General features: G+C 39.0%; 47 protein-coding genes, 5 tRNA genes, 2 rRNA genes and 1 pseudogene (1 of these 55 running past the window's edge). 49 read left to right on the top strand and 6 right to left on the bottom strand.

What is annotated here, in order from left to right; genetic code table 11:
* The 22 genes from VTHSUH11_RS03280 to VTHSUH11_RS03175 all read left to right on the top strand — a co-directional run.
* Positions 1 to 92, top strand: partial view of a hypothetical protein gene (locus VTHSUH11_RS03280; protein ID WP_105092645.1) — the final stretch only. 904 nt of this gene lie to the left of the window's left edge; 92 of the gene's 996 nt are visible here — the last part of the coding sequence; its start codon lies beyond the left edge, outside the window; it ends in the stop codon at positions 90 to 92.
* Positions 93 to 364: 272 nt separating this feature from the next.
* The gene (locus VTHSUH11_RS03275; protein WP_105092644.1) at positions 365 to 751 is read left to right on the top strand and encodes a hypothetical protein; all 387 of its coding nucleotides are present in this window, start codon (positions 365 to 367) and stop codon (positions 749 to 751) included.
* Positions 752 to 756: 5 nt separating this feature from the next.
* Positions 757 to 1,173: a hypothetical protein gene (locus tag VTHSUH11_RS03270; RefSeq protein ID WP_105092643.1), complete on the top strand. Its 417-nt coding sequence runs from the start codon at positions 757 to 759 to the stop codon at positions 1,171 to 1,173.
* Positions 1,174 to 1,282: 109 nt separating this feature from the next.
* Entirely contained in the window at positions 1,283 to 1,660 is a 378-nt protein-coding gene (locus VTHSUH11_RS03265) for a hypothetical protein (RefSeq protein WP_105092642.1), read from the top strand.
* 199 nt (positions 1,661 to 1,859) lie between these two features.
* Positions 1,860 to 2,609: a hypothetical protein gene (locus tag VTHSUH11_RS03260; RefSeq protein ID WP_105092641.1), complete on the top strand. Its 750-nt coding sequence runs from the start codon at positions 1,860 to 1,862 to the stop codon at positions 2,607 to 2,609.
* 167 nt (positions 2,610 to 2,776) lie between these two features.
* Positions 2,777 to 3,265, top strand: a complete 489-nt coding sequence (locus VTHSUH11_RS03255) for a hypothetical protein (protein ID WP_105092640.1) — start codon at positions 2,777 to 2,779, stop codon at positions 3,263 to 3,265.
* Positions 3,266 to 3,489: 224 nt separating this feature from the next.
* Complete coding sequence (locus VTHSUH11_RS03250) at positions 3,490 to 3,909, top strand: hypothetical protein (RefSeq protein ID WP_244899975.1); 420 nt, start codon at positions 3,490 to 3,492, stop codon at positions 3,907 to 3,909.
* A gap of 30 nt (positions 3,910 to 3,939) precedes the next feature.
* On the top strand, positions 3,940 to 4,272 hold the full coding sequence (locus tag VTHSUH11_RS03245; protein WP_105092638.1) for a hemagglutinin repeat-containing protein: 333 nt from the start codon (positions 3,940 to 3,942) through the stop codon (positions 4,270 to 4,272).
* A gap of 167 nt (positions 4,273 to 4,439) precedes the next feature.
* Positions 4,440 to 4,862 carry a hypothetical protein gene (locus VTHSUH11_RS03240; protein ID WP_105092637.1) on the top strand — a complete coding sequence of 141 codons (423 nt, stop codon included), beginning with the start codon at positions 4,440 to 4,442 and terminating at the stop codon, positions 4,860 to 4,862.
* Between the two features lie 117 nt (positions 4,863 to 4,979).
* Positions 4,980 to 5,747 carry a M48 family metallopeptidase gene (locus VTHSUH11_RS03235; protein ID WP_105092636.1) on the top strand — a complete coding sequence of 256 codons (768 nt, stop codon included), beginning with the start codon at positions 4,980 to 4,982 and terminating at the stop codon, positions 5,745 to 5,747.
* A gap of 11 nt (positions 5,748 to 5,758) precedes the next feature.
* On the top strand, positions 5,759 to 9,166 hold the full coding sequence (locus VTHSUH11_RS03230) for a DNA polymerase III subunit alpha (protein WP_105092635.1): 3,408 nt from the start codon (positions 5,759 to 5,761) through the stop codon (positions 9,164 to 9,166).
* 131 nt (positions 9,167 to 9,297) lie between these two features.
* Positions 9,298 to 11,046 (top strand): pyruvate kinase, encoded by a 1,749-nt coding sequence (gene pyk, locus VTHSUH11_RS03225; protein ID WP_105092634.1) that lies wholly within the window; start codon positions 9,298 to 9,300, stop codon positions 11,044 to 11,046.
* 113 nt (positions 11,047 to 11,159) lie between these two features.
* Positions 11,160 to 12,071 (top strand): LysR family transcriptional regulator, encoded by a 912-nt coding sequence (locus tag VTHSUH11_RS03220; protein ID WP_105092633.1) that lies wholly within the window; start codon positions 11,160 to 11,162, stop codon positions 12,069 to 12,071.
* 350 nt (positions 12,072 to 12,421) lie between these two features.
* Positions 12,422 to 13,825, top strand: coding sequence for a DASS family sodium-coupled anion symporter (locus VTHSUH11_RS03215; RefSeq protein WP_105092632.1), 1,404 nt, complete (start codon positions 12,422 to 12,424; stop codon positions 13,823 to 13,825).
* Positions 13,826 to 13,928: 103 nt separating this feature from the next.
* The gene (gene citD, locus VTHSUH11_RS03210; RefSeq protein ID WP_105092631.1) at positions 13,929 to 14,198 is read left to right on the top strand and encodes a citrate lyase acyl carrier protein; all 270 of its coding nucleotides are present in this window, start codon (positions 13,929 to 13,931) and stop codon (positions 14,196 to 14,198) included.
* Positions 14,198 to 15,163, top strand: coding sequence for an HpcH/HpaI aldolase/citrate lyase family protein (locus tag VTHSUH11_RS03205; protein ID WP_105092630.1), 966 nt, complete (start codon positions 14,198 to 14,200; stop codon positions 15,161 to 15,163). The genes citD and VTHSUH11_RS03205 overlap by 1 nt, the downstream gene beginning before the upstream one ends.
* Positions 15,153 to 16,700: a citrate lyase subunit alpha gene (citF, locus tag VTHSUH11_RS03200; protein WP_105092629.1), complete on the top strand. Its 1,548-nt coding sequence runs from the start codon at positions 15,153 to 15,155 to the stop codon at positions 16,698 to 16,700. Before VTHSUH11_RS03205 ends, citF begins: the two co-directional genes overlap by 11 nt.
* Before the next feature lie 246 nt (positions 16,701 to 16,946).
* Positions 16,947 to 17,786: a KilA-N domain-containing protein gene (locus tag VTHSUH11_RS03195; RefSeq protein WP_005378390.1), complete on the top strand. Its 840-nt coding sequence runs from the start codon at positions 16,947 to 16,949 to the stop codon at positions 17,784 to 17,786.
* A 52-nt stretch (positions 17,787 to 17,838) separates the two neighbouring features.
* Positions 17,839 to 18,714 (top strand): DUF4261 domain-containing protein, encoded by an 876-nt coding sequence (locus VTHSUH11_RS03190; protein WP_005378408.1) that lies wholly within the window; start codon positions 17,839 to 17,841, stop codon positions 18,712 to 18,714.
* Between the two features lie 28 nt (positions 18,715 to 18,742).
* Positions 18,743 to 19,099: a cupin domain-containing protein gene (locus VTHSUH11_RS03185; protein ID WP_060807586.1), complete on the top strand. Its 357-nt coding sequence runs from the start codon at positions 18,743 to 18,745 to the stop codon at positions 19,097 to 19,099.
* A gap of 232 nt (positions 19,100 to 19,331) precedes the next feature.
* A complete protein-coding gene (locus VTHSUH11_RS03180; RefSeq protein WP_105092628.1) occupies positions 19,332 to 20,078 on the top strand; it encodes a Bax inhibitor-1/YccA family protein in 747 nt (248 codons plus the stop codon).
* A 203-nt stretch (positions 20,079 to 20,281) separates the two neighbouring features.
* On the top strand, positions 20,282 to 21,598 hold the full coding sequence (locus tag VTHSUH11_RS03175; protein ID WP_105092627.1) for an MFS transporter: 1,317 nt from the start codon (positions 20,282 to 20,284) through the stop codon (positions 21,596 to 21,598).
* A gap of 91 nt (positions 21,599 to 21,689) precedes the next feature.
* On the opposite strand, the gene VTHSUH11_RS03170 is transcribed toward VTHSUH11_RS03175, so the two are convergent.
* Positions 21,690 to 22,109, bottom strand: a complete 420-nt coding sequence (locus tag VTHSUH11_RS03170; protein WP_059363868.1) for a hypothetical protein — start codon at positions 22,107 to 22,109, stop codon at positions 21,690 to 21,692.
* Positions 22,109 to 23,032: a LysR family transcriptional regulator gene (locus VTHSUH11_RS03165; protein WP_105092626.1), complete on the bottom strand. Its 924-nt coding sequence runs from the start codon at positions 23,030 to 23,032 to the stop codon at positions 22,109 to 22,111. The genes VTHSUH11_RS03170 and VTHSUH11_RS03165 overlap by 1 nt, the downstream gene beginning before the upstream one ends.
* 385 nt (positions 23,033 to 23,417) lie before the next feature.
* On the opposite strand from VTHSUH11_RS03165, the pseudogene nifJ reads away from it, so the two are divergent.
* The 3 genes and pseudogenes from nifJ to VTHSUH11_RS03150 all read left to right on the top strand — a co-directional run bounded on the left by nifJ (position 23,418) and on the right by VTHSUH11_RS03150 (position 30,040).
* Positions 23,418 to 26,958, top strand: a pseudogene (gene nifJ, locus VTHSUH11_RS03160) (pyruvate:ferredoxin (flavodoxin) oxidoreductase).
* A 185-nt stretch (positions 26,959 to 27,143) separates the two neighbouring features.
* Complete coding sequence (locus tag VTHSUH11_RS03155) at positions 27,144 to 28,733, top strand: class I SAM-dependent methyltransferase (protein ID WP_105092625.1); 1,590 nt, start codon at positions 27,144 to 27,146, stop codon at positions 28,731 to 28,733.
* Between the two features lie 278 nt (positions 28,734 to 29,011).
* On the top strand, positions 29,012 to 30,040 hold the full coding sequence (locus tag VTHSUH11_RS03150; RefSeq protein WP_105092624.1) for a helix-turn-helix transcriptional regulator: 1,029 nt from the start codon (positions 29,012 to 29,014) through the stop codon (positions 30,038 to 30,040).
* Positions 30,041 to 30,082: 42 nt separating this feature from the next.
* Here VTHSUH11_RS03150 and putP read toward each other — a convergent pair whose 3' ends face one another.
* Entirely contained in the window at positions 30,083 to 31,570 is a 1,488-nt protein-coding gene (putP, locus tag VTHSUH11_RS03145; RefSeq protein ID WP_105092623.1) for a sodium/proline symporter PutP, read from the bottom strand.
* Between the two features lie 272 nt (positions 31,571 to 31,842).
* Between putP and recQ the strand changes: the two genes are divergently transcribed.
* The 7 genes from recQ (at position 31,843) to VTHSUH11_RS03110 (ending at position 40,825) form a co-directional block, all read left to right on the top strand.
* Positions 31,843 to 33,675, top strand: coding sequence for a DNA helicase RecQ (gene recQ / locus VTHSUH11_RS03140; protein ID WP_105092622.1), 1,833 nt, complete (start codon positions 31,843 to 31,845; stop codon positions 33,673 to 33,675).
* A 60-nt stretch (positions 33,676 to 33,735) separates the two neighbouring features.
* On the top strand, positions 33,736 to 34,527 hold the full coding sequence (locus tag VTHSUH11_RS03135; RefSeq protein WP_105092621.1) for a thymidylate synthase: 792 nt from the start codon (positions 33,736 to 33,738) through the stop codon (positions 34,525 to 34,527).
* Positions 34,528 to 34,536: 9 nt separating this feature from the next.
* Entirely contained in the window at positions 34,537 to 35,031 is a 495-nt protein-coding gene (locus VTHSUH11_RS03130; protein ID WP_105092620.1) for a dihydrofolate reductase, read from the top strand.
* Positions 35,031 to 37,208: a Tex family protein gene (locus VTHSUH11_RS03125; RefSeq protein WP_105092619.1), complete on the top strand. Its 2,178-nt coding sequence runs from the start codon at positions 35,031 to 35,033 to the stop codon at positions 37,206 to 37,208. The genes VTHSUH11_RS03130 and VTHSUH11_RS03125 overlap by 1 nt, the downstream gene beginning before the upstream one ends.
* Positions 37,209 to 37,478: 270 nt before the next feature.
* Positions 37,479 to 38,963 (top strand): aldehyde dehydrogenase family protein, encoded by a 1,485-nt coding sequence (locus VTHSUH11_RS03120; protein ID WP_105092618.1) that lies wholly within the window; start codon positions 37,479 to 37,481, stop codon positions 38,961 to 38,963.
* Positions 38,964 to 39,124: 161 nt separating this feature from the next.
* Positions 39,125 to 40,186 carry a hypothetical protein gene (locus tag VTHSUH11_RS03115; protein ID WP_105092617.1) on the top strand — a complete coding sequence of 354 codons (1,062 nt, stop codon included), beginning with the start codon at positions 39,125 to 39,127 and terminating at the stop codon, positions 40,184 to 40,186.
* 255 nt (positions 40,187 to 40,441) lie between these two features.
* A complete protein-coding gene (locus VTHSUH11_RS03110) occupies positions 40,442 to 40,825 on the top strand; it encodes a hypothetical protein (protein WP_016476556.1) in 384 nt (127 codons plus the stop codon).
* A 558-nt stretch (positions 40,826 to 41,383) separates the two neighbouring features.
* On the opposite strand, the gene VTHSUH11_RS03105 is transcribed toward VTHSUH11_RS03110, so the two are convergent.
* The 3 genes from VTHSUH11_RS03105 to VTHSUH11_RS03095 form a co-directional block, all read right to left on the bottom strand.
* The gene (locus VTHSUH11_RS03105; RefSeq protein WP_059363834.1) at positions 41,384 to 42,004 is read right to left on the bottom strand and encodes a hypothetical protein; all 621 of its coding nucleotides are present in this window, start codon (positions 42,002 to 42,004) and stop codon (positions 41,384 to 41,386) included.
* A 111-nt stretch (positions 42,005 to 42,115) separates the two neighbouring features.
* Complete coding sequence (locus VTHSUH11_RS03100; RefSeq protein WP_105092616.1) at positions 42,116 to 42,706, bottom strand: hypothetical protein; 591 nt, start codon at positions 42,704 to 42,706, stop codon at positions 42,116 to 42,118.
* 70 nt (positions 42,707 to 42,776) lie between these two features.
* On the bottom strand, positions 42,777 to 43,352 hold the full coding sequence (locus tag VTHSUH11_RS03095) for a hypothetical protein (protein ID WP_105092615.1): 576 nt from the start codon (positions 43,350 to 43,352) through the stop codon (positions 42,777 to 42,779).
* A gap of 259 nt (positions 43,353 to 43,611) precedes the next feature.
* Between VTHSUH11_RS03095 and cshA the strand changes: the two genes are divergently transcribed.
* The 17 genes from cshA to VTHSUH11_RS03010 form a co-directional block, all read left to right on the top strand.
* Positions 43,612 to 45,183 (top strand): degradosome RNA helicase CshA, encoded by a 1,572-nt coding sequence (gene cshA / locus VTHSUH11_RS03090; protein ID WP_105092614.1) that lies wholly within the window; start codon positions 43,612 to 43,614, stop codon positions 45,181 to 45,183.
* Between the two features lie 197 nt (positions 45,184 to 45,380).
* Positions 45,381 to 45,800 carry a Fur family transcriptional regulator gene (locus VTHSUH11_RS03085; protein ID WP_105092613.1) on the top strand — a complete coding sequence of 140 codons (420 nt, stop codon included), beginning with the start codon at positions 45,381 to 45,383 and terminating at the stop codon, positions 45,798 to 45,800.
* Positions 45,801 to 45,865: 65 nt separating this feature from the next.
* On the top strand, positions 45,866 to 46,702 hold the full coding sequence (locus VTHSUH11_RS03080; protein ID WP_059363813.1) for a deoxyribonuclease IV: 837 nt from the start codon (positions 45,866 to 45,868) through the stop codon (positions 46,700 to 46,702).
* An 87-nt stretch (positions 46,703 to 46,789) separates the two neighbouring features.
* Positions 46,790 to 48,025, top strand: coding sequence for an exonuclease SbcCD subunit D (locus VTHSUH11_RS03075; protein ID WP_059363811.1), 1,236 nt, complete (start codon positions 46,790 to 46,792; stop codon positions 48,023 to 48,025).
* On the top strand, positions 48,026 to 51,109 hold the full coding sequence (locus VTHSUH11_RS03070; protein WP_105092612.1) for an AAA family ATPase: 3,084 nt from the start codon (positions 48,026 to 48,028) through the stop codon (positions 51,107 to 51,109). It begins immediately after the preceding gene.
* A 79-nt stretch (positions 51,110 to 51,188) separates the two neighbouring features.
* Entirely contained in the window at positions 51,189 to 51,563 is a 375-nt protein-coding gene (locus tag VTHSUH11_RS03065) for a VOC family protein (protein WP_005380323.1), read from the top strand.
* Complete coding sequence (locus VTHSUH11_RS03060; protein ID WP_105092611.1) at positions 51,563 to 52,270, top strand: tRNA threonylcarbamoyladenosine dehydratase; 708 nt, start codon at positions 51,563 to 51,565, stop codon at positions 52,268 to 52,270. The genes VTHSUH11_RS03065 and VTHSUH11_RS03060 overlap by 1 nt, the downstream gene beginning before the upstream one ends.
* Positions 52,267 to 52,701: a peptidylprolyl isomerase gene (locus VTHSUH11_RS03055; protein WP_059363803.1), complete on the top strand. Its 435-nt coding sequence runs from the start codon at positions 52,267 to 52,269 to the stop codon at positions 52,699 to 52,701. Before VTHSUH11_RS03060 ends, VTHSUH11_RS03055 begins: the two co-directional genes overlap by 4 nt.
* Positions 52,702 to 52,705: 4 nt before the next feature.
* The gene (locus tag VTHSUH11_RS03050) at positions 52,706 to 53,332 is read left to right on the top strand and encodes a hypothetical protein (protein WP_059363802.1); all 627 of its coding nucleotides are present in this window, start codon (positions 52,706 to 52,708) and stop codon (positions 53,330 to 53,332) included.
* A gap of 62 nt (positions 53,333 to 53,394) precedes the next feature.
* On the top strand, positions 53,395 to 54,234 hold the full coding sequence (gene speE, locus VTHSUH11_RS03045; protein ID WP_105092610.1) for a polyamine aminopropyltransferase: 840 nt from the start codon (positions 53,395 to 53,397) through the stop codon (positions 54,232 to 54,234).
* A gap of 222 nt (positions 54,235 to 54,456) precedes the next feature.
* Positions 54,457 to 54,532, top strand: a tRNA-His gene (locus VTHSUH11_RS03040).
* A 24-nt stretch (positions 54,533 to 54,556) separates the two neighbouring features.
* Positions 54,557 to 54,631: transfer RNA gene (locus VTHSUH11_RS03035), tRNA-Gln, on the top strand.
* Between the two features lie 4 nt (positions 54,632 to 54,635).
* A tRNA-Lys gene (locus VTHSUH11_RS03030) sits at positions 54,636 to 54,711 on the top strand.
* 344 nt (positions 54,712 to 55,055) lie between these two features.
* A 16S ribosomal RNA gene (locus VTHSUH11_RS03025) occupies positions 55,056 to 56,618 on the top strand.
* A 112-nt stretch (positions 56,619 to 56,730) separates the two neighbouring features.
* Positions 56,731 to 56,807, top strand: a tRNA-Ile gene (locus tag VTHSUH11_RS03020).
* Between the two features lie 128 nt (positions 56,808 to 56,935).
* A tRNA-Ala gene (locus VTHSUH11_RS03015) sits at positions 56,936 to 57,011 on the top strand.
* A gap of 347 nt (positions 57,012 to 57,358) precedes the next feature.
* Positions 57,359 to 57,671 (top strand): 23S ribosomal RNA (locus VTHSUH11_RS03010); the annotation flags it as partial.

Raw genomic sequence — 57,671 nt, 5'->3', positions numbered from 1 at the left:
CTTTAGATCAGTCAATAACTTATCAGTCAGAAGAATTTAATAGAGAGGCGTTACAACAATTAAAATTGTTGTGTGAAAGTAGTCATAATTAGTAGATTGAAGAATTGATATTTTCGTACTATTAAAGTAAGCTTTATATTTGATTAACGAATTTGAGTAAGATTATATGAACAAGTAAAGATTTTGCTTTTGCAAGACTCTAAAAGTATTACGTCATATGGAGTAATCATGGAAATATATAAGAATCTAAAGTCTAAGTTTAATCAATTGTCTTTTAGAGTTCGTTTGATACTAATCGTACATTAGAGAAACATTGTAAATATTACTAGTGTTTATAATGAGAAGATGGAGTCTAATAAAATATATGCATATAGGTTTATTAAAAGAAATTGGTCCCCAATTATTAAAATATCTGCTTATTGGCATTGCTGCAGCCTTTATACTAATCATAATTGTCGGCATCACTACTCGATATTATCATTATAATGACAACTCTTTTGCATTAATTAAATATGGATATTCTCTTTACAAAGAGGCTTTGATTGATGAGATAAACTGGACTCGCGTTGGTGATAAGTTTATGGTGAAGAATTCTGACTATACTGACTTTAAGGCAAAGTATAATCAGAGTAGATTCTTAGATGATATAAATGATAATAAGGACAAAATTAGTGAAGGTCTTAATACCAATAGCATTAGAGTCCAGTTGAAAGAAGACTTTATACGAATTAAATATAAAATGGTGGATTGATAAAGATGGTTTTCGATAGGGTTGTTATTAATAAATTAAAAATAATTATATTTGTAGTAGGAATAATCATAGGCTCATTTAGTGGTGCTCTTGTATTAGAGAAAATAGATAATACATTGGAATCCATTTATTCTGGTAGACAAGCTCTTATTTGGAATGAATATAAAAGTTTTGATCATCGTGAGCATTTTACTATCAATGCCATCTATCCTTTTAAATATGAAATTGGTAGTGTTAGACCTTATTTTATTGTTGATGCAGTAAGTCATAGTAATATGGATACAATAGAAAAATCTTTAGCTTTAGATGGATGGAAGCAAATAGAGGCTAATACATTTCAAAAAGAAACTAGTGGAGAAGTATTAAAATTATCTGTAAAACCTATTAATATGAATGAATTTATGATTGTATATTATTACTAACTTTTACAAATAGAATTCATACTATTAGCTATGCGGTAATCGTAATAATTAATGAATAGTTATATAGATAAAGTTATTTAGAAATGTATTAGTGGACTTAGGAGTTGTTATGAATGCTGGGCGTATCTTATGTAGTATTTTAATTGGTATGTATGCAATATATATTATACGGAATAATACAATAACTATTGCAAGCGCAAATACTAAGAGAAGTCTTCTTCTTACGATGATACAATTAGGTCAATTATTGATGCTTGAATTAATGGTTATTTTTGGGGGGGGGATTTTACATAGTTTTTCTATTTTTTCGTTAATACTTGCGGTTCTTCTTTGGGGGGAAATGTTTGCACTAAAGCAAAATCTCAATGAATATTTTATGTGCAAGGAAGGAAAAAGCTATGGCATTAGTATTATAGGAATAGGTCGAATTGCTGTGTCTGTAGTGCAGAGCATTTTACTAATCTTATTAGCGATTTTTGGTTGGTAAAATTTCTTCCGTATAGGGGGCTTAATTTAATTTATCTTTTGGCCGTTATAGGGATTTATAAAAAGATGATACATTACCATATACAGAGTACTTTAGTTTAAGGTATTTTTTAGTTTAATCTGGCTGTGATTGAGATATTTCGACAAAACATAATAGGACTATTGTTAAATTTTATTAGTTAGCTTGGTAGAGAGTTTATATGAAAAAAGCTTATATTTTTATAGTGATAGCTATTGTAAGTCTTGGTATAGCTATATATCATCATTATCATCAAGTGGCCCATAATAATATAGTTGTTTCCACACAGTCTCATGAATTAGTAGACACCTCAATTGATGAATCGATTTCTAATCGAATTTTAGCAGTATATCCCACTGAATCTTACTATTACTATTTAGGCTACGATGGAATTGGTCGCTATGATATTAAAAATCATATTTTAGATGTATTAGAGTTCGAGGTTTATGGTGATGAAAGTGGTCCTTTTAAAACCTATCATCCTAAATCTAAGATAGTTGTTAATAGGAAGAATAAACTTTCTGATTTTTCAAAAGAAGATTTAGATAATTTTGAAAAAATGTTAATGAATTCTGAGCATGGTGCACAATACTTTAATAAACGATGGTACCGTTCTGGCTATGAAGCCACTTTTTTGGATTTAGATAATCATCTTATTATTACGAATGATGTGCGAGGTGTAAAAGATACACCTACCAAAATTTTAATATTTAATGTGAGTGGCTTTATTATCATTGATAAAGAAACCAATGATATGCAAGTTTATTTTGATGAAAGTATTGCAGGAAAAAAAGTTAAAGATTCTGCAATTTCAATATTAAAGTATATGTATGGTGAACATCTTATAATTCTAAATAGTATAGATCAAATTGAAGAGAATGAGAGAAATATTTTGTTGCAACTAAGAGATCAATACATTAGTAAAAAATAATTTGCGTGAGCGTAGTTAGTAATAAGGTTAAATTTAGATCAAGTGATAATTATAAAGGTATTTTGGGGATGTTTAACCCCATTGGTGTAGAATGGCAACAAAGTGGTGCTATTGCGACAACTAATGCATATGTAGAATTCCAAATGGAAGTAGAGGTTAATAAGTAGATGTGGAAAAAGAGATTACTGATAATTAGTATATTAGGAAATATTCTTTCTCTGTTTTTAATTGGTATCTATTTTTTAGTGAATTCCTGGTTTTTTCATGCTGAATTAGGAAGTATAGTTGGTATAAAGCCTGATTATCTGATTCAGTTAAATAATGAAGGCGTTTTGTATGACTATAGACAAATGATAAGTATTGCCTCTGGCATAAGGTCATACAAATTGATAAACTCCTTAGAATCAGATAATTATTATATATACAAATCAATTTATAATCATCAGATTTTTATTGGTCAAGTTGATCAAATTCATCAAAAATATATTATTTATGATGGGTATTTAGATCACTATATATTTGTGAACCTTGAATTTGATATTGATAAAAAACAATATGAGGATTTTATTGGAAGAATAAAGATAATAGATAGATATGAGAATCTTCCTCTTAGATATCGCAAGTTAATTGAAAATGGCAACTGGGAATATCTTTAATTCATTTTTAACTGGCACAGGTATATTGAATTAGGCCCTAGAATTATGTTTGAGAAATTTAGCAGTTAATGGCGATTCTGCACTTGGGTAATAGAATAAGCCTCTGCTTATAAAAAACGCTAAAAAAGATTTTTGTTTCGTAATACCTATATTGGTTATATTTCAACTAAAAATTATTTTTAATGTTATAAATGATAATTAAAATTAGACTTGGGTTGGTGAGTGTGACTAGAAGTTATTTTAAATTGAATAGGGTTCCATTTGCAGTTAAAGTTTATATTGGATTTGTCTTATTGGTATTCCTATTAATGGGAATTACGTATTTACATGCGTATATTAAAAGGCCAGAGCAAATGCAAAGTCTTCAATTGTATGAGCAAAAATTAGAAACCATATCCTCAAAAAAAGTAAATGAAGAGTATTATGTATCTGGTAGAGCATCACAAAATAATAATCTGGAAATTACATATGCCTCTATTACAATTGATGATATTAAAGGGATACTTTCAAAACAAAATATAGGATGGAATGAAATAAGTAAAAATCGTATAGTTGGACATGACTATGATGCTAACGTTTATATCGAGTTATTTAAAGAAGTAGGTTCTAATAGGGTGATTTTAATATTACAAAGAAGAAATTGACACTAAAGGTAATATAGAGGACTTTTAGGGATCAAATGTTGTAGTGTTAGTGATATCAGCCTTGCAGCGGGCAAAAATACTGTAGATGTTAAGAATACCTATAAAAGCTCTGGATGGAGTGTCGGTGCTGGTATTAGTTTGACTGGTGGCGGACTTCTCGATATTAATGCGAGTGGTAATATGGCTCGTCAAAATGGCGATACGTACCAAGAAAGCTATGTACCATATACCAATGACAAATCTTTTGTTGGGACACTTTCCAATATTGCATCTGATGTAAGTAATTCTCAACCAACATATAACTCTAATCATGATGAGGAGGCAATAAACGAGGATACCTATGATATAAATGATCCGGAGTAGTTTTTTTGTTGAGACTAAATATTAGTATGAGTATATTGATATTAGAGATTGGTGGATTTATAAGATAACTTTCTAAATGTAAAAAATAAATTATTGTGGCTATTTCTCATTTTCATTTAGTGTGATGGGTTATTTTATTTATATATTTTAATATAAAAAGGGGTTATATGAGAAAGAAACTCTTGTTAATATTCTTAGTGTGTGTTGCTATTCTTTTTGTAATTACTAATATTCGAAATACGATGCAACGACCCTTTCATCAAGAAAGAGTTAATAATCTTATTATGGTTGCTAAGGATAGGATAGAAAATAATAATCAATTAGAGATTACTGAGGTAGGTTCGGGTAGGCCTGTTAAAGGTGGTGGTTGGGGAAATCACATTTACTTTAAATCTTATCTTTCTGAAAATCAAACTGTTGATTTTATTATACCTCCTTTACAATCTATTATGGGGGATAGATTAGTTGGTAAAGTTTCTGATCCAACTTTAACTTCTTATCAATTTGGTTTTTCAAATTTTGGTGTCAATTTGCTCTATAGAGGGAAATATGACGGGATTTGGGAATTGAGAGTTATTAGTTTGCCTTAGATTGATAAAAGTTTAATCAGCAGATAGTTGATAATCTAAAATCAACTATCTGCTATTTTTATGTTCTTAAAATCGAATAATTTCAATTAAAACACCTAGAATTTTACGATTTTATGAGTGTTTTATGATAAAATAAAAGGTATGAATACTTCAACAACTCGGTCTATTACCTACAATGGTGACACAATTGAATATGAGTTAACAATCAAGCGTGTAAAGAATATAAATATGCGTGTGCACAAGGATGGTAGTGTCCATGTTTCGGCGAATGCTTATGTACCAGATCATCGTATCGATGCATTTGTTATTGAAAATATACCCTTTATTGAGAAGGCTCGTTTTAAATTAGAAGCATTAACGGCACAGCGTATAGAGGCATTACAATATGTAACGGGTGAAACCGTATCTATTTTGGGCATGCCTGTTTCTCTAGAGGTGCTAGAAACATCTGGCAAACCGTATATTAAGTTTGATGGGTCTAATCGCATGGTGATGTTCGTTAAATCTGATTACACCTATGAAGACAAGCATAAATTAATGCAAACCTTTTGGCGCCAGCTAGGGGAAAAGGTGTTTACCCATTGGGCGAAGGTCGTGTATCAACGCTTTCACCAACAACATATTGATGTGCCCATGCCAACGGTAAAGCAACAGCGCATGAAGAGTCGTTGGGGGTCTTGTACACCATCAAAGCAGCTCATTAAGATGAATATGCGTTTAATAGAAGGGCCTCAGGCCTATATTGAGTACGTTATGGTCCATGAGTTTGCCCATTTTAAATACTTGGATCATTCCAAGAACTTTCACAATTTAGTGGCCCAATTTTTACCAGATTGGAAAGCCCGTAAGAAATCATTAAATATCTATTTTGCACATAGACCGTAAGGAGGTGTACCATGAAGCCATTTGTACATTTACATAGTCATACGGAATTTAGTTTATTGGACGGCATCAGTCGTTTGCCGGATATGGTGCGCCGCGCGAAGGAATTGGAACAACCCGCCCTTGCCATTACGGACCATGGCAATATGTATGCAGCCATCTATTTTTATAAAGAATGTGTAGCACAAGGCATTAAACCAATTATTGGATGTGAAGTGTATGTCACAGAAGGTAGCCGCCTTGATAAACCAGAAGGGCGCAGCCGTGAGCGATTAAAACATCTTATTTTGCTAGCCGAAACGATGGAAGGCTATCGAAACCTTGTTAAAATCGTATCTAAAGCCTCTACGGAAGGTTTTAATTATAAGCCCCGTGCTGACCATGATTTGTTGCGTCAATACAGCAAGGGAATTATCGCCCTTAGTGCGTGTATTCAAGGGGAAGTGCCACAATATATCTTGCAAGATAACATGGATGGGGCTCGCCGCGCTGTTGAGTGGTACATTGAAACCTTCGGTAAAGACAATTTCTTTTTAGAAATTCAAAATCACGGTTTACCTGAAGAGTTACGTGCTCAGCAAGTGCTATGTCAATTAGCTGACGAATATGGCCTAGGCATCGTGGCGTCCAATGATTTCCACTATGTTATGAAAGACGACGCTGATGCTCAAGACATCCGCGTTTGTATTCAAACGGGCCGACGTCGCGCCGAAGTAGACCGTTTGAAATTCCCTAATGATGAGTTCTATCTAAAATCTGGGGACGAGATGGCGGAGCTCTTTGGATACATTCCTGGGGCTTTAGAAAATACAGTAAAGATTGCAGACCGATGCAATGTAGAATTTAATTTTAATGAACACCATTTGCCGCACTTTGACGTGCCTGAGGGCGAAACGTCTAAGACTTATTTGCGTAAGGTTTGTGAACGAGAAATACCTCGTTTATATGGCGATACATCTGATGAGCTTAAAAAACGTCTCGACTACGAACTCGATGTTATCGGGACGATGGGCTTTGAAGATTATTTCCTTATCGTATGGGACTATGTGCGTTATGCACGGGAACACGATATTCTAGTCGGCCCAGGGCGTGGCTCTGCAGCTGGTTCTGTAGTAGCTTATTTATTAGGTATCACAGGCCTCGACCCATTACAATACGATTTGCTCTTTGAACGGTTCTTAAACCCAGAACGGGTAAGCATGCCTGATATCGATATTGACTTCTGCTATGAAAAGCGGGGCGAAGCTATCGATTACGTAACGCGAAAATATGGGCAAGCTCGCGTGTCTCAAATCATCACCTTTGGTACAGAAGCGGCTCGCGCCGTTATTCGCGACGTAGGTCGTGTGCTCGATTTACCATTAGCTGAGGTCAATCGCATTGCGAAGATGATTCCTAATGAATTGGGCATCACCTTAGAAAAGGCCTTAAAGGGTAAAGATTTAAAAGCCTTATATGATACAGACCCTAATGTAAAAGAGCTATTTGATTTTGGTCAAAAACTAGAAGGTATTGCACGTAACTCGTCCACTCATGCAGCAGGCGTTGTAATTTCTGCGGATCCTCTAGATGACCATGTGCCTGTACAAAACTCTAATGAAGAAGGCTTTGTTACTCAATATGATAAGGATAATATCGAAGAACTAGGCCTGTTAAAGATGGACTTTTTGGGCCTCCGTACATTGACCGTTATGGGGGATGCCCTTAAGCTCATCAAGGCAAACCGAGGTATTGACCTCGATTTAGATGCTATCCCATTAGATGATAAAGAGGCTTGTGAGCTTCTTACGAAGGGCGATACATCCGGCGTATTCCAGCTCGAATCCGATGGGATTACCAAGCTCGTTATGGATTTGAAACCGGAGCATTTTGAGGATTTAATCCCTCTCGTTGCACTCTATCGCCCAGGTCCTTTGGGATCTGGCATGGTAGCGGATTTTATTGACCGTCGTCATGGTAAAAAAGAGGTGACCTATTTACATCCAATTTTGGAACCGATTTTGAAAGATACGTTCGGCGTTATTCTCTACCAAGAACAGGTTATGCAAATTGCGTCTGCCATGGGTGGATTTTCTCTAGGTCAAGCGGATTTGATGCGCCGTGCGATGGGTAAGAAAAAGGAATCCGTCCTCAAGGCGCAGCGGGAATCATTTATACAAGGTTCTATCAATAATGGCATCGAAGAGTCCATTGCAAATGAAGTATTTGACTTGCTCGTTTACTTTGCCGGTTATGGCTTTAATAAATCTCATAGTGCGGCCTATGCGTACATTGCGTACCAAACAGCGTATCTTAAGGCGCACTACTTCCCAGAATTTATGGCCGCTACCATGACCAGCTTTATGCAAAATATGGATAAGCTCACATACTATATCAATGCTTGTAAAAAACACAATGTGCAGGTCCTCGGTCCCGATGTGAACCATTCCTTACGTAGCTTTGCTGTACAAGGTGATGCCATTCGCTTTGGCCTTGGGGGCATCAAGAACGTAGGGGACAATGCTATCGATCGACTCATCGCTGAACGTGAGGCTAATGGTCTCTATACGAGCATTACCGATTTTTGTCGTCGCGTAGATAGCAAGGTTGTGAATAAACGTTTGCTTGAAAGCTTAATTCGCTGCGGTGCTATGGACGGATTTGAGGAAAACCGCAATCAGTTATTGCACATGTATGAAAGTGCACAGGCTGTAGGGGCTAAGCAGCAAAAGGATGCTGCCATGGGGACTATGAGTCTCTTTGGTGAAAGCACGGATGACGTCGATATGATTCCGGTACCGAATTTACCTGATTTATCGGAAGATGATAAATTGAAGGATGAAAAGGATTACACAGGGTTTTATATTACAGGCCATCCATTGCAAGGCTATAACAAGGAACTGAAAGGCCTCTTTGAATTAGGGCAACTTCTTGAAAACCCAGAGCGTTTTGATGGTCAAACGATTACCTTTGGCGGTCTCATTGCTGAAAGAGGGGATAGACCTACAAAACGGGGCGATGTCATGAGTATTCTTCGCATCGAAGATTACTCTGGTTCGGCTCAAGTGGTGGCATTTCCGAAGGTATTTGCTCAGAGCCAACAATTTTTGGCTGTTGATATGGTCGTTAAGGTGCGAGGCCGCGTTGATGCGGATGAAAAGGGTGTACAGATTATTGCGGACCGCATTGCACCGCTAAAGGTGAATTATAACAATGCACGACAAATCGCCATCCATATTCGAGGTGCCTATGATACGTCAGAGAATAGCAATGCGTTGAAGGAAATACTTTCACAAGCAGAAGGGCAAGTCCCGACAGCATTATATTTACATAAACAACGAAAACGAATTAATTTATCACCTCAATTATGCTTTGCACCGACAGATGAGATCATCGCACGCATTGAAGCCGTTTTGGGCGAAGGTGCCGTAGAGGTACAATAGGGTGTGCGTAGATAGGGCATATGCAATAGATTTATATCGAAAGATGTAAATTTGGTATTGGTCAAAGCTCAATGGGGACAGGTATAATTAAATTTGTAGATATATTAAATAAAATCCCTTTAGGAGGATATATGAAACGTACAAAAATCGTATGTACCGTAGGTCCAGGCACGGATAAATTCGGTATTTTAGAAGATATGATGCGCGCCGGCATGAATGTGGCTCGTTTTAACTTCTCTCATGGTTCGCATGAAGAGCAAGCGGAGCGCATGCAAATGGTGCGTGATGCAGCGATGATTGTCAACAAACCAATCGCATTATTGCTGGATACAAAAGGCCCTGAGGTTCGTCTGGGACTATTTAAAGAAGGTAAGGTGTTCCTCGAAGCGGGGCAACAATTTACATTGACTACGGATGATGTAGAAGGCACGTCAGAGATTAGTACTGTAAACCATAAAGGTTTAGTAGGCGATGTGCACGTTGGGGATACAGTTCTTTTAGCAGATGGCCTTGTAAGATTAACCATCGATGCCATTGAAGGTAATAAGATTATTACGACTGTTCAAAACAGCGGTGAAATTGGCAATCGCAAACGGGTGGCCGTGCCAGGTGTAGCGCTTAGCTTGCCACCTGTATCCGAGCAAGACGAATTAGATTTGCGTTTTGGCTGTCAACAAGGCGTGGACTTTGTGGCCGCATCCTTTATGCAACGCGCTAAGGACGTGGTGGCTATTCGTCGCATCTTGGAATCTGAACAAAAGGATATTAAGATTATCGCCAAAATTGAAAATGCAGAAGGGGTTAATAATATTGATGAAATCCTCGATGTAGCGGATGGTCTTATGATTGCTCGTGGTGATCTGGGCGTAGAAATTCCTGCCGAAGAAGTACCGGTATTGCAAAAGATGATGATTGAAAAATGTAATCGTCTTGGTAAACCTGTTATTACGGCTACGCAAATGTTGGAATCTATGATTCAAAACCCTCGTCCAACTCGTGCCGAAGCGAGTGACGTGGCAAATGCGATTTTAGATGGCACCGATGCTATTATGTTGTCTGGCGAGACGGCTAATGGTTCATACCCTGTAGAAGCTGTTACGACCATGACACGTATTGCAGAGGTAACAGAGCAATCTGTTATTTATGATCATAAGAGTAGAACGCAGGAAAGCGATGATGTGACGACTACTGATGCGGTATGTCTTGCTAGCGTTCGCGTTGCTAGTGATCTAGGTGCGGCGGCTATTTTGACATGTACCGAATCTGGTCATACTGCAATTAGTGTGGCTCGTCACCGTCCAGATTGTAAAATTATTGCTATTACACCGCATGATGAAACGATTCGCCGCATTCAATTGTGCTGGGGTGTTGAAGCCATCAAGGGCCGTGAAAATATCAATTCTGATGAAATGGTAAAACAGGCGATTACCGGTGCTCTCGGGGCGAATGCCATCAACTCTGGTGATTTAGTTGTCGTTACCGCTGGCGTGCCATCTGGATCTACAGGGACTACAAACATGATTCGTGTCCATATTGCAGGCAAGGTATTGTTATCTGGCAATGGTATTTTGCGTAAATCCGCTACGGGTCGCGTATTTATTGCGGCTAATCATAAGAATGATTATGAAAGCTTCCAATCCGGCGATATTCTTGTAGTAGGGACTATGGAACCAGAATTGATGAATATTGCTAAACGCGCTGGCGGTATCATTTCTGTTGAAGATGGATACACATCGGATAGCGCTATAGCGGGGATTACTTATGGTATTCCAGTTATCTTAGGTGCTAAAGATGCTCATGACGTATTGCTTGAAGGTGCAGAAGTAACCATTGATGGGGAACGAGGCAAGGTCTTTGCAGGCATTGCAAATGCAAGATAATTTAGTGGCCGTATTAGATATAGTAATATAATAAACCTTCAATACAGGCGTTAAATAATAGAAAATCTAGCCATCATAGATTAGACAGGTTAATTAGAAGAAGGAGTACGACTATGGATGATAAAGAATGGCGTACCTTTGTAACCGTTGTGGATGAAGGTAATATAACAAAGGCTGCTGAAAAACTATTTCTTTCGCAGCCGGCTTTGAGCTATCGACTGCGTCATTTAGAGGATAGCGTAGGGTACTCCTTGCTGCTTCGTACCACAGAAGGTATTACATTAACACCGCAAGGCGAGATTTACTATGACTATTGTAAACGTATGTTGCATGATAGAGAATCTTTAGAACATGCGTTAATATCCTCTACTGGTAAGATTCAAGGGACATTAAAAATTGCATCGTCTATCAATTTTGCGGACTATGAATTGCCGCAATTATTGCAGTCCTTTAGAGAACAATATCCAGATGTGCACATACAGGTGAAAACAGCTTTTAGTCATCAGGTAGTGAAGATGTTTAATACTGGTGACTGTATGGTTGCCTTTGCGCGCGGCGGCTATGAAGTATCCGGTACCTCGGAATTACTATTAGAAGAACCATATTGCTTGGTATACAAAGAGCTTGTACCACCAGAATCGTTAGAAAAAGTACCTTTCATTAGGTACCAAACAGATGCATCGGTTTCAAATATTATTGAAAACTGGTGTGCCGAGCATTTTGAAGAACCTCCTATTGTGGCCATGGACGTCAATTCTATGAGTACGTGCCGTCACTTTGTGCGGGCCGGTCTTGGGTGGTCTATTTTGACCTATATGGGACTTGGATCCTGTAAGGATAAAGACATTTATGTAAGTCCATTGCGCAGTAAGGACGGCAATTATATTACGCGCGATACCAATATGGTGTACGCCAAAGATGCTACGAATCTGATTGCGGTAAAAACATTTATAGAATATGTACGTAATTACTATAAAGAACATACCGTAGTGGATGATAGTATTTTTAGAGAATATAAAGCATAATCTGTTATGCTATTTCTGTATTGGTAAATTTTAATATAATGAGCCATACTATAGATGTATGAGTACGTAAAGCATGTAAGTGCATGTATATATCCATTTTGGGTGTATGCATGCACTTTTTTCATTTTACTAGGCAAAACTATGCTGAAAATGCATAAAAGGTATGAATAGTAGTTATAAAAGTTTTTATGGCCCCTATAAAGGTAATCTATTTTTCATTACAATTTTGAGCAATTATAATGAGTGTAGACAATAACTCCTAGAGTTCAATAGATGATAGTCGCGTATCACGAATTTCTGGGGTAGTGTTAGGATGATTACATGCCTATGTTTTTAAGAAAGGAAGAAACATGGAAAAATTCTTAAAACTAGCACTTATTGTGCTAATCCCTGTTGTCCTCTGGTTTACAACTCCACCAGATGGGCTCACTGATACGGCGTGGCGCCTTCTAGGCTTCTACATTGCAGGTATCGTAGGTTTGATTTTAAAACCATACCCAATTCAAATTATTTTATTAGCTGTATTATCTGCATCTGCATTATTCTTAGACAATGCAAAAGATATCTTGGTAGGTTATGGATCCACTGCATTGTGGATGATTATCGCTGCGTTCTCCTTGAGCGTTGCCTTTGGTAAAACTGGTCTTGGTCACCGCGTTGCATACCATTTGATTAATGCATTCGGTTCTACTGTATTACGTCTTGGTTATGTAACAGCACTTCTTGATTTAGTATTATCTCCAGCTACACCTTCTAACACAGCACGTGCGGCTGGTATCGTATATCCAATTAACTTATCCATTGCTGAATCCATCGGTTCTTATCCTGGCGATACTGCCAAACGCGGTGGTTCCTTCATCTTGATGAATGGTTATTTCGTAACAAAAATTACATCCTTCATGTTCTTAACAGCTATGGCTCCAAACGTGTTGGCTTTGGATTTTGTTACTAAAATCACTGGTCTTAACATGACTTGGGCTGAATGGGCTTTGGCCTTAGCTCTTCCAGGTCTTGTAATGTTGATCTTCGTACCACTTGTAGGTTACTGGATTGACCGTCCTGAAGCAGTAAAAATTGACAATAAGAAATTAGCTGCTGATGGCCTTGCCAAATTAGGACCTATGAAAATGTCTGAAAAAATCTTGGCAGTTGTATTTATTCTTGCTCTTATCGGATGGGCATTGCCTTCCATCGGTTTTGACTTGAGCCCAACAGCAGTAGCATTAGTAGCTATGACTATTGTATTCTTCGCTGGTATCATCACTTGGGATGACATGGTTCAAACTAAAGCTGTTTGGAACACATTCATCTGGTTTGGTGCGATTCTTGGTTTATCAACTGCTTTAACAAAAGCTAAATTCTTCGCTTGGCTTGCAGCATACATGCAAGCAAATTTGGCGCTCGATGTGTCACCACTTGTAGTTGTAGTAATTCTTTCTGGTATCAGCGTTGTAATTCGTTACTTGTTCGCTTCCAGTACTGCATACATTGCATCCATGCTTCCTGTATTCTTGACTGTAGGTATGGCAGCAGGCGTAGATCCAGTTATGTTTGGTCTCGTATTACTTGCAACAAATGCATTTGGCGGTCTCGTAACTCACTACGGTGCATCCCCTGGTCCAATCATTTACTCTGCAGGTTATAATAACTTAAAAGATTGGTGGACTGCTGGTGCTATCTTAGCCGTATTGAGCTGGGTTCTACTCTTTGTAGTAGGTATCCCTTGGTGGACTTTCATCGGTATGATTGGCTAATCATATAATTTTATAATCATCATTGTTTTTACGGTACGGGCCAGACATTCGCGACACGTCTGGTCTTTGCCATTTGATATATTTATTAGTGAAAGGATGCAACATGGCACAATTAGTGAAAGCTGCGCAAGCTGGCTTCGACGAAAAAAATGATGCATTAGTAACGGTTGAACCGATTGCTAGCGGTATCGAAATCGAATTGACTTCCAAAGTTATGCGTCAATATGGCGAACAAATTAAATCTGTTATCTTGAATACTGTAAAAGAAGCTGGCTTTGACGGCGTAAAAGTAACGGTACAAGATAAAAATGCTTGGGATTATACAATCAAAGCTCGCGTGTTGGGCGCATTAGAAAGGGGGAGCAAAGCATAATGGCTAACGATAAAACATTTCCAGAAGTAAAAACTAATCCGCTTACAGAAGCGGCAAAAAAACGCTTATCCCGTTCCATGATGTTCGTTCCTGGTAACACACCTAAAATGATTAACAGCGCTGATATTCACGGTGCTGACTCCATCATGATTGATATCGAAGATTCCGTTCCTGTAACAGAAAAAGACACAGCTCGTCTTTTGACTGCAGAAGCATTGAAATCTCGTAAGTTCCGTGGTGAAACTGTTGTTCGTATCAACCATCCTACACAAACTCCTTATGGTTATGACGATCTTGATGTTATCGTTCCAGCTAAACCTGATATGATTCGTTTACCTAAAACTGAAGACGTATCCGAAGTTGAAATCGTAGCGAAGAAAATTGAAGAAGTGGAAAAAGCTAATGGCTGGCCAGAAGGTACTATCAATATTATCGTAGCTATCGAATCGGTTCGTGGCTTGTACAATGTTCGTGAAATCTGTCATGGCCCTCGCGTAGTAGCTATCGCACTTGGCGCTGAAGACTACCGTGCTGATCTTCGCACAGGTAAACATAAACCAGCTGTTGAATTGTTGTTCGCTCGTCAAACAATTCTTCATGCAGCACGCGAAGCAGGTATCCGCGTAATCGATACTGTATTCTCTGACGTAAAAGACCCTCAAGGCTTCCGTGAAGAAGTTGAGTTCATTAAAGCATTGGGTTATGACGGCAAATCTTGCATCCACCCAAGCCAAATCAAAATTATCCACGAAGTATTCACTCCTGACGAAAAAGAAATCGCTCATTCCGTTAAGGTATTGAACAGCTATGCTGATGCATTGCGCAACAATAAAGGCGTAATCTCCGTAGATGGTAAAATGATCGATGGTCCTATCGTAGTTCGTGCACAACGAGTAGTTGACAAAGCACGTGCAGCAGGCATTAAAGTTGAATTAGAGGAAGGAGCAGAATACGATGTTAAATAAAGTAGGTCGCGATATCCCAACAAATATCCCAGCACTAGAAGGTCGCGAAGTATATCAAGGTGAATTCGCTATTGAACCTAAAGCTCATCGCGCAGGTAAACCTGTACACATGAGTCGTGTGGGTACTAATAAAGTACTTGCTTCTATTGATGAAGCAATAGAAAAAGCTGGCGTAAAAGATGGTATGACATTGTCCTTCCATCATCACTTGCGCAATGGCGACTATGTAATGAAAATGGTTATGGAACGCGTACAAGCGAAAGGTATTAAAGACATTACAATTGCGTCTTCTTCCTTGTCTCCATGCCATGAGTTCTTAGTAGAAATGATTCAAGATGGTACTGTAACAGCTATCGAAACATCTGGCTTGCGTGATCGTCTTGGTAAATTCTTAACACAAAATCCAGGCGTATTGAAACGCCCTGTAATCATTCGCTCCCACGGTGGCCGTGCTCGTGCTATTGAATCTGGCGAAGTTCATATCGACGTAGCTTTCATGGGCGCTCCTACAGCTGACCCACGTGGTAATGCTACTGGTCGTATGGGCAAATCCGCATGTGGTGCACTTGGCTATGCTAAGGTTGACTCCCACTATGCAGATACAACTGTTATCATCACAGATAACTTGGTTGACTATGTACACAACTATGCAATTCCTCAAACTGACGTAGATTATGTTGTTGAGGTTGAAAGCATTGGTGATCCAGAAGGTATCGCTTCTGGTGCGGTAGGTTTCACTAAAAACCCTATCCAAATTAAAATTGCTGAATTAGCTGGTGAATTCCTTGATCAAGCTGGCATCATTAAAGATGGTTTTGTATTCCAATTGGGCGCTGGTGGTGCTCCATTGACTGTGGCGAAATTCATCGCTGAAAAACTTCGCAAACGCGGTGAAGTAGGTGGCTTTGCTATCGGTGGTGCTACAGGTATCTTGACTGGTATGCTTGAAGAAGGTTTGATCCGTGCAATTTACGATACTCAAACATTCGATACAACTGCAGCAGCCTCTTTAGATAAAAACCCTGCACACATCGAAATGTCTGCTTCCATGTACGCTAACCCATGGACAGACTGCACTACAAACTACCTAGACGTAGTATTCCTTGGTGCTACTGAAATCGACCTTGATTTCAACGTAAACGTAATGACTGACTCCAACGGTGTATTGATGGGCGCTTCTGGCGGTCACTCCGATACAGCAGCAGGTGCTAAATGCACAGTTATTACTTGTCCATTGATCCGTGGCCGCTTACCAATGATCCGTGACAAAGTAGCAACTGTAATTACACCAGGTTCCTCCGTTGACGTACTCGTTACTGAATACGGTATCGCAATCAACCCAGCTCGTACTGATTTGATTGAACGCTTCAAAGATAGCAACTTGCCTATCTTCACAATTGAAGAATTACAACAATTAGCATTTGATTTAGTAGGTAAACCACAAGATATCCCTGTATCTGATAAAGATGAAGACATCATCGCAATCGTAGAATACCGCGATGGTTCTATTATCGACGTGGTTCGTAAACCTCTATAATTGAGTTGGTGGTGTGGATGTTGTGGAGCGCGGTAGAATCCGTTACGGTTCCGCTGGCGGTATCACCATCCCTTGCTGATTAAATAATACAAAGACCCTCTCCATGGTCCTAGGACTCACACATGCCTGAAGTTCCTCTACGGACCACGGAGAGGGTCTTTTTCTTATCACAGTTACGTTAGATTTATTGTATAATTTAGATAATAATATATTATTTATTTTGTATAAGGTGAGAGAAGGTTTAGTATGACAAATGTAAAAAAAGATAGTTTGTCTGCAAAGGGCTTGTCAATTCAAGTATATACAGAAGACTTTATGAATGATTATATTAGTCTAACAGACATAGCTCGATATAAAAGTGATGAACCTAGTGATGTAATTAAAAACTGGATGAGAAGAAAAGATACTATTGAGTTTTTAGGTTTGTGGGAGAGCTTAAATAATACGAATTTTAATTCGGTCGAATTCGACCGAATTAAATCTGAAGCGGGATATAATTCATTTACTTTATCGCCCAAGAAATGGATAAGTTTAACAAATGCAATCGGCATTATTTCGAAGAGTGGTCGATATGGAGGGGCTTTTGCATATAGTGACATAGCTTTTGAGTTTGCTTCATGGATTTCGGCTGAATTTAAAATGTACGTCATACAAGATTATAAGCGTCTTAAATCAGATGAAAATTCAAAGTTATCCTTAAATTGGAATTTGAATCGTGAAATATCAAAACTTAATTATAAAATTCACACAGACGCTATTAAAGAATATCTTTTAAATGATTTAACAGATGAGCAATTATCATATAAATATGCTAGCGAAGCAGATTTGCTAAATGTAGCATTATTTGATAAGAGAGCTAAACAGTGGCGTGATGAAAACCCTAAATTAAAAGGTAATATGCGTGACTATGCTAATTTACAGGAATTATTAGTTTTAGCTAACATGGAAAGCTATAATGCAATTTTAATTAGTAAGGGCATTTCTCAAAAGGAAAGAATGATAGAATTAAGAGCATTAGCTAAAAAACAATTATTGTCATTAAAATCCTTAGAAAATAAAAAGCTTATATCTAAAGATAATTTGTAGGAGAGTATATAGCAGTATTTTGGACTTTCTTGATATTAATAGGAGAGAGACTATGAGCCAAGTATTTAAACAGGATTTAACGGATACTTCAGGTCGTCCTGGTGGTATATTTTTTGTTGAGTTGCTGATGGCGGAGCATTGTGATATACTTGACCGTGAGCATATGGTTGAGGTATTTACAAAGCACTTAGGCACTGTAGATTGTTTTAGTTATGGGGCGGATTCAGCTGGTTTTGCACCTCAGAATTATAAGGTGCATTATGAGGATAATGATGCAGAGGTTCCTCCAACATTGATGATTACAAAATGTGAGAAAATTGATAAGCCTGTATTAGACGATTTTGATCGTAGTCAGGTATGGAATTGTCCCAATGTAGATGACTTGTTGGCAGAGTGCGAATATAGAGTATTTGCTACGGATATGTTAGCTGCTGGTTTAGAGTCAAAACAGCGTGCTGATATGCTCGTAAAGTATGTAGATGCTTTGTTAGAATTATATCCGGCTTGTAAGGCCGTTGTCTTTGGTCCATCTCGTAAGTTTTTAAGTCGTGAATCGATTGAAAATTATCCAGATAAGGCTGTAACTCGTTTTATTGATTATGCAGTTAATGTGCGATATTTTAACATTCAAGGTACAGAAGATATGATGGTTGACTCGGTGGGGATGAGCACCTTATTCTTGCCTGATGTACAGTATCACTTTCATGGTATGAATCCTGATGATGTAGTTATTCATGCATATAATATGCTGTATTTTATTTTAGAAAATGACAATCCTGTGGGTGATGGTGATACTATTAGCGGCCTAGAGAATGGAGAATTGGATTCAAATGTTCAATGGACATTGCATTATGAGGATTCTCTAATTCAACCGGTGAGAGCAGTGCTTGATGTAAATATGGGTGAATATGCTTCAGGAACTCGTTAGTCGTTAATTGATGAAAGGTGAGGGTATTATGAGTAATCAACGTGTTTTTGATATGGAACTTGTGAAAGTTGAAAGTTTGGAGAATGCTGTTAGGACGCCATTTTATCAAACTGATTCCACAGGTGGTTCAGTATGGGTTATTAAACCTGGTCAAACCTTACCAAAACATTATCATCATCACTCTGATGATATATGGGTTATATTGCAAGGCAAGGGTGTATTTTATCCAACACCTGATACAGAGGTGCCTTTTACAAAGGGGCAAGTTATAGTATCTAAAAAGGGTGAATGTCATGGTGCAAAAAATACTGGAACGGAAGATATTGTCTTTGTGAGTATCGTTGCGCCAGTGCCTGCTGATTATGATCCTGTTAATACTAATTAATATGAAAGCACTTTATAGTATTTTCTTATCTTGTGATAGAGATATATTCATACTATAAAGTGCTTTTTAAGGAACGATAACAGAAAGTGGGTCACTAGTGAGGTAGAAGGACTCAAATTTCTTTATGATTTGGTTTTATACAATGTGTTTTTATGGCGTTGAATAAGAATTTTTAGTATAATATAAAGATAGATAACAAACTATATAAACTACAAATAGCAAGGAGGTTCTTATGAATCCATACATGACACAAACGCCAAATGCTAATGATGTAGCATTGGTAGAAAGTATTGTATCTCAACGGTTAAAGGGTTCCATCTTATGGATGGTTGTCGGCTTATTGACTACATTAGGTATTGGTGTTGCGACGCTAATGAATCCGTCTTGGGCGCGTTTTGCAGCTAGCAATTTTAATATCTTGTTGATTGCAGAAGTAGCTGTGGTATTTTTGTTTAGCATGCGCACATATAAAGCTAATGTTATGTCCTTATATGCGATGTTCTTCATTTATAGCGCATTGAATGGGGTAACCTTATCACTTGTTTCGTTAGCATATGGTATCATGGAAGCCACTGTACCTGCATTGATTGGGGCGTTGGCGTTCTTCGTTGCCTTTTCTATCGTAGGCCTTACGACTAAGAAAAATTTAGCCGGATTAACGCCGTACTTAGTGGCGGCTATCTTTGGCATGATTATCGTAAGTCTCGTGTTTATGGCAGCATCGTACTTTTCGATTCCTTATCTTAGCTCGATTAGCTATAGCACAATTAGTTTGATTCTTGGCTACGTTGGGGTAGTAGTATTCTCCATCTTTACAGCTGTTGATATGAACATGATTAAAAACAGCGTGACTCAATTGGCATTGTCTGAAGACGAAACTATATTAGATCGTATTGAAATTGCTGGCGCTCTTAGCTTGTACCTAGATTTCGTTAACTTGTTCTTATCCTTGTTGCGTATCTTTGGTAATAGAAGGTAATATATTTTTACTGACTATGAAAGCACCTTATATACTGTGAAGGAATCTCTGTAGAGGTTCTTTACATACAGATATAAGGTGCTTTTTTATTTGCTCTATTATATAATGTTATCTCTATATTCTATATAATATTATTGACAGAGGACATTTGTTTTTTTAATATATTATGGTAAGTATCATCATAGTAAGTAGAAAGGAATCTTATGAATTCATCATCTGTAACTGAGTCTCGAAGTGAGGCTATCGATTTTAAGGATTTTACGAGTCGGCGTATGCTCCATGTAGTCCTACCATTATTTATTGTTTCTATCATTGCCTTTTTAGACCGTGTAAATATTGCCTATGCGGGACTAACAATGAAGGAAAATTTACCGTGGCTAACACCAGAGGTTTTTGGTATGGGCGCCGGTATTTTCTTTATTGGCTATGTATTGTTTGAGGTACCTGCATCGTTGATTGCTGCGCGCTGCAATGCAATGCATTGGGTAGCACGTATTATGTTTAGTTGGGGGATTGTATGTGTCCTCATGACTACGATGACCACAGAGTGGGAATTCTACTTGTACAGATTTCTTTTAGGCTTATGTGAAGCGTCATTATATCCAGTAGTATATTCACTTTTGATACCTAACTGGTTCCTACCAAAAGAACGGGCTAAAGCAATTTCTTTGATGCTCACATCCTTGTTGTTCTCTAACATCATCGGTGGACCTTTAGCGGGTGTATTACTAGATACAACATTCTTTGGCCTACATGGTTGGCGTACATTGTTTATTGTGGAGGCCTTGCCTGCCGTTATATTTGCTTTCATTTTCGCATTCTGGATGAAAGAAAAACCAGAAGAAGCATCTTGGGTAACGGATGCTGAGAAGGCTTATATGAAAGAAGAGCTTGCTAAGGAAGAGGCTCAAAAACAAGCGGTGAAAAAATATACTACGTGGCAAGCATTAAAGGATCCTAAGGTATTGCGTTTGTCCTTAATCTATTTCTTGTGGGTTATTGGGTTCTGGGGCTTTAGTTTCTGGATGCCTCAAGTTCTTAAAAGCTTATCTGGTTGGCCACCAAGTGTTGTAGCCTGGTCTATTGCGATTCCGATGACGGCGGCATTACTTGTTCAAGTATATTGTGGTTATTCCTCTGAGAAACGCAATGAAAAACGTTGGCATGTTGCTACCACGTTGTTTATAGGTACGATTGGTTTCCTTGCAACACCACATAGTCCATCACCAGAAATCAGTTTGTTGTTTATTTGTTTAACAGCTGTTGGAGTGTATGGTGGTATGGGCGTATGGTGGACAATGCCAACTACATTCTTATCGGGTGCAGCTGCAGCAGGCGCTATGGGACTTATTAATTCCTCTGGTAATGTAGGCGGTTGGGTAGGCCCTTATATGCTTGGTTTTATCAACGGACATACTGGTAGCTTTGCAATGGGCTACTATGTAATGGGCGCTTGTATGTTCCTCGCAGGTCTATTGATTTTAACATTACCAAAATCAATGGAACATAAGGATAACTAAATATAGAATTAATTGGCAAATAAAAAGAGCTATATCTTTAATACACTTATACACATGGTATCGGTGCTATCTATAGATATAGCTCTTTATTCTATTTCTTTACATCGGGCACTTTTCCAGGGTTCATATCTAGGTTGAGATCTGTCGATTTCAAAGGGTTAGGATTCCCGTCAGGAGGAATTACCTTGAGTTCTGGATGTAACCATTCTAATTGTTTGAGTTCCCAGTCATATCTGGCACCATCATTTTGTAATTGACGGATATATGTTTCTAGTTCCTCAATTTGATCGGCGTGTTTATTGGCCATACCTTCTAAAATATAAAGTCGACCAGCGACACTTTCGATAGAGGATCCATCATGATCTTCATCAACGCGCCATTGTAATTCTGATATTTGGATTTGCTGAATAATGATAACGGTGATTAGAATCAAAATAACAGCCCACATAGGCGTTTCTTTAGCTTTCAAAAGGGCCCGCAATTTTGCTGCGAGCCCAGATGGTTTATTCATTATTTGTGGCCCTCCAATTGTAGACCAGGTAATGGTAATTTGGAGTTAACGAAGTCTAACCACAAGCGAGAAGCATGGGAGAGGTAGTGACCTTTTTTCCAGATAACATATAATGTATGGATGATTTCTGGAACAAGAGGGCGTACTACAACCTTGGAACCAACCTCTGTATTTTCACCTACCTCAGGACAGAGGCGAGATGGTAGTAAGGCGATGGCAAGATCAGCACTAACAGTTTGTAACATGAGATCACGTTGGCTCGTTTCAAAAACGATATGAGGTTGGAAACCTGTGTGTTTACAAGCTTTGATAATTTCATCATGTAAATTGAAATCGTCTTTATGGAGAACGAAGGATTCCTCTGAAAGCATTTCTAAACGAATTTCCGGTTCTTTAGCTAGTGGACTAGTTTTAGGAAGGATTACGGACAATGGATCAGATGTAAGATAAAAAGCTTCAAATTCTTTAGGATTTGGTTTTGTACAGATGATACCAATATCGATTAGACCTTCTTGAACACTGATTTCAACCTTCTTAGAACCTTGTTCGTATAATTCTAAATCAATTTGTGGATATACCTTTTTAAATTCGCCTAATAATTGTGCAAAAATTGGTGCGTCCGTAATAGGAGGGATACCAATACGGATGGAACCTTGCTCCAAACGAAATTCGTTTTCAAAATCTGTTTTTAAATGTTCAAACATGAACACAACACGTTTTGCATGAGTTAAAAAGATGGTACCACCATCAGTGAGTTCTACGGATTTGGCATTACGCATGAAAAGGACAACGCCTAATTCATCTTCTAATGCTTTTATTGTGCGGCTAATCGCGGATTGTGAGATATGTAAATTTCTTGCTGCTTTACTAAAGCTCTTTTGATCAGCTACTTCTACGAAGTATTTTAAATGGTGAAAATCCATAACTAACCCCCTGTAAATAAAAGGATGTGATATAAAGGAAAACCTTAAATGAGAATAGTTATTACTAAAATGCAATCAGCTATTACATTAAGTAAAGTATGGATAGCGATATTGGCAAGGTACCAAGCGCTGTATGTATTGCTTTGATATAGCTCGCCACGTTATAATGAGTTTATAGGGCTATATCAAGTTATGATATTAGGAATTATGGTTGTGCCCACTACAAAATAGTTTGTACTTCATAATGCCATATTTATATATAACATATATATTATTGCATTATTTTTTCATGTACGCAAGTTTGTAATGGTTGTTATTCCTAAACATAATGATAGATTAAGCAAGTGTTCTATTTTTGCTAAATGCTTAAGGAGGCAATAATCACATGAGTCGTAAATTTAAAACTATGGACGGCAACCAAGCGGCTGCTCACGTTTCTTATGGTTTTACAGAAGTTGCTGCGATTTACCCAATCACACCATCTTCTCCAATGCCAGAACACATTGACGAATGGTCTGCTGCTGGTCGTAAAAACATCTTCGGTAACACTGTACAAGTTGTAGAAATGCAATCTGAAGCAGGTGCCGCTGCCGCATTCCACGGTTCCTTACAAGCTGGTGCATTGACAACAACTTTCACATCTTCCCAAGGTTTGTTATTGATGCTTCCTAACTTATACAAAGTAGCAGGCGAATTACTCCCAGGTGTATTCCAAGTAGCTGCTCGTGCATTAGCTGCACATGCATTGGCTATCTTCGGTGACCACCAAGACGTAATGGCTGCTCGTGCAGCTGGTTGCGCTATGCTAGCTGAATCCTCCGTACAAGAAGTAATGGACTTGTCTGCAGTTGCTCACTTGACTGCTATTAAAACTCGTGTACCTTTCATCAGCTTCTTCGACGGTTTCCGTACATCCCACGAAATTCAAAAAATCGAAATCTGGGACTATGAAGATTTGAAACCATTAGTTGATATGGAAGCAGTTCAAGCTTTCCGTAAAAACGCTTTGAACCCAGATGCTCCTGTAACTCGTGGTACTGCAGAAAACCCTGACGTATACTTCCAACATCGCGAAGCATCCAATAAATTCTATCTAAACGTTCCTGACGTTGTAGAACACTACATGAACGAAATCAACAAATTGGCTGGCACTAACTACCAATTGTTCAACTACCATGGTGCTCCTGATGCAACTGATGTAATCGTAACTATGGGTTCTTCCGCTCAAGTAGTACAATCCACTGTTGATTACCTCAACAAATTGGGTCGTAAAGTTGGTTTCATCAACGTTCACTTGTTCCGTCCATTCGCAACAGATCGTTTGTTGAAAGCACTTCCTCAAACTGTAGAACGCATTGCAGTTCTTGACCGTACAAAAGAACCAGGCGCTTTGGCTGAACCATTGTTCTTAGACGTTCAAGCAGCTGTAGTTGACGGTGGTCGTAACGTAAAAGTTATCGCTGGTCGTTATGGTTTGAGCTCCAAAGACGTTATCCCTGCAGACATCGTAGCTGTATTCGATAACTTAAACGCTGAAAATGGTAAGAAATTCTTCACATTGGGTATCAATGATGATGTTACATTCTTGTCCTTAGATCGTGCTGAAGGCGTAGAAGTTGAAACTCCTGGTTTGACTGAATGTAAATTCTGGGGCTTCGGTTCTGACGGTACTGTAGGTGCGAATAAATCCGCTATCAAAATCATCGGTGACCACACTGATATGTATGCTCAAGCATACTTCGATTACGACTCCAAAAAATCTGGTGGCGTAACAATGTCTCACCTTCGTTTTGGTAACAACCCAATCAACTTACCTTACTTGATTACTGAACCTCAATTCGTAGCATGTCATCGTCAATCCTATGTACATGAATACGACTTGATTCGCGGTATCAAAAAAGGCGGTACATTCTTATTGAACTGTACTTGGTCCCCTGAAGAATTGAGCGAACATTTACCTGCTAAATTACGTCGTGAAATCGCAGAAAAAGAATTGAACTTCTACATCATCAACGCTGCGAAAATCGCTTCCGAAATCGGTTTGGGCGGTCGTATCAACATGGTAACTCAAGCTGCATTCTTCAAATTAACTGAAATCATCCCTGTAGATGATGCTATCAAATACTTGAAAGAATCCGTAGTAACTTCCTACGGTAAAAAAGGTCAAAACATCGTTGACATGAACAACGCTGCTATCGACCAAGGCGTTGGCGCACTTGTAAAAGTTGACGTTCCAGCTGACTGGAAAAACGCTGTTGATGAAGGCGGTCACGCAGTTAAACCTGGTTGCGAATCTTGTCCGTCCTTCGTTCAAAACATTGCACAACCAATCAATGCACAAGCTGGTTATGATCTTCCTGTATCCACATTTGCTGGTTACGAAGATGGTACATTACCTGCTGGTACTGCTAAATACGAAAAACGCGGTCCTGCATTGTTCGTTCCAAAATGGTTACCAGAAAACTGTATCCAATGTAACCAATGTTCCTTCGTATGTCCACATGCTACAATTCGTCCAATCTTGGCAACTGAAGCAGAAGTGGCAGCAGCTCCAGAACATTTCGATACAATTCCTGCTATGGGCGCTAAAGATCTTCAATTCCGTATCGCAGTATCCCCATTAGACTGCTTGGGTTGCGGTAACTGTGTTGATATCTGTCCATCTCCAAAAGGCAAAGCTATCGTAATGACTTCCATCGACACTGAAATTGAACAAGCTGAAGCTTGGAATTACGGTGTTAACCTTCCTGTAAAAGAAAACCCTATGAAGAAAGAGACCCTTAAAGGTTCTCAATTCGAACAACCATTGTTCGAGTTCTCCGGTGCTTGCGCAGGTTGTGGTGAAACTCCTTACGCTAAATTGTTAACTCAATTATTCGGCGACCGCATGATGATTGCCAATGCAACTGGTTGTTCCTCCATCTGGGGTGCTTCCATGCCTGCATCTCCATACACAACTAACCAACAAGGTCAAGGTCCTTCTTGGGCTAACTCCTTGTTCGAGGACAATGCTGAGTATGGTTATGGTATGTACATCGGCGTTAAGAAAGTTCGTCAACAATTAGCAGAAGTGGCTGCGAAAGCTGCTGAAACTGCTACTGGTGAATTGAAAGAAGCTTTAGAACAATGGCTTGAGTTCGCTAACCTTGGTGCGGCTACTCGTCAACGTTCCGAACGTTTAGTAGCAGCTATCGAAGCTGAAGGTGCTACAACTCCTGAGTTGAAAGAACTTCTTGAGAAAAAACAATTCTTGATCAAACGTTCCCACTGGATCTTCGGTGGTGACGGCTGGGCATACGATATCGGTTTCGGTGGTGTTGACCATGTATTAGCTTCTGGCGAAGACATCAACATCTTCGTATTCGATACTGAAGTATACTCCAACACTGGTGGTCAAGCTTCTAAATCCACTAACATTGCAGCAGTAGCTCAATTCGCGGCAGCTGGTAAACGTACTAAGAAAAAAGACCTTGGCATGATGGCTATGTCTTATGGTTATGTATACGTAGCACAAGTAGCTATGGGTGCAGATAAAAACCAATTGATGAAAGCTATCACAGAAGCTGAAGCATATCCAGGTCCATCCTTGATTATCGCTTACAGCCCATGTATTAACCATGGTATCAAAGCTGGTATGGGTAAAGCTCAAGAAGAACAACGCAAAGCAGTTGCTTGTGGTTACTGGGATCTTTACAGATACAATCCACAACTTAAAGAAGAAGGTAAAAACCCCATTCTCCTTGGATTCTAAAGAAGGCAACTACGAAGAGTTCCAAAACTTCCTTAAAGGTGAAGTTCGTTACGCTTCCTTGGCTAAAGCAGCTCCAGACGTTGCAGAAGAATTGTTCGCTAAAACTGAACAAGACGCTAAAGAACGTCGCTTAAGCTATGTTCGCTTACAAAAAGGTTTCGAAGACATTAAATAATTAGTCTCTTCAAACGGCATATAGTAATAGGCATCCTCTTATGAGGATGCCTATTTTGCGCTTATCATGCTTATCGATAGGGGATAAGGTGTATAAAACGCATGATTTTGGTATAATAAATAGTATATGTGTATTATCCATATGTTATTTATACGATACATGTGCATTTAAATATAGAGGACATTATGACTACAAATACAAATGACGTACAACAAACAATTTATAGTGAATTAGGATATAAATCCATGCCTTTCCCATATACAACCCCTGCTACGCTTGAAGCCTATGCAGGATTGCTTGGAGTTTCTGCGCCAAATCCAAAAACTGCAAGGGTATTAGAATTGGGTGCAACCTATGGTGGCAATATTATTTCTCAAGCCTTATTTAATCCTGAGGCGACATTTGTAGGTGTTGAACTTTCACAAGAACAAGTTGAAAAGGGCAATGAAGTTATTGCCAATGCAGGTCTAACAAATGTTTCCTTGATTCAATTTGATATTGCATCTATTGGTAGTGCGTTGGGGACATTTGATTACATTATTGCTCATGGTGTTTATTCCTGGGTAGATAATGATGTAAAGGATGCATTACTACGCCTTATTGAAGAACATTTAGCAGAGGATGGTATCGCTTATGTGTCCTATAATACCTATCCAGGATGGCATACAATGGAAGAAGTCCGTCAATTGATGCTGTTTAGCAACCGTGATAAAGCACAATTTAACCATAAGGAAAAGGTACTTCATGGTAAAACAGTGGGGAGTATTGTAGGCAGCCAAATCTTAAAATACGATAATCTAAAAGAGCGAAATAGTAAGTTCTTAGGTGCCCTTCGTTCTGTTATGCAAAAGGACGATTACTATGTTGGTCATGACCATTTAGAACCTAATAATGATCCTGTATATTTCTATCAATTTAATGATCATTTAAAAGCGCATAATTTAGCATATTTATGTGATGCTGATTTAACATTATCCATGGTGCGTAGTTTTGATTCTGATATTGCAGATACATTAGAGAAACTTGCCCCGAATGATCATGTAGCTCAAGAACAGTATTTGGATTTTATGTTGGATACAACATTTAGAAAATCTATTATCTGTAAGGCTAATCACGGACAAACTGTATCCTATGATATGGGAAACCCTGAACTTGTAAATTCAGTACCTATACGTACCATTATTAATAGTTTTACCTATACTATTCTCTTTGATGAAGAAGCTTTATCCATATTTGAGAATGATATTGTGCGCGATACATTCCGATCTATTATTAAAGACGGTGGCCAGTTCAATATGATTGAGGCGTTAGCGATTGTGAAAGCTGCTAATGATGCTGCCAAGGGTGATGATGAAAGTCTAGAAACTGCTGTTAATGCATTATATGTTGCTATGGCAGAACATATTGTACGAGGTGGCTTACGTTTCTTTAAACATCCATATGTAAAATCCTTCTATATGGAGGGGCAGTCCTTCGTACCTGCTAGATTTACAAAATTTGTGAAAGCCATTGTTGAAGGTGGTTCAGAGCTTATGTATGGTGCAACCTCCGATAATGATGCGGTAGACAATTTATCCGATGAAGATTTGATGTTTATGGAGATTCTAAATAAGCCAAAGGCAAAATCTACCATTATTAATACCATTAAAAAGAATATTTTCGGTGGTAATCAAGGTGGTCAAGCGAAAAATCAAACGGCTATGGCCGAGGCTTTTTATACTGAATTGACTAAACGTATGGAAACATTAGGATACTTAGAAAATAAAATTAAATAAGTAATATGTATAAAGACTAATTTTTACCATTAAGGATTGGTCTTTAATTTTTTATTTTTTATATTTTCAAATTATTTTATAAATATTACATTTAGTTATGATAAGTTGCTAAAAAAATATAGGAAATATGAAGAAATATATGAAAAATACATGAAGTAAAGATGACTTTTGTGATATACTTTATATGAGTGATTTTGTGTACATGTATATAAGATGTGGTTGTAATACACCATGTTTTATGTTGTTAGTAAAAGTATATTGTAAAAGGAGTTGTTCCCATGGCGTCTAAAAAGGCTGTGCTAGTATATATACTAGAAATCCTAAGAGATGAAACAGATGCAAATCATACGCTCTCCCAAGAAGAGATACGTAGCATCTTAGCAAAAAAATATGAATTGACGGTAGATCGTAAAACTTTGGGCCGTCATCTAAATGATTTATATGAATCTGATAATTTCAATATTAAGTGTGAAGAGTCTGCATTAGGTGCAGATGGCTCTATTCGCCGCACTAATTTTTATATGATTCATCCCTTTGAAGAAGCAGAATTACATCTGCTAATTGATGGCTTATTGGCATCTCGTCATATCAACTCTAATCAGCGCCAAGATTTAATTAACAAGGTTTCATCATTAGGTAGCCGTTATTTTAAATCTCATGGAGGGCAAATTAATAGCACTTCTGGCTATCTCATGAGAAGTCAGGAGTTATTCCTAAATATTGATCTCATTGAAAAAGCAGTTACGGAAGGGAGAAAGATTTCGTTAGTATACTATCAGCCTGATGTAGATAAAAAACTTCATCCAAATCTTGATGCAACAGGTAACGAACGAAATTACATTTTTAACCCATACCAATTAGTGGCCAGTCGTGGTCAATATTATTTGGTTGGAAATCACGATAACCACGATGATATGTCTACGCTTCGGGTGGATAGAATTGGACAGATTAATGTACTAGATATACGTCGTAAGCCATTGCGAGATATTCAAGGTTATCACAATCAAAATACCTTCAATGTGCAACAATACATGAATGAACATATTTATATGTTTGGTGGTGAATCAGTAACCGTATCCTTTGAAGCGAAGCGGAGTATTGTAAATCAAATCCTCGATTGGTTTGATGGAAATGTAACATTTACAAAGGTGACAGATCACAAGGTGGAATGTCGAGTTCATGTTAATCGAGAAGCATTTAAATATTGGGCACTACAATATATGCAAAGTGTGAAAGTGTTGTCACCTTCATCATTAGTGTTTGATGTACGTGAAGCTATTCGAGATGGATTAGCACAATATGTGTAAAAAAGGAGCTATTGAGTAATCAATAGCTCCTTTTGCATGCTCTTATAGAACATGCATTTTTTCTGCTTCTTTATAATCTTTTAATACAGAACGTGGAGGTAATTTGTCTAAGATGCTGACAATGTAAATCGCAATAGAGGAGAAAATAAATCCTGGTACGATTTCATAGAGGCCTAAGAAGGCAAATTGTTTCCAGATTAAAACGGTAAGACCACCTATAACGATGCCCGCAATACAACCACGGCGTGTCATGCGTTTCCAAAACAGGGAGAAGAGTATGGCCGGACCAAAAGCGGCACCAAAGCCAGCCCATGCATAAGCAACCATAGTCAAGATAAGACTATCAGGGTTTAATGCTAGGAAAATAGATACTGCAGCCACTAATAAAACAACGATACGACTTACAAGAACGAGTTCTTTATCGGATGCTGTTTTATGGATGATATTAGCATAAAAGTCATTAGAGATAGCAGAGGCTGTTACCAATAATTGTGCAGATGCAGTACTCATGATAGCTGCTAGTACAGCGGACCAAATGAGACCAGCTACAAAGGGTGTAAATAAACGTTCAGTCATAACGAGGAAGATTGTTTCCGCATCAGTACCAAATAATCTTTCTGGTAACATATATACATTGCCGATGAGACCTACGAAGATGGCAGCTAATAAGGAGAGGATAACCCAAACCATAGCAATATTCGTTGATTTTTTTAATTCCTTAGCATCGGAAATGGCCATGAAACGTACTAAAATATGTGGCTGACCGAAATAGCCAAGGCCCCAACCTAGAGACGAAATAATACCGATAATGAGTGCAAACATATCGCTCGTATCACCAAATAGGTTTAAACCTTGTGGGAATTCGCTTTGAATCAGTTGCATCGTTTCAATCGGTCCGCCTAAGTACATGGCTGCAGTAATCGGTACTGCTAAGATAGCAAAGAACATCAAAGCACCTTGAATGCAATCTGTCCAGGATACGGCGAGGAAACCTCCAAGGAAGGTATAGAAAACTACGATGCCTGCTGTAATAAATAGGGACAATGTGTAGTCTAAACCAAAGATGGTGTTAAATAATTTACCACCTGCCACAAATCCAGAGGATGTGTAGATAAGGAAGAAGATTAATATAAACAATGCGGAAATAACAGCTACTGAATGAGATTGATCGTGGAAGCGATTCTTTAAATAATCAGGTAGCGTTAAGCTGTCACTAGCTACCTCGGTGTGGTTGCGCAATCTACGGGATACGAATTTCCAGTTAGCCCAAGTCCCCAAGGTAAGGCCTACGGCAATCCAAAGGCCTGAGATACCTGTCGTATAGGCTAAGCCAGGTACGCCCATAAGCATCCAACCACTCATATCTGATGCTTCGGCACTTAGTGCGGTGATCCAAGGCCCTAGTTGGCGACCGCCCAGTATATAGTCCCCAATACTATTAGATTTGCGATAGTAATAGACGCCAATGTACATCATCAGTCCCAAATACAAGGCAAAGGCGATTATAATCATTAAATTGTCTTGTGTCATGCCTATATAAAACCTCCTTAAGATTGTATCGTCACGTTAAAATACATAATAGTTATTGTACCATAAATTATGATTCTATAGGATAAAGAAATAAAGGAATTTAGACAATGGTCATGTAAATTTTGCTAAAAATGAATGAGATAAATCGATGATATTAAATGTAAAATGACTAAAAAAATGATACAATATATAGATATAATAGTTTGTTTTCGGTAAATTCTATGCTACATTAAGTATATTTTTATAGTAACGATAGTGAAAGGAGGAATACGATGGTGACTAATAATCTACGTAACCGTGCCTTGCAATTATTGCAAACCTACTTTGGGTATACCTCTTTTCGCCCAGCTCAGGAGGCACCGGTAGCATCTTTATTACAAAATGAGGACGTAGTAGCTATTATGCCTACAGGCGCTGGGAAATCGATATGCTTTCAAATTCCAGCCCTCTGTAAATCGGGCATATCCATTGTGTTTTCACCCTTAATATCGCTTATGAAAGATCAAGTAGATAGCTTGGTGGATCAAAATATACCGGCTGCCTTAATCAATAGTACACTAACGCAAACTGAATTTAATAAGACCATGTACGAGGTGCGTAGTGGAAAGATTAAATTACTATATATTGCACCAGAACGACTAGGATCTAATTTCTTTTGTAATGTATTACGCTCTATGCCGATTTCCCAAGTTATTGTCGATGAAGCACACTGTATTTCACAGTGGGGCCATGATTTTAGACCGTCCTACAGATTGATTGGCGATTGGCTATCTAGTTTGCCTAAACGTCCCGTAGTAGGGGCTTTCACAGCGACTGCTACGAAGGCAGTAGAAAATGATATTAAAAAATTATTAGGCTTAGATTGTGCAAATGTGTATGTTACGGGATTTGATAGGCCTAATCTATCGTTTTCTGTGGTGCGCACACCTAAGCGTATGGATTATGTAGTCGACTATGTTCGTCGTCATAGTAATGAAAATGGTATCATCTATTGCTCTACTCGAAAGGATGTAGAGCGGGTCTATGATAATTTGACGCGTGCCGGCATCCAAACTGGATATTACCACGCCGGTTTATCCGATGAGATGCGCCAAGATATGCAGAATAAATATGCCTTTGACCAATTACAAGTTATGGTTGCGACGAATGCATTTGGCATGGGTATCGACAAGAGTAATGTGCGCTATGTGTTGCATTATCAAATGCCGCGCAATATGGAGTCCTACTATCAAGAGGCGGGACGTGCAGGGCGCGATGGTGCACCGGCGGAATGTATATTGCTCTATAGTGGGCAAGATGTGCGCGTTCATAAGTATTTGATTGAACAAGGTCATCTAGAACCACAACGTGAGCAGGTAGAACTTAGAAAATTACAATCTATGATTGATTACTGTTTCTGTAGTACATGTCTAAGGAAATATATGCTCGCCTATTTTGGTGAAATCGTTCCGTGGCTCGAATGCAGTAACTGCAGTTCTTGTAATACAAAAGGGGAACGTGTTAATGTTACGAAAGAGGCGAAGGCCATATTCCGTGCCATTATCGCCACAGAGGAGCGGTATGGTGCCTCTATGATTTCCTCCATTGTGCGTGGTGAACGAACAGATCGAATTACACGCGCTAGACTCGATGCATTATCTGTATTTGGTTATTTATCAGATATAGGTGATAAGGAAATAAAAGGGCTGATTCAACAATTTGTAGCCTCTGGCTATTTGCGGAGCTCTATGGGGAAATACCCCATTTTATCTGTTACAGCTGGCGCAGAAGAGGTGTTAGCTGGACATAAAGAGGTAGAAGAAATTCGACAAGAGGTCATTGTACCTTCTCGTAAAACAAAGAAGTCTGCATCTATATCTCGCTCCGAAGTGCCTCGGTCTGGCTCAGGTGGCTTATTTGAACATTTACGACAACATCGTAAACAACTAGCCTCACAGCTAGGGGTACCGCCATATATTATATTTCCAGATACGGTACTTATCGATTTAGCCAATGTACGACCTAGTACATTAGGTGAATTCGGCAATATAAAAGGCGTAGGGGAAGCAAAATTGAAAAAATATGGACTTTCATTTTTGGAGGTCATTGAACAATATAAGGGATAATGATAAGGCGTTATTAGGCGCATTATATTAAGGGAATGTTACATTCCGTTAGGGGGAACTATGAGCTTAGCAGATACACAATATCTCAATATTATTGAAAATATTTTAGATCATGGTATTTATGGTCAAAATCGAACTGGTATCGCTACCTATAAATTGCCACAGCAAATCATGCAATTTGATTTACGAGAGGAATTTCCCATTCTTACTACAAAGTTTGTGGCCTTTAAAACAGCGGTGAAAGAATTGTTGTGGATTTGGCAGATGCAGTCTAATGATGTGCGTAAACTGCAAGACATGAATGTCCACGTATGGGACGAATGGATGCGTGAAGATGGCACTATTGGCAAGGCATATGGATACCAAATCTCTAAATATAAACAATTGGATAATCTCATCAAAACCATAAAAGAGGATCCGGATAGTCGCCGCATGATTGTTACATTATGGAATATTGAGGATTTGCCTGATATGGCTTTGCAACCTTGTGCGTATGAAACATTGTGGGATGTAGGTGATGGCTATTTAAACTGCATGCTCATCCAACGCAGTGGTGATATGGGGCTTGGTGTTCCATTTAATACGGCTCAATATGCAGCACTCTTATGTATGATTGCTCAAGTAACGGGCTTGAAACCGGGAAAATTCACGCATGTTATTAATAATGCACATGTTTACGAAAATCATGTAGAAGCATTGCGTGAGCAGTTGGCTCGTCGTAATCAAGCGTTACCGGCACCGACAATTCATGTAAATCCAGACATCACTGATTTTTACGATTTTACACCAGAAGATATCGTGTTAGAAGGGTATGAACATTTAGGTAAATTATCCATGACCGTAGCTGTTTAGGGGGATACTATGTTAGCATTGATTGTAGCGGTTGCACATCACCGCGTTATCGGCAAAGATAATTCTCTGATTTGGCATTTGCCCAATGATTTGAAATTCTTCAAGGAAAAAACGACAGGCCATGTTATTATTATGGGCCGAAAGACCTTTGAAAGCTTGCCTTTTTTGTTGCCCAATCGAGAGCATTGGGTGATTACAACAAATAAAGGTTTTAATGCACCGGAAGGAGTTCGTGTATTCTCCTCACCAGAGGCTGTTGTAGAGGCTGCAAAAAATCTTGATGTAGCCTATGTGATTGGGGGTGCCCAAATTTACGAAGCCTTTTTACCTTATGTAGATGTAATGCATATTACCGAGGTTGACCATGAATTTGAAGGGGATGCGCATTTCCCTGAATTCGATGCGTCAGCTTTCACCATTACCTCTGTTGTAGAGGGAACGGTAGATGATAAAAATAAATACCCTCATCGATTTGTAACCTATGAAAGAAAAGGACATAACTAATGGAATCAATGTTTGCCATTATCGCAAAGGAATTAGGCGTTAAGACCGGTCAAGTAGAAGCTGCGGTTACTCTATTAGACGAAGGAAATACGGTGCCGTTTATCGCTCGTTACAGAAAGGAAGTAACAGGCGAACTACAAGATGAACAGCTGCGAACTGTTGAAGAACGTATTAAATATTTGCGCAATTTAGAAGCACGACGCCAAGAAATCATCAATGCTATTACAGAACAAGACAAGATGACTGATGAATTGATGGCATCTTTGATGAAAGCTGTAAAATTACAAGAATTAGAAGATTTGTATTTACCATATCGACCTAAGAAACGGACACGGGCCATGATTGCCCGTGAACGAGGTCTTGAGCCATTAGCGGAAATGATAGTAAACGATACAGTAACATCGGGCAATTCATTAGATATCGCAAAGGAATATATTTCTGAAGAGGTGCCTACGCCAGAGGATGCCATTCAAGGTGCATCGGATATCGTTGCAGAAATCGTCAGCGACAGTGCAGATTTTCGCGCTACTCTTCGTAAGCGTATGTGGAAGGAAGGTTTTATCCAAGCGGAACTCGTAGAAGATAATGAACACAAGGACCAATTCCTTCAATATAATGAGTATGCTGAACCAGTTCGGCAGATGCCGTCCCATCGTATCTTGGCAGTTAATCGAGGCGAAAAATTAGGGGCTCTTAAATTGGCCCTAACCGTACCCGATGAATCCTATATTCAATATATGGTGCATGGTATTACTAAAAATGAACAATCTATTTTTAGTGATGTGAAAGCTAGCGCCGTAGCAGATGCATACAAACGTTTGATTTTCCCTGCCCTTGAGAGGGATATTCGCAATGAGTTAACTGAATCTGCTGATGAGCAAGCAATTAAGGTGTTTGGCGTAAATCTTAAAAACCTCTTATTGCAACCACCATTGGCAGGCCATGTCATTATGGGCCTTGATCCTGGGTATCGTACGGGTTGTAAGATGGCTATTATCGATGCGCAAGGGAATGTACTCGATTATGGTGCTTACTATTTAACAAATAGTGAAAAACTAAAACAAGAAGCACAAAAGAAATTAGCTGAGAAAATTCGTAAATTTAATGTGACGCTCTTGTCTATCGGTAATGGTACGGCCTCTTATGAAACAGAACAATTTGCGTCTAAGATGATTGAAGAGGAAAAATTAGATTGCCACTACATCATTACTAATGAAGCGGGTGCATCTGTATATTCTGCTTCAAAATTGGCTATTGATGAATTGCCAGATTTAGACGTAACGATTCGCGGCGCCGTATCTATTGCACGACGTGTACAAGATCCATTAGCAGAATCTGTTAAAATCGATCCTAAGTCTATCGGTGTAGGTCAATATCAACATGATGTAAATCAAAAGCAATTAACTCATACATTAGACCAAGTAGTTGAATCTGTAGTAAACCATGTGGGGGTTGAACTTAATACGGCATCTCCAGCGATTTTGCAACATATTGCAGGCATTTCTGGTACGGTAGCAAAAAATATCGTAGCATTTCGTCAAGAAAATGGTGGGTTTACTAGTCGTAAGCAACTATTAAAGGTGCCACGCTTAGGTCCTGCAGCATTTACTCAGTGTGCCGGTTTCTTGCGATTAAATGGTGCTAAGAATCCACTGGATAATACATCTGTTCATCCTGAGTCTTATGAATTAGCGGAACGTATCATTGGCGAGCTAGGTTTTACATTAAAGGATTTACAAGATAAATCCCAACTTGAAGCATTACAGGTCAAATTACCATTGGTTGATGTAGATAAGATGGCGCATAAGCTTGATGCGGGTATTCCTACTGTGCGAGATATCATTGCAGCTCTTGCTAAGCCAGGTCGTGATCCACGGGAAGATTTACCAGCACCTCTGACACGTAAACATGTAGTAAGTCTTGAGGATATCAAGGTTGGTACAGTTGTAAAAGGTACGGTACATAATGTGGTAGATTTTGGTGCCTTCATCGATTTTGGTTTAAAAACCAATGGTCTATTACATCGTAGCGAACTATGTAAGGCGAAACAACATCCTTCTGATGTACTTGCTGTAGGCGATATTATTGAAGCCGAGATTATCTCTGTAGATGTAAAGAGAAATCGTATCGGATTATCCGTCAAGTCATTGAGAAATAAAGACAAGAAAAAGGCGTAATCTCTTTGGGGTAATTCGTAAAACTTTATACATGTCAAAAATGTGCATGATTAAAAGGAGTCCTTTAGGTAATAAAGGTCTCCTTTTTTATAGTTAGAGTTATCGTAAAAAGTGATAAGCATATCGATTTTGATATAGATTAAAGCTATTGAGAATGCACTAAAATCGTTATATCGAAAATAATAAAATAGATTGAAAAAAATAGATGTTAGGTGTATGATGAAGCCATAGAAAGTAATTAATAGTCATTATCCATTAAAGGAGGATACTATGAGTTTAAACATTAAAGAAAAATATGGTCTTTTGATTAATAATGAATGGGTACCAGCATCTGATGGTGCTGAGTTTGCCGTATATAATCCTGCAAATGGCGACCAACTCGCTATTTGTGCAGAGGCTACACAGGCCGATGTTGATAAAGCTGTGGAGGTTGCAACAGAGGCTTTCAAAACTTGGAAACATGTATCTCAAGTAGATCGTGCTGATTATTTATTGAAAATCGCAGATGCTATTGATGCGCATAAAGAACATTTGGCACAAGTTGAAACCTATGACAATGGTAAACCAATCCGTGAAACATTAAACGTGGATATTCCACTTGGTGCAGACCATTTCCGTTACTTCGCTGGCGTACTTCGCGCAGAAGAAGGTTCTGCACAAGTATTTGATGAAAATACATTGAGCCTTGTTGTGCGTGAACCAATTGGTGTAGTTGGTCAAGTGGTACCTTGGAACTTCCCGTTCCTAATGGCTGCTTGGAAATTGGCACCAGCTCTTGCGGCAGGTTGTACGGTTGTCATCAAACCTTCTAGTCATACATCTCTTAGCCTTTTAGTATTAGGCGATATTTTGAAAGAAATCTTGCCTCCAGGCGTTGTAAACATTATTACGGGTAAAGGTTCTAAATCTGGGCAGTACATCCTAGATCATCCTGGTTTCAGTAAACTTGCTTTCACCGGCTCTACAGAAGTAGGTCTTGATGTATATAAAGCGGCATCTGAACGCTTGATTCCTGCTACTTTGGAATTAGGCGGTAAATCTGCGAATATCTTCTTTGACGATGCGAACTGGAAACAAGCTCTTGATGGGGCAATGCTCGGCATCCTCTTTAACCAAGGTCAAGTATGCTGCGCTGGATCCCGTATTTTCGTACAAGATACAATTTATGATAAATTTGTAGCTGAACTTTCTAAATTATTTGATAAGGTAAAAGTTGGCTTACCATGGGAAGAATCTACTCAACTGGGTTCCTTGATTTACGAAGATCAAGTTAAGAAAGTACTTAGCTATGTAGAACTAGCTAAAGAAGAAGGTGCTCGCGTCGTAGCAGGTGGTGTACGCGTTACCGATGGCGAACTTGGTAAAGGTTGCTTCGTAAGACCTACACTTATCGTAGATGCTACAAATGATATGCGCGTAGCTCGTGAAGAAATCTTTGGTCCGGTGGCAGTAGTGATTAAATTCCATAGCGAAGACGAAGTAATCGAACAAGCCAATGATAGCCTATACGGTCTTGGTGGTGGCGTATTTACTCAAAACCTTAACCGTGCTATCCGTGTAGCTCGAGCAATCGAAACAGGTCGTATGTGGGTTAATACATATAACTCCATCCCAGCAGGCGCACCATTCGGTGGTTACAAACAATCTGGTATCGGCCGTGAAACACACAAGGTTATTTTGGAACACTACACTCAAATGAAAAACATCATTGTAAATTTAAGTGATAAACCATCTGGGTTTTATGATTTAGATTAATAATTTAATAGATTTTCCTTTTACTTATATTTGATGAGAAGGCACCTCGAAGAGGTGCCTTTTTTGGCATAGCTTGAGGCCAGTCTTTTATATATGGATGTATACCATATGTTATAATTAAGGGCATATAAGAGTGTACTGTAGAAGAGACTGGAGAGACAATGAATCATATTCCCTTCAAAAAACTGTATAATCCCCAATATGATTTATTATCTATTAAGGATAAGGAAGAATTATTAAGTCAAATCGGAAAAATATATAATTTAGAGTTACTATGTTTTGATGAATTTGATGCATTTGGTAAATCCACCTATACGGCAATATATCGTTCATATGATGGCATAGATTTTGTATTTGTTCCTGGGGATACCGTTAGGCTCGGTCTTAATTTTGACAATAAAAAGTTGCAAGATATTTTTGATAAAGAAAGCTTAATGGATCTTGTCTATGTATTTTTAGATGGTTACGAAGATGAAATTTATAGTGAAGAGGGTATTTTAACTAAGATTAGCGAAGCACTGGCAGATGAGGCAATAATATCTAACATAGAAAATTATCTTACGCATAATTTTACCCAAGAGGGTGAATTTATAATACATCCGCTTTTAGTACAAAAAACGTATAGTGAAACCTGTTGGATACCTATTTCCGAAGAGGAACTTATACAAAATAAAGAGTGGCAAAATATGATTAAAAAAGCCGAGATAAAAGGCCTTTCTGAAGTTATGGTTCACAACACAGTTTGCTTATATAAAACAGATGATAGCAATTGGTGTGGCAAATATTATGAAGTCACCACATTTAAGAAACTGTTACAAAACATAAAAGATAATGGATACTCTCTTCCTACACAAAGAGAATGGGAGTATTTATCTGGCAAGGGGTGTAGAACTATTTTCCCTTGGGGAAATAATATAGATTTCTCTATGAATTTAAAACATATGGAATGGATGGATAATGATGGAGAGTATACATTAGAAAAGGAAAACTTTTTTGGATTGATTATCGGTGATGATCCATACTGCAGAGAAATCGTATATGATGATGAGGGATTTTCCTATAAAGGTGGAGATGGTGGCCGTAATATATGTGGGGGATTAGGTGTTGTTTGGGGTTATTTTCCGGTTTCGCCATACTTTAAAGATAAGGAATTATCAATAGGTGATTATATAAATGGTGGATATGATTTCTTTAGGAGGATTATAAGAATTGATGATAGGTGAAGCTCAAGGAGGACATTTAATTGCAAAGATATTTAATGGTTCTGGTGATAAAGCTACAATGACCAATGAACTGCTCATAGAAAAGATAAGCTAATAGCAGATTATGACTTTTCGCTAGAACAATGGCTGAGTGCTGCTGTAGGTGGTTATACTTTACATGTTATTGGTATTGAAGCTGGTGCACATATATCTGTAAATCAAACCATGGTTAAATTCGTAGGATATCAAAATCAACTTTAGAAGGGAAGAGAAATAATGTTTGTTAATCCATGGCAGTTTTGCGTGGCAATCGTTCTTATGATTTGGGGGACATATTTTATTACATATCGTTTCTGGTGTCGTCGAAAAGGTATTTCTGTAGAGATTTTGTCAGTTAAGCCTAGAATTATTAAAGAACTTCCTAATTTCACAGTTATTTATGGATATGATGTTAAGTATCTATTAAATGGTGTAGAATATACAGCTCAAAGCCTAGAGTTTTACATTACAGTATTGGTTCCAGGGCCGATGATCCCTTATAGTATGACGGGAAAATTGTTACAGAATGGAAAGGTAAGTCTTGATAAAGTAAAAACAAATATGACATATGGCGTTGTATTGTGGGTGTTTGCTATTATTTTCTTGGCTGAGTTATATTAATAGTTATTTATCTAATCGAATAGAGGTGTATTTATTAGAAATGGATAAACATGCCTCTATTGTGTATTTAGACATATTTAACTATTAATTACTCTAACATAGATAAGGATTATATTACATCCTTATTTATACATGTCTTTCAGCTCATAATACAATATGGGGTGTATCTTCAAAACTAAAGCCTATATAAGATTATAAAACTTATTAATCATAGGTGTTTTATTGTTATTCCAATAATGATGTTATAGTAAATACACGGTTAATATCATATGTGTATTACATATGATTACCACCTTAATTATATTGTCAGTGATGAAATCAAAATTATACTTTTTTATATCATCATTTTAGTACATTCTTAGAGTATCATTCACAAGAAGTTATAACTTTATTGGGGGCAGTAAAATCAAGGTTTGTATTTTTTTATCAATACATTTTGTCCTATAACCCCAATTTTTGTGTTTCTTATATTATAAAGGGGCTGCAACTAGAATGCGGAAAACCGCATTCTGTTACAGCCCCTTTCGAGTTATTCATTATAATTTTGTTTCCATAGCATTAGAAGACATTTTTTATGATGTAGTTGATCACGATGAGTGGAACGATACTAACTACTAAGGTTATTGCTGTATCGCGTACAGACATATTGTATTCTGCAATACATAGTTTTAATAAAGCAAATGCGGTCCACCCATAAACTAAAACATTTAAGATGAATATAACTGTTCTTACTAGACCATATGGGAATGTGGCAGTATAGATGCCTATCATGAACGGCATGAGCACGATATTTTGAACTAACACAAGTAGAGCATATACACTTACACCATACATGAATTGTTTAATTGTATCTGGTAAGTTTACGTTTACTGTAGGATATGTACGCTGACAGTAAAAATTAAAGATATAGCTTGCTAGTAGAGCAGGGATGATAGCTTTCAAAAGTCCTTTAAATATAAGACCCAATAAGGTAGTGAATGAAAAAATGGTAAAGAATTTATAGCCTACAATGCTTGTTGTAATGCAAGCTAAGATATAGGTTAATATTGCCATTGCCAGATACGTAATAATACCCATTGGTAGGGCTTCACTAAGGGTGCCCGTGTTTTTGAGTTCATTGCTACCTTTTTCAGGGGATAAGGTGAGTGTTAATAGATGTGTCCAATTGATTCCGTTCATAATTTCCTCTCTCTCTAAATTAAAATGAATATATATACTGATTATTATAATCAGGTATATGTATATTAAATGAAAGAGAAGCAATCGTTTTATGAAAATCCTTTTAAAGCACTATTTAGTTTTGTTGACGTTAAATATTTTTAAATGTTCTGGCAGGGTAGGTGAACCATCAGCTGATTTTACTTCTACACGAATATTCATTGTTGTGTTGAACTGAGGATACATATTTTTACATTCCTCACAAAGTTGCTGGATGCGAAGAAAGAGGTTTTGAATATCATGATTGTGGACCGCATCATATGGAATAGTGAGGCTGAAACTCCAAGCATCTTCTCCGAAAAGGTATCTCCTATAAGATACATAGTTTAATTCTTCATCGGTGAGATATTTTTGAAATAAAGGGTATATGGTTACCAAAGGAATATTTGTATAAATGAATTTATCTGTAATAGGGAGGCCACCACCATCGTAATTTACATTTTCTTCCTGTATTAAAATAGGTAGATTTGGATAGGCGTCGAAGGTTGCGGTCCAGGTGTGGTTAATGTGTTTTTCTATGGTGTAAGGCATATGAGGGTAGTTTTGAGATATATATTCTTTTACTTCCTCAGTAGAATAGTGTGTGAATAGGTGGCATCCAGATGTGGTGAGTAGTATAGCGAGAAACACCATAGTTGTAAAGGCTTTATGCTGTATTTTCATTTCAATGGATCTCCTTCGATTATAAAGGCGTATTCATTACAATAGTATTATACTTAACATAATTTCTTTATTAATATTGGGATAAACGGAATACTTTTCTATACTCTTCCGGTGAATCAGAACCATCAGACGGTTTTATGATGACTCTAATATATATTTTTTCTTTGAAATCTGGATATGTTGCAGCATATTCTTTGCAGAATTGATCCATTCGATTGTAAAAATTTGTTACATCATGGTTTTCTATGGCTGAATAGGGGATAGGCATTTCAATATACAAAGTAGATGTATCGTATGTAGCATAGGATAATTCTTCTGTTGTTAGATAGTTTTTCATTAATGGGAATGTAGTTATTAACGGGATATTGGTTATCAGTATTCGCTCAACTTGTGGCACAACAGGTGCAGAGGTGTGCAAGACTTCAGATATTTCAATGGGCATTTGTGGATATTTGTCAAAGGTGATTTGCCATGTATTGCCCCTTCGTGACTCTAGGTGATAGGTCAGATTAGGATAGTTCTTATTTATATATTGGTGTACCTCATCCTCACTGTAATGGGAGAGAAGATGACAACCTGTTGTCATTATGAGAGAGAATATAATTAATGGTAATAATACAAATCGTTTAAGAGTAAGTGGTTTCATTGTATGTTCCTTTTATAATGCTCTTGAATGTTCAGTAAAATTGTAATATCTTAAAAGGCATTGCTTTATTATTGGCGGAATTTTGGGGTATATTATATTAATTATATTATACCTAAATTATATGTTTACTCATATAGTTGATTAGTATAAGCGGATATATGTATTAGAAAATAGTTTGATGTAATAGCTTTCACAATCGAAATATGATATACTGTTCTAACGCGCATAATTCGTGCGCGATAGGAGGAAACACATTTAGATGTTAGAAAAATTTGAACAATTAATGATTAGCGAACCTGTTCTACGTGCGTTAAACGATATGGGCTTTGAAGAGCCTACGCCAATTCAACAGGAAGCTATCCCAGTTGCCATGAGCGGTAGAGACATGATCGGCCAAGCTCAAACGGGTACTGGTAAGACAGCGGCCTTTGGCCTACCTGTATTGGAACGCGTAGACGGCAGTAATCGTCACGTTCAAGTAGTGATTTTGTCCCCTACACGCGAATTAGCTATTCAAGTAGCAGAAGAGCTTAATAAAATGGCTCAGTATACGGATATTACGGCATTACCTATCTATGGTGGCCAAGATATTAACCGTCAATTCCGTGCATTGAAAAAGAATCCGCAAATCATTGTTGCCACACCAGGCCGATTGATGGACCATATGGACCGCGGTTCTATTAAATTTGAAGACGTTAAGATTGTCGTTCTTGACGAAGCTGATGAAATGTTAAACATGGGCTTTGTAGATGACATCAACAAAATTTTAGGGGCTATCCCAGAAGATCACCAAACATTGCTATTCTCTGCAACAATGCCTAAGGCTATTCGCGAGTTAGCAGAAACATACCTTACAGAGCCAACGTTGATTCGTATGAAACCTACGCAAGTAACGATGGATCTTATCGAACAATACTATATCGAGGTACAAGATCGTCAAAAATTTGACGTGTTATGCCGTTTGTTCGACTTACAAGCACCAGAGCTGGCTATTATCTTTACACGTACAAAACGTCGTGTTGATGAAGTAACAGAAGCTCTTAAAAAACGTGGCTATATGGCGGAAGGTATCCATGGTGATTTATCACAACAAAAACGTGATAGTGTAATTCGTCAATTCCGAGAAGGTACAATTGACATTCTTGTAGCTACTGATGTGGCTGCTCGTGGCCTTGATATTTCCGGCGTATCTCATGTATATAACTATGATTTGCCTCAAGATCCTGAAAGCTATACGCATCGCGTAGGTCGTACAGGCCGTGCAGGTAAGACAGGCGAAGCATATACATTTGTTATCCCTCGTGAAATTGAACACCTTCATGCTATTGAACGCTTAACGAAACGCAAAATTGCGAAGCGTCGTGCGCCGTCCTTAGGTGAAGTTTTGGAAGGCCAACAACGTATTGCTGTTGAAAGTTTAGTTGAAATGGCAGGCAATGTAGAAGAGTTGGCGCCATTTAAAGTAAGTGCTGAAGAGTTGTTGAATGATACTGATTCTGTTACATTGTTGGCAGCGGCTCTTAAGTTGTTAACTAAAGAACCAGATACAACACCTGTCAATATTACGGAAGAAAAACCTTTACGTGTACGTCGCCGCCGTGAAGGTGGTCGAGGTGATCGCCGTCGTCGTGATGGTGACCGTCGCAGAGATGGGGAACGCCGCCGTGACGGAGATCGTCGTCGTGAAGATCGTCCTCGCCGCAATCGCGATGAACGTAGAGGTGAGCGTCGTGATAGCCGTCGCCGTGATGACCGTCGTAGTGAACGTCCTAAAGCAGATCGTAAACCACGTCATCAAGGTGAAGGATTTAAACCATATTTTAAAGACTAATTACAGTGTGAATTTGGTTTAATACAGAGCTTGAATACAGATTAATAGTAAATATGAGTTATGAGAAACGTGGATTGTATAAATCCACGTTTTTTATTGCTTAAAATCTACTGGAATGGTACAATAAATAATAATTATTGTTTGAAAATGGACGATAGAGTACCGATATGTTTCCAAGTGGAGAAAGGTAGATTATTATGGATATCGCACAAATTTTGCGAAGCGAAGGGTTCAAGGTAACTCCTCAACGAATTGCAATTTATGATGCTTTGCGTGGTTACCACAATCATCCAACGGCAGAGATGATTTATCATAGATTGCGTCCTATGCATCCAAGCATGAGTTTAGCAACAGTATACAAAACAATGGAAATTTTTGAAAAAATTGGCCTTGTTAAAGTGTTGGAAGTAGGCGATGAACGAGCTCATTACGATTGGGATACGACTGCGCATGCTCACATTCGCTGTGTTCGTTGTAACAAAGTAGAAGATATGATGAATGTCGATCTTCATGCTATTTCCGATATTGCTGGAAAAGCTAGTGCTTATCAAATTACAGGACAACAAATTACATTCGAAGGCGTATGCCCAGAATGTGCAAAAAAAGAAAGTCACTAACAGACGCCCCCTGCGTATAAGATGCAGGGGGTTTTTGAGTAAAAATAGAGTGGAAGGGAAATTTAATGTTTATTATAGGTTCACATTTATCAATATCAAAAGGATATTTACATATGGGAAAGGAAGCTACCAAAATTGGTGGCAATACATTCCAATACTTTACGCGCAATCCTCGTGGTGGTAGCATGCGTGCTCTCGATGTGGAGGATATGAATAGTCTTAGTGCGTATATGAAAGAACATAACTTTGGTACCTTGTTAGCCCATGCACCTTACACGTATAATCCATGTGCAGCAAAGGAAGATTTGCGCGCTTTTGCAAAACAAGCCATGACAGAAGACTTAGAACGCATGGAATATTTACCAGGCCAGATGTATAACTTTCATCCCGGCAGTCATGTAAAGCAAGGTGTTGACCAAGGCATCGAATACATCGTGGAGTGCTTGAATGAAATCTTATTTCCAGGCATGAAAACAACGGTTCTTTTAGAGGTTATGGCTGGTAAGGGTACGGAAATTGGCTCTCGTTTTGAAGAAATTGCTCGTATTATTGACGGTGTAAAATTAAAAGAGTACATGGGTGTTTGTGTAGATACTTGCCATATTCACGAAGGTGGTTATGACATCGTTAATAATTTAGATGGTGTTATCGACGAGTTCAATCGTATTGTTGGTCTTGACCGTTTGAAAGCTATTCACTTGAATGATTCAAAAAATCCTATGGGGGCACATAAAGATCGTCATGAAAAAATTGGGGAAGGTCATATTGGTATCGATGCAATTGCCCGCATTGTAACACATCCTAAATTGACGAATTTGCCATTCTACTTGGAAACGCCAAATGAATTAGATGGTTATGCTAAAGAAATTGCTATGTTGCGCTCTATCGTAGAGAATCAATAATTAAGCAAAACTGTAAATTTAGTTATATAATAATTGGTATAAACTAAATTTATATAAGGTATAGGGAGAACTGGAAAGGGGGATGAAATGCGTTTTTTACATACTGCAGACTGGCATTTAGGGCGTATATTTTATGGTCAGTATTTAACGGAAGACCAAGCTCCTGTATTGGAGCATCAGTTCTTTTCTATTTTGAAAGACGAAAAAATCGATGGCATATTGCTTGCAGGGGATGTATTTGATCGGGCGGTACCACCTATAGAAGCCATTGAATTATGGGACTCTATCATTACTCGTCTCGCTATGGATTATAAGATGCCACTCTTTGTAGTAAGTGGCAATCACGATGGGGCAGAGCGCCTCGAAGTGGGACGTGCTATGTTGGGCCAATCTGGCATTCATATTTGGGGTTCACCTCATCATGCGTTACGTCCCTTTGAATTTGAAAGCTCCGATGGTAAGGTAGCCATTTGCCCCATGCCCTTTAGTGAGCCTCGTCGTATAGGTGACGCTTTGGGACTGAACTCCAGTGAATCAAAACCAGTTGATGCGGATATGACTGATGATACTTTATTTTCCTATGTAGATGATAAGGATCAAGAAGAGGTCGCACTTAATTTACATAATTATGACCAAATGTATCAGGCTTGGAGTGATTATCTATATAAACAAGTGCCAAAACGGATGCGTAGCATTGCCATTAGTCACGCCTTTGTAATGGGGGGCGAAGTAGGTGGTTCGGAACGAACATTGTCTGTAGGTGGTAGTGAACAGGTGAGCCCTCACGTTTTTAAAAACTTTCACTATACAGCTCTTGGACATTTACATGGACCGCAACGGATGGGGGCAGACCATATTCGCTATAGCGGATCGCCTTTAAAATATTCCTTTGATGAACATGAGCAGAAGAAATCTTTTACTATTATTGATATGGATACAAACGGGAAGGTAGATATTAGTACCATTCCTGTAGAGCCAAAGAGAGATGTAGTTATTTTAGAAGGTTATTTTGAAGATTTACTAAATAATAAGGAATTACAGGCTAAGCATAAAGACGATTATGTGCAGGCTCGATTGCTCGATACGATGCCTATAATGGATGGGATGGCCAAATTGCGCCAAGTGTATCGTTGCTGTATGACGATTGACCTAGTAGGTCGTGTGGCAGCGCCTATGGCTGACATGGGGGATTCCGTATTTAAAGAGCTAAATGAACGTCAATTGTTTAATCAGTTTGCAGAAACCGTGTGGAAAGAGCCATTAACAGAGGCGGAACAGTCATATATCGACTCTGTGTGGGACCGAATTATCAAGGAGGACTAGATGAAGCCTATATCTTTAACTATAGAAGCCTTTGGTCCGTATCGAGATTCGGTTACCTTGGATTTTAGTGCACTCCAAGACCATTCCATGTTCCTTATCTCTGGTCCCACGGGGGCAGGTAAAACATCTATATTAGACGCCATGGTATATGCCTTGTATGGCGAGCCAAGTGGAGAAGTGCGGAAAACCGATGCTATCCGCAGCGATTTTGCGGAATCTGAGCGCATGACGCGTGTAGATTTTTCCTTTGCTATCGGAGATGCTCAATACCGTGTTGAAAGATTACCAAAACAGATGGTAGCCAAAAAACGTGGCACCGGTATGCGGGAACAGAACGCTAGCGCTACTGTATACGAAATGAAAGATGGTGAGTGGAAGGTCGTTGCTACTTCTGCCACCGCTGTTCGCGATACAATTCAACGAATCATAGGTTTTCGGAAGGATCAATTTTTACAAGTGGTATTGTTGCCACAAGGAGAATTCCGGAAATTACTAGTAGCCTCCACTAGTGAGCGTGAAGAATTACTACATACTCTGTTTAGAACAGAGCTATACCGAAAATTACAAGAGGCCCTTAAAGCTGCTTATGATGAAGCGAAATCAGGTATAGAGGTAAATCTCACTAAACAAACGGCGTTGATGCAGTCTATTCCTCGCGATGAAGAGACTCCTGTGCTAACTGTCGAACATGTACGTGAACTGTTATCTAATCGAGTATCACATCGTGATGTACTTGTAGTAGAACGAGATAGGGCTGTTAATGAGGTAGAACAATTTAATGCCTTGCGTAAGGAGTGGGCCTTATATAATCAAGCGCAACAATCTCTTGTAGAGGCTACATCTAAATTGGACTTGGTAAAAGCTAAAGAACTTGAGCGCACACAATTGAGTGAAAAGGTTCAATTCCTCAATTCCTTATCTCCAGTTCATGCATTGTATCAACAATACATTGATAAACAGTCTAGTTTAACAACATTAGAACGGGCACTGTCCGATGCAGAAAAAAGTGTAGACACTGCTACTCAACATGAGACTAACTGTATAGAGGTTCATGAAGCGTTAGAATCTCAAGCTGAAACGATACAATCTAAGAGGACTACTTTGGCTCAACTCCAACAACAGTCTGAAAAGTTTGATGAATTAGGATTGTTGAAAAAAAAGATGTCTACACTACGTGGTAATGTAAAACAATTGGATAGTAAAAAAAGTGAAGCGAACCTAGAGATACAACGCCAGCTCATCAAACAGATAGAAGTAGATGTTGAGGGTTTACGTAAACGCTTTCAAGAGAATAGTACACTACTGGAGCAGGTTCCTGTTATTCAAGAACAGCTTAATCATGTGCACAGATATTCTGAGTTGGTAGAAGAAATTAGTCAGGTTCAAAAAGAAATCGACATTAAGAATGAGATCGTATCAACTCTGGATACAACAGTGAAAGAGGCGAAGGTACATTTAGAGCGGCTAGAGCATTTAATGCAAGAAGGGCGCGCGTATGAACTGGTTCCTTTCGTGAAAGAAGATGAGCCTTGCCCAGTATGTGGATCTACAGAACATCCTCATTTAGCAACTAAGCCAGAATTATATCCTACTAAGGATGAGGTTGAAGCTGCTCGAGACCTTCGTGATAAAAAGTTACAACAACAAGCGAATGAAGTTGGTCAAAGGGATGCGTTAGTGGGGCGGATGCATGAATTATCTAACCATATGGACGCACAAGTTTCGATTCTTCAGTCCTCTATAGATGGGTTTTCTAAAGAAAACTTTGTATCGCTTCAACAAGTTCTGTTATCTCAAATGGAACGATTTAAAACGTTATGTGGTGAATCTGAACAGCTAGGTAAGACTATTTCTGATGCGGAGCGTAGGTTAAGCACCGCTAAGGATACGTTGGCTAAATCAGAACTTGCGCATAATGAATTGCTTAAAGCATTGCATGAACTAGAGATTAGTATCAGTTCTGTACAAGCAAAAATAGATTCCTTGTCAGAGTCGTTGCCTACTACGGATATAGAGTTGTGGCGTAATCAAGTGATATTCTTAGCATCAGAAATTAAAGAGTATGATGCGCAGTTAACGGTGACTACAAAACAATTAGAGGAGGCTCGAGGGCAGCTAAGTGCTAAACGAGGTCGACTAGAAATCTTATCTTCTCAAGTAAAAGAAGAACAAAAGAATCTTGATTTTCTCCATGGGGAATATATACAGTCATTGCAATCTATATCGTTAAGTGAAATTGATTTTGTTGAAGCATTGAGTGACTTTAATGCGTTAGAGGATTTTAAATCTAAGTTATATGACTTGGAAGAGGCCTTTAGTACAGCACAAGCTGTATATGATGCGGCACTAAAGACTACGGAGGCTGTGGTTAAACCTAGCGATACTGTTTCGGATGAAGTATATGATGCAGCGGTAGAATGTCGTGATACATTGGTAGGCAATTTGGCGGCCTGGGATAAAGAAACACAGCATATAGAAACTACACTTGCTTCACTAGAGGAAATTGAATCAGCTATGGGTGAGGCCCGAGAGAAGGTAGCCTTCTTAAGTCGATTGAATGATCTCGCTAATGGGGGGGAACAAGGTTTTAAAAATGTCACCTTTGAGCGCTATGTATTGGGGGCCATTTTAGATGAGGTTGTTTATGCAGCCAATTTACGTCTTCAAAAGATGAGCCGTAGCCGTTACTCTTTGGAGCGTTCAGACTATACCGGTGGCGGCCGTGGCAAGCAAGGCCTTGATTTGGCCGTAATGGACGCTTTCACAGGACAATCTAGACCTGCGAATACCTTGTCTGGTGGTGAAACCTTTTTGGCCTCTATGGCACTTGCCTTAGGTCTTGCCGACGTAATTCAAAGTTATGCCGGTGGTATTCATATGGATACGATGTTCATTGATGAAGGGTTTGGTACACTTGACCCTGATACATTGGAGCTCGCTATGGAAACATTGGTACAACTACAATCATCGGGGCGCCTCATCGGTATGATTTCTCATGTACCGGAATTGAAAACTCGTATACCTGCTCATTTAGAGGTCACACGTGGTGATGATGGCAGTACGGCAAAATTTGTGATTAACTAGCTATACATTTACAAAATGTGATACTATTAAAAGAGGATAATTCCTACAAAAACATACTGTATTTATAAAAGGAGGTCCTATGAAGTTTTCATTTGCTCATAATAATATAAATGTTAAGGATCTTGATAAGAGTTTAGCCTTCTATAAAGAGGCCTTACTGCTTGAAGAGGCTCGTCGCTTGGAAGACCCAAGCGGTGCTTTTACCCTTGTATATTTAAAAAGTCCATATACGGCACATGAATTAGAACTTACATGGTTGCGCGATTGGGATCGCCCTTATAATTTAGGGGATAATGAATTCCACTTGGCATTTTATGTAGATGACTACGAAGCAGCTCTAAAAAAACATAAAGAGATGGGTGTTGTAGCCTATGAAAATGCCGACATGGGTATTTATTTTATCGCTGATCCTGATGGATATTGGACAGAAATCATTCCGGCGGGTAAATATTAATGGAATATATGTTAACTCGTTTAGAGTGGTTGGTTGGGCCTGATAAAATCCAAACATTAAAGGATACATCTATTGCGCTCTTTGGTGTTGGTGGTGTCGGCGGTGGGGCCATCGAGGCTCTAGTACGTGCTGGTGTAGGGCGCATCGTTATTATTGATGGTGATTCCATTGCACCTAGCAATTTGAATCGTCAAATGATTACGACACACGATACCATTGGAGAACGTAAGGTTGAGGTCGCAAAGGCGCGAGCTCTTTCCATTAATCCTGATGTAGTGATAGAAACTCACGATATTATGTATACTGAGGAGAACTATCCTGGATTTATTCAAAGCTTGAACGTTGATTATGTGATCGATGCCATTGATATGGTAACGGCAAAACTCAATATTATCGAGGTTTGCCAACGTGAAAGCATCCCTGTTATTTCCTGTATGGGCGGCGGTAATCGCTTTTACCCAGAAAAACTTATGATTGCAGATATCAATAAGTCTCATACATGCCCGTTGGCACGCGTTATGCGCCGGGAACTCAAGAAACGGGGTATAAAAAAACAATTAGTTTTATTTTCTACAGAAAAACCGACAAAACCACAGTTCCGCGGCGAAGCAACGAGCCCAGGAACATGTAGTTTTGTGCCACCAGTGGCAGGTTTTATATTAGCAGCACATGTGTTGCGTACAATTTTGGAGGTACCTAAACAATGAAACAAGCAAAAATCCATATGGCTGACGGCGGCGATATCGTAATTGAATTATTTGATAAAGAAGCTCCTGGCACAGTACAAAACTTTGTAGACTTAATCAACAAAGGCTTCTACAACGGACTTCGCTTCCACCGTGTAATCCCTGGCTTCGTAGCACAAGGTGGTTGTCCTAATGGTAACGGTACAGGTGGCCCAGGCTATACAATTAAAGACGAATTAGTTGGTAATCCACATAAACATGAACGTGGTGCATTGTCCATGGCTCACCGTGGTCCTAACACTGGCGGCAGCCAATTCTTTATCGTATATGAACCACAACCTCATTTAGATGGTGTTCATACAGTATTTGGTAAAGTAATCGAAGGTATGGACGTAGTTGATGGTATCCACCAAGGTGCTATCATGGAAACTGTGGAAGTAATCGAAGGTTAATCTCATGAATGATGTATCTATTAAACATCCAGAATGGCTATATATCGATGTAAATGGTAAAACATCATATGGGTATGACCAAGAGTGGTTCACTGATGAGTGGCAACGCTTGTCTGGTTGTGGTCCTACATCGGCATCACAAGTATTGGGCTATTCATTATTTAGGGATGGCTTATTAGATCTGGAAACCACATCCGATAAAACGCTAGCTTTAGAACGGATGAACTTAGTTTGGAAATATGTAAAGCCACGCTTTGGTGGTGGCGTATATAAAACACAATGGATGGAACGCGGTCTTACTCGTTTGCTCGAGGATAAAGGCTTATCTTATGATGTACATATGTTGAATGTGTCACCTTTTTCGGCATCTCGTATTGAAATAGACGCAGCAGCCCAATTTATTCATAATGGATTATCACAAGATGTTCCAGTAGCCTTTTTAAATCGTCACAAGGGGAAAGAAAAGGCCCTTTATACCTGGCATTGGGTTCCTATTTATAAGTTGTTTATAGATGGTGATGATATTCGTTGTGGCATTTTTGATGAAGGAGAGATTCGTGATTTCTCTTTGGTTAATTGGTTGCAAGATACTATTCTTGGTGGTGGATTTTGTTATATAACCAAGAAATAAGTGTAGGGTTATAAGAGCGATGGTGAAAGCTGTCGCTCTACCTATATAGATAGGAGGCTATTATGAGTCAATGGATTACCGAGGAGCAAACTCCTCATTTACGCCTTAGTGCAGAGGCTGAAGAAGTACTATATTCTGGCGAATCTGAATTCCAAAAAATTGAAGTCTTTAAATCTAAAGAGTATGGCATGATGCTCGCTTTAGATGGTGTGTTCCAAACATCTGAACGAGAAGAGTTTATTTATCACGAAATGATGAGCCATGTTCCTTTATTTTTACATCCAAATCCTGAACGCGTATTGATTATCGGCGGTGGAGATGGGGGCGTAGCTAGAGAATGTGTACGCCATGATTGTGTAAAAGAAGTGACTATGGTAGAAATCGATGGTAAAGTTGTAGAACTCGCTAAACAATACTTACCAACTATTGCGGAAGCAATGATTGAAAAACACCCTAAGTTAACTGTAAAAATTGGCGATGGTATTGGCTTTATGGCAAAAGCAGAAGATTATTATGATGTAATTATCGTAGATTGCTCTGATCCAATCGGTCCTGGTGAAGGTCTCTTTACTGAAGAGTTCTATAAGAATACATTGAAAGCTCTCAAGGCTGACGGTCTATTTGTACAACAAACAGAATCCCCTATGTTGCATCAACCGTTAGTGGAAAAAGTATTTGGTTATGTAAATGATCACTTCCCAATTGCTCGTCTATATACAGCTTTTATTCCATTGTATCCAGCAGGTATGCATTGCTTTACATTGGGATCCAAAACATTTGATCCATTAACATGGACTCCGAACCGTGAGCAAAACTTTGAAACTAAGTACTATAATAAAGAAATTCAAAAAGCTGCTTTTGCATTGCCAAATTTTGTAAAAAACTATTTGCCAAAAAAATAAATAGTATGTATAATAGGAAAGCACCATTCGTTAAAAATCTATTTAACGGTGGTACTTCCTTTTTATTAAGGATATATAAAAGGGTTTTGTATAAGGAGTATGCAACGAATTGACTTCAAAACTAAAGGATAAATGAAGTTAAAAAAAGTTGTTGACACAAGCTTCTAAAACAGATATAATTCTCTTTGTTACGAAGACGATGTCTTCGGTACCTACAAGGTGGTGGGTATGGTGAAGCGGTTAACACGGCGGATTGTGGCTCCGTTACGCGTGGGTTCGATCCCCACTACTCACCCCATAACCTACACATCGTAATCACTGTAGGGGTGTCGCCAAGTGGTAAGGCAACGGACTTTGACTCCGTTATGCGCTGGTTCGATCCCAGCCACCCCTGCCAACATGACTCACTAGCTCAGTTGGCAGAGCACCTGACTTTTAATCAGGGTGTCCCGCGTTCGAGTCGCGGGTGAGTCACCAAATTAAAACTCACAAACGAAAGTTTGTGAGTTTTCTATCTCTAATTTTAGGAAATTTGGTTATGATGGTAAGTATATTGTGGTAACACAGTTAGTCAAAATAAAACAAAACTTCTTAAAAAAGTGGTTGACGTTTTAAATGATGACTGATATACTTTAAAAAGTCGTTAGGACCGAGTAAGTTCTAATGTACAGATCTTTGAAAACTGAACAATGATAGGTAATCAATCATATGATTGAACATATGCCAGAGTGCGGGTTTTGACTAAGTCAAAACCAACCATAATTCAAAGTTACATACATGTAACGACAACAAATAATGAGCTATTCAAATAGCTTCAAGATATCTTGGAGAGTTTGATCCTGGCTCAGGACGAACGCTGGCGGCGTGCTTAACACATGCAAGTCGAACGAAGAGACTTGGAAGCTTGCTTCTAAGAATCTTAGTGGCGAACGGGTGAGTAACGCGTAATCAACCTGCCCTTCAGAGGGGGACAACAGTTGGAAACGACTGCTAATACCGCATACGATCCAATCTCGGCATCGAGGATGGATGAAAGGTGGCCTCTATTTATAAGCTATCACTGAAGGAGGGGATTGCGTCTGATTAGCTAGTTGGAGGGGTAACGGCCCACCAAGGCGATGATCAGTAGCCGGTCTGAGAGGATGAACGGCCACATTGGGACTGAGACACGGCCCAGACTCCTACGGGAGGCAGCAGTGGGGAATCTTCCGCAATGGACGAAAGTCTGACGGAGCAACGCCGCGTGAGTGATGACGGCCTTCGGGTTGTAAAGCTCTGTTAATCGGGACGAAAGGCCTTCTTGCGAATAGTTAGAAGGATTGACGGTACCGGAATAGAAAGCCACGGCTAACTACGTGCCAGCAGCCGCGGTAATACGTAGGTGGCAAGCGTTGTCCGGAATTATTGGGCGTAAAGCGCGCGCAGGCGGATCAGTCAGTCTGTCTTAAAAGTTCGGGGCTTAACCCCGTGATGGGATGGAAACTGCTGATCTAGAGTATCGGAGAGGAAAGTGGAATTCCTAGTGTAGCGGTGAAATGCGTAGATATTAGGAAGAACACCAGTGGCGAAGGCGACTTTCTGGACGAAAACTGACGCTGAGGCGCGAAAGCCAGGGGAGCGAACGGGATTAGATACCCCGGTAGTCCTGGCCGTAAACGATGGGTACTAGGTGTAGGAGGTATCGACCCCTTCTGTGCCGGAGTTAACGCAATAAGTACCCCGCCTGGGGAGTACGACCGCAAGGTTGAAACTCAAAGGAATTGACGGGGGCCCGCACAAGCGGTGGAGTATGTGGTTTAATTCGACGCAACGCGAAGAACCTTACCAGGTCTTGACATTGATGGACAGAACTAGAGATAGTTCCTCTTCTTCGGAAGCCAGAAAACAGGTGGTGCACGGTTGTCGTCAGCTCGTGTCGTGAGATGTTGGGTTAAGTCCCGCAACGAGCGCAACCCCTATCTTATGTTGCCAGCACTTCGGGTGGGAACTCATGAGAGACTGCCGCAGACAATGCGGAGGAAGGCGGGGATGACGTCAAATCATCATGCCCCTTATGACCTGGGCTACACACGTACTACAATGGGAGTTAATAGACGGAAGCGAGATCGCGAGATGGAGCAAACCCGAGAAACACTCTCTCAGTTCGGATCGTAGGCTGCAATTCGCCTACGTGAAGTCGGAATCGCTAGTAATCGCAGGTCAGCATACTGCGGTGAATACGTTCCCGGGCCTTGTACACACCGCCCGTCACACCACGAAAGTCGGAAGTGCCCAAAGCCGGTGGGGTAACCTTCGGGAGCCAGCCGTCTAAGGTAAAGTCGATGATTGGGGTGAAGTCGTAACAAGGTAGCCGTATCGGAAGGTGCGGCTGGATCACCTCCTTTCTAGGGAGACATACACCGAGCCAAGAGCTTGGATGTCACTTAGGTCGACACTTTGGCACCTAACATTGTTCGGTTTTGAGAGATCTGTAAAGACTCTCAAATCTACAGATATGGGCCTATAGCTCAGCTGGTTAGAGCGCACGCCTGATAAGCGTGAGGTCGGTGGTTCGAGTCCACCTAGGCCCACCAGTTGGCTCATATTACTTGAAATACACATTGTGTAGAGTACAGACAAAAAGAGCTAATTATAGGTATAACTTTAAAAAGATAACGGATTCTTCGGAATGGATTATCGAGAATAAAGCGTAACCACTCATGGGGGCGTAGCTCAGTTGGGAGAGCACCTGCCTTGCAAGCAGGGGGTCAGGAGTTCGAATCTCCTCGTCTCCACCATTTAGTATTTGACAGCCTGTCTGCCGTATACTAAAATTGTTTGTTCTTTGAAAACTGCATAGAAGATAATTATATATATTTGTAAGGTCATCTCTTAGAATTTCTAAGTAGGTTGACCCGAGCACATAGGAAATAATTCTCTGACTTAATGGTGACGTACATGTAAAATGTACGGCTACAAAATTAACGACAATGTATCTAATGCATGTCTAAAAATCAAATTGATTTTCGTCAGAATTTGATGAATATCGAGGCGTACCAATGAAGCGAAATCGCCGCGTATTTGTATACGCAAGATGAGCTGAATGCAGTACAACGAAGATAGTCGCAAATTATGGCGCAAAATAAGTAAAGATTTTAAGGGCGTACGGTGGATGCCTTGGCGATATCAGCCGAAGAAGGACGCGGTAAGCTGCGATAAGCTACGGAGAGGTGCAAGCAACCTTTGACCCGTAGATTTCCGAATGGGGGAACCCGGCAGTGGTTATGCACTGTCACCCATAGCTTAGACTATGAGGAGGGCACCTGGGGAACTGAAACATCTAATTACCCAGAGGAAGAGTAATCAAACGAGATTTTCTTAGTAGCGGCGAGCGAACGGGAAAGAGGCCAAACCGGAGCGGGCAACCGCACCGGGGTTGAGGACAGTCATCAAGTGTA

Source organism: Veillonella tobetsuensis (assembly GCF_002959935.1).
Classification (GTDB): Bacteria; Bacillota; Negativicutes; order Veillonellales; family Veillonellaceae; genus Veillonella; species Veillonella tobetsuensis.
Note: the sequence above shows the minus strand (reverse complement) of the source record. Positions and strands in the feature narration are given on the sequence as shown.

Excerpts from the sequence above, each read along its gene's own strand:
- VTHSUH11_RS03275 (WP_105092644.1), top strand. The coding sequence starts at position 365 with ATGCATATAGGTTTATTAAAAGAAATTGGTCCCCAATTATTAAAATAT.
- VTHSUH11_RS03270 (WP_105092643.1), top strand. The coding sequence starts at position 757 with ATGGTTTTCGATAGGGTTGTTATTAATAAATTAAAAATAATTATATTT.
- VTHSUH11_RS03265 (WP_105092642.1), top strand. The coding sequence starts at position 1,283 with ATGAATGCTGGGCGTATCTTATGTAGTATTTTAATTGGTATGTATGCA.
- VTHSUH11_RS03260 (WP_105092641.1), top strand. The coding sequence starts at position 1,860 with ATGAAAAAAGCTTATATTTTTATAGTGATAGCTATTGTAAGTCTTGGT.
- VTHSUH11_RS03255 (WP_105092640.1), top strand. The coding sequence starts at position 2,777 with ATGTGGAAAAAGAGATTACTGATAATTAGTATATTAGGAAATATTCTT.
- VTHSUH11_RS03240 (WP_105092637.1), top strand. The coding sequence starts at position 4,440 with ATGAGAAAGAAACTCTTGTTAATATTCTTAGTGTGTGTTGCTATTCTT.
- VTHSUH11_RS03230 (WP_105092635.1), top strand. The coding sequence starts at position 5,759 with ATGAAGCCATTTGTACATTTACATAGTCATACGGAATTTAGTTTATTG.
- pyk (WP_105092634.1), top strand. The coding sequence starts at position 9,298 with ATGAAACGTACAAAAATCGTATGTACCGTAGGTCCAGGCACGGATAAA.
- VTHSUH11_RS03220 (WP_105092633.1), top strand. The coding sequence starts at position 11,160 with ATGGATGATAAAGAATGGCGTACCTTTGTAACCGTTGTGGATGAAGGT.
- VTHSUH11_RS03215 (WP_105092632.1), top strand. The coding sequence starts at position 12,422 with ATGGAAAAATTCTTAAAACTAGCACTTATTGTGCTAATCCCTGTTGTC.
- citD (WP_105092631.1), top strand. The coding sequence starts at position 13,929 with ATGGCACAATTAGTGAAAGCTGCGCAAGCTGGCTTCGACGAAAAAAAT.
- VTHSUH11_RS03205 (WP_105092630.1), top strand. The coding sequence starts at position 14,198 with ATGGCTAACGATAAAACATTTCCAGAAGTAAAAACTAATCCGCTTACA.
- citF (WP_105092629.1), top strand. The coding sequence starts at position 15,153 with ATGTTAAATAAAGTAGGTCGCGATATCCCAACAAATATCCCAGCACTA.
- VTHSUH11_RS03195 (WP_005378390.1), top strand. The coding sequence starts at position 16,947 with ATGACAAATGTAAAAAAAGATAGTTTGTCTGCAAAGGGCTTGTCAATT.
- VTHSUH11_RS03190 (WP_005378408.1), top strand. The coding sequence starts at position 17,839 with ATGAGCCAAGTATTTAAACAGGATTTAACGGATACTTCAGGTCGTCCT.
- VTHSUH11_RS03185 (WP_060807586.1), top strand. The coding sequence starts at position 18,743 with ATGAGTAATCAACGTGTTTTTGATATGGAACTTGTGAAAGTTGAAAGT.
- VTHSUH11_RS03180 (WP_105092628.1), top strand. The coding sequence starts at position 19,332 with ATGAATCCATACATGACACAAACGCCAAATGCTAATGATGTAGCATTG.
- VTHSUH11_RS03175 (WP_105092627.1), top strand. The coding sequence starts at position 20,282 with ATGAATTCATCATCTGTAACTGAGTCTCGAAGTGAGGCTATCGATTTT.
- VTHSUH11_RS03170 (WP_059363868.1), bottom strand. The coding sequence starts at position 22,109 with ATGAATAAACCATCTGGGCTCGCAGCAAAATTGCGGGCCCTTTTGAAA.
- VTHSUH11_RS03165 (WP_105092626.1), bottom strand. The coding sequence starts at position 23,032 with ATGGATTTTCACCATTTAAAATACTTCGTAGAAGTAGCTGATCAAAAG.
- VTHSUH11_RS03155 (WP_105092625.1), top strand. The coding sequence starts at position 27,144 with ATGACTACAAATACAAATGACGTACAACAAACAATTTATAGTGAATTA.
- VTHSUH11_RS03150 (WP_105092624.1), top strand. The coding sequence starts at position 29,012 with ATGGCGTCTAAAAAGGCTGTGCTAGTATATATACTAGAAATCCTAAGA.
- putP (WP_105092623.1), bottom strand. The coding sequence starts at position 31,570 with ATGACACAAGACAATTTAATGATTATAATCGCCTTTGCCTTGTATTTG.
- recQ (WP_105092622.1), top strand. The coding sequence starts at position 31,843 with ATGGTGACTAATAATCTACGTAACCGTGCCTTGCAATTATTGCAAACC.
- VTHSUH11_RS03135 (WP_105092621.1), top strand. The coding sequence starts at position 33,736 with ATGAGCTTAGCAGATACACAATATCTCAATATTATTGAAAATATTTTA.
- VTHSUH11_RS03130 (WP_105092620.1), top strand. The coding sequence starts at position 34,537 with ATGTTAGCATTGATTGTAGCGGTTGCACATCACCGCGTTATCGGCAAA.
- VTHSUH11_RS03125 (WP_105092619.1), top strand. The coding sequence starts at position 35,031 with ATGGAATCAATGTTTGCCATTATCGCAAAGGAATTAGGCGTTAAGACC.
- VTHSUH11_RS03120 (WP_105092618.1), top strand. The coding sequence starts at position 37,479 with ATGAGTTTAAACATTAAAGAAAAATATGGTCTTTTGATTAATAATGAA.
- VTHSUH11_RS03115 (WP_105092617.1), top strand. The coding sequence starts at position 39,125 with ATGAATCATATTCCCTTCAAAAAACTGTATAATCCCCAATATGATTTA.
- VTHSUH11_RS03110 (WP_016476556.1), top strand. The coding sequence starts at position 40,442 with ATGTTTGTTAATCCATGGCAGTTTTGCGTGGCAATCGTTCTTATGATT.
- VTHSUH11_RS03105 (WP_059363834.1), bottom strand. The coding sequence starts at position 42,004 with ATGAACGGAATCAATTGGACACATCTATTAACACTCACCTTATCCCCT.
- VTHSUH11_RS03100 (WP_105092616.1), bottom strand. The coding sequence starts at position 42,706 with ATGAAAATACAGCATAAAGCCTTTACAACTATGGTGTTTCTCGCTATA.
- VTHSUH11_RS03095 (WP_105092615.1), bottom strand. The coding sequence starts at position 43,352 with ATGAAACCACTTACTCTTAAACGATTTGTATTATTACCATTAATTATA.
- cshA (WP_105092614.1), top strand. The coding sequence starts at position 43,612 with ATGTTAGAAAAATTTGAACAATTAATGATTAGCGAACCTGTTCTACGT.
- VTHSUH11_RS03085 (WP_105092613.1), top strand. The coding sequence starts at position 45,381 with ATGGATATCGCACAAATTTTGCGAAGCGAAGGGTTCAAGGTAACTCCT.
- VTHSUH11_RS03080 (WP_059363813.1), top strand. The coding sequence starts at position 45,866 with ATGTTTATTATAGGTTCACATTTATCAATATCAAAAGGATATTTACAT.
- VTHSUH11_RS03075 (WP_059363811.1), top strand. The coding sequence starts at position 46,790 with ATGCGTTTTTTACATACTGCAGACTGGCATTTAGGGCGTATATTTTAT.
- VTHSUH11_RS03070 (WP_105092612.1), top strand. The coding sequence starts at position 48,026 with ATGAAGCCTATATCTTTAACTATAGAAGCCTTTGGTCCGTATCGAGAT.
- VTHSUH11_RS03065 (WP_005380323.1), top strand. The coding sequence starts at position 51,189 with ATGAAGTTTTCATTTGCTCATAATAATATAAATGTTAAGGATCTTGAT.
- VTHSUH11_RS03060 (WP_105092611.1), top strand. The coding sequence starts at position 51,563 with ATGGAATATATGTTAACTCGTTTAGAGTGGTTGGTTGGGCCTGATAAA.
- VTHSUH11_RS03055 (WP_059363803.1), top strand. The coding sequence starts at position 52,267 with ATGAAACAAGCAAAAATCCATATGGCTGACGGCGGCGATATCGTAATT.
- VTHSUH11_RS03050 (WP_059363802.1), top strand. The coding sequence starts at position 52,706 with ATGAATGATGTATCTATTAAACATCCAGAATGGCTATATATCGATGTA.
- speE (WP_105092610.1), top strand. The coding sequence starts at position 53,395 with ATGAGTCAATGGATTACCGAGGAGCAAACTCCTCATTTACGCCTTAGT.